Here is a 57,671-nt window from a genome sequence, read left to right on the forward strand (position 1 = left end):
TGTAAAAAGAACACAGCTTAAAATAATGAGTACTAAGGAACCAGCATATTGAGATTTGCTTTCCTTCATAGTTCTCTTTATTTTCCTGTTTATAACCATTACCACTCAATCCTTTCTGCAGGTATAATTGTTTTATTAACAATGCTTCCTTCAATTTCTCCGCTTTTAACTTTGTATACTTTATTTGCCATGGCGCTTATAGCAGTATTGTGAGTTATCATAAGTATGGTTGTGCCAAATTCCTTGTTTACTTTCTGTATAAGCTTTAATATTTCTCTGGAGGTTAAAAAATCAAGGGCTCCAGTAGGCTCATCACATAACAGAAGCTTTGGATTCTTAATCATTGCCCTTGCAATTGATACTCTCTGCTGTTCACCTCCGCTTAATTCCCTTGGGAATCTGTTCTTTTTATCACACATTCCCACAGCTTTTAAAACTTCATCTGTATTTAGAGGATTCTTGCTTATATTTGAAACTACTTCAATATTTTCACCTACTGTAAGATTAGGTATCAGGTTGTAAAACTGAAAAATAAATCCTATATTATCTCTCCTATAATCTGTGAGTTTATTATCATTTAATTTTGTCACAACTATATTGTCAACAATAACCGTCCCGGAATCGCATCTGTCAATTCCTCCAATAATATTAAGAAGTGTTGATTTGCCTGATCCTGAAGGCCCAAGTATGACTCCTATTTCTCCTTTTTCAAGACTGATTTCTGCACCCTTTAAAACAGTTGTGGTGACGTCACCTGTAGTGTAGCTCTTTTTTAAATTTTCTACATTTAAAAACATTTGTTAACTCCTCCCCATGCCATTTTTCATTAATTCAATCATGGATTTAATTTCCTTTTCATATTCATCAAAGGGTTCATCTATTATTTCCTGACCCATGCTTTTTGCTCTGTTTATAATATATTCCTTAAATTTAAAGGATACTCCTGTAATATAAAGGCAAAGCAGTTTATCGTCTATATCTTCTCTTATATAACCATTTTTCTTACCCTGGTTTATAAAATTAAGTACATATTGGTCAGTAGCTTTCAAAATATAATCCATGGATTCATCCATTATATTTTTATATCTCCCTAAAAACACCTCCTGAATGAAAATAACTGCTTCTCTTTCTTCTCTCATTTGAACAATAATTTCTTTTGAGCTGTCATAAAGATAGTCAAATATATTAATGTTTTTATCAGGTGAGATAATGAATTTATTGTATTTTTTCATAAGCAGATCTATACACCACTGTATAGAGTAAAGAAAAAGTTCTTTTTTGTTTTCAAAATACTGATACATACTGCCTTTTGCCACTCCGGCAGTTTTTGAGATATCTCCCATATTGCTTTTTTCATAACCAAGGCTTGAAAATTTGCTTATGGCAGCTCTCATAATATTTTCCTGCTTTTCTTCGCCCAGATTTAAAAATGTTTCCTTTGGCATTTTAATTACCTTCTTTATAATAGTTTGTGACCTGCAGGTCATGTGACTTTATAGTCATAGTATATGACTGATGGGTCACAATGTCAATTAAAATTTAAAACCACCAGATTTCTTGACCAAGGTCAAATACTTTCCTTGCAGGATATATTATAATTTAAACAGATAGGGGGTTAATACACATGAATAGATGGAATCGAAAACTAAATCAATTCTTTAAAAAATATAATACAGCCTTTACATTTACAGCAGGTATACTTACAGTGTTAGGATATCTTGCAGAGCACCTAACTGATATGAGAGCAGCTGCAATTATTTGTTATGTTGCTGCCACAGTATTAGCAGGGCTGCCAATACTCTTTAGGGCAATTACAGGACTTAGGATGAAAGCTATTGGCATTGAAGTTTTAGTTAGCATTGCAGTATTTGGAGCAATTTTTATAGGAGAGTACAGTGAAGCAGCTATAGTGACATTCCTTTTCCAATTGGGAACATATCTGGAGCAGCGCACACTGCAGAAAACACGCAGTGCAATTCGAATGCTTACAGAAATGGCACCTGCCACTGCATGGAGATTGGAGAACCAGAAAGCTGTACCAGAGGAGGTAGATGTAGATGAAGTGGAAGAAGGTGACCTTTTATTTGTGAAAACTGGCGGGAAGGTAGCCGTTGATGGCATCATTGAATTTGGAGAAGGGTATTTAAATGAGGCAAGCATAAGCGGTGAATCCGTTCCAGCCCATAAGGTTAGCGGAGATCAGGTCTATGCCGGAACTATCCTTGACAGTGGAACATTACAGATGCGCGCAACCCGTGTGGGTGAGGATACTACTTTTTCGAAAATCATAGCTCTTGTAGAGGAAGCACAGGATGCTAAGTCTCCTGCAGAAAGATTTATTGACAAGTTTGCTAAATGGTATACTCCAGCAACCGTTGTAGTGGCAGCACTTGTGCTTCTCTTTACCCATAACCTGGATACGGCAATCACCGTTCTTGTACTTGCCTGCCCGGGGGCATTGGTAATAGGAGCACCTGTAGCAAACGTGGCTGGTATTGGCAGGGGCGCAAGAGACAATGTACTGCTAAAAGGCGGTGATAGTGTGACAACTTTTGCAAAGGTGGATACCTTCATATTTGATAAGACAGGAACACTTACCACAGGTTATCCTGATGTGACAAAGTTTTACAGCTACACCAAGGATATTCCAAGGGCCTTGAACATGGCGGCCAGTTTAGAAAGCACAAGTGATCATCCTTTGGCAAAGGCAGTTGTGAATTATGTAAAGAAGCAGAATATTACAGTTGAAGAGGCTGCTTACAGTGAAACATTGAAGGGACTTGGAGTTCGTGCTGACATAAGCGGTAATATGATTATGGCTGGCAGTTCACGGATGATGAGGGAACAGGGCATCACTCTAACAGAGAAGCAGCAGGGGGATTTACAGGAGGCAGCAGAAAGTGGAGCATCCACAGTTATGCTTTCTGACAATGGAAAGATTTTAGCGCTGTTTGCTATTTCTGATAAGATTAAGGACAACGCAGCAGAAACCATTGCAAATCTAAAGCGTCTAGGCATTAAAAAAACAATTATGCTTACGGGAGATAACCGAAAGACAGCAGAAGCAGTTGCAGCTAGGATTGGAATAGATGAAGTACAGGCAGAACTTCTGCCGGAAAACAAGCTTTCAGCAATGCAGAAGATACAAAAGGAAGGCAGAATAGTTGCATTTGTAGGAGATGGCATTAATGACGGACCGTCCCTTGCCGCAGCCGATATAGGAATTGCCATGGGAGGCGGAACAGATGTGGCTGTTGAGACATCAGATGTGGTTCTAATGCGCTCAGACCTTGAGAGCATCCCAGTGGCAGTAAAGCTTGCAAAAAACACAACTAGTGTTCTGCACCAGAATATAGTTATTGCCGTGGGTACAGTACTGCTGCTCTTAGTAGGGCTTTTTATGGGATATATCCATATGGCAAGCGGCATGTTCATACATGAAGCAAGTATCCTGGTTGTGATCCTGAATGCAATGAGGCTTCTTCATAAAACAAAGAAATAGCCATGACAAAAGCAGTTTTAAATATAATTACAAAAAGTTGATTAGCGTCAAATATTTTATGAACAATCCATGGTAAAATTATGATATAAATGAAAAGGAGTGGATTTTATATGAAAAAATGTACTATGCAGTTGGAAGAATTGGTTTGTCCTATGTGTGCACAGAAAATCGAGACTGCGCTTAAAAATGCTCCTGGAGTGGATTCTGTGTCTATCTTGTTTAACTCCAGTAAAGCCAAGGTGCAGTATGATGAGCAGATAACGGAACCTGAAAAACTTGCAGACACTGTCAGAAGCATAGGCTATGAAGTGTTGAAGCTCTCATAATAATTAAAAAAATACTATAAAAAGGCCGGTCACATAGGTTTTAACCCGGATATGACCAGCCTTTTTGCCAGGGGTTATTTAATCACTAGATTTTTCAAGGTGATAATTGTACCATTTGCTAAGTAATATTTTTAAGGAAGCAGCAGCAGGAACAGCAATAAGCATGCCAATAAGTCCCCCTGCATTTCCACCTATAAGAATGGCAAGCATAGTGAATACCGGATGCAGTCCTACACTGTCACCAACAATTTTAGGTGCTAATAAATTATTATCCACCTGCTGAACTGCAAGCATTCCAATAACTGCCCATATGGCAGTAATAGGTTGTCCACTTAATAGTGCCATAACTACTGCAAGAACAGTTCCCACCATAGGTCCAATGTATGGTATCATATTACAAATACCTGCAATAATTCCTATCATAACAGCATAATCTATGCCTATAAAAAACAGCACAATTGCAGACAAAATTCCTACCATGGAAGCCTCCAGTAATTGTCCTCTTATATAATTGCTGAAGGTATCATCTATAATATTGAATATTTCTTTTAATTTAGCTCCTGTTTTGCTTTCCCTAAATACAAGTGCAAAAATTTTATTCCATAGATTCAAAAAGTACTCTGAATCCTGTAATAAATAAATACTTAGTACTAATGATATAAGAAATAAAGCTATGTTGCTTAAAAGAGATACAACTGAACTTGTTAATGACACAATACTTGCAGAAAAATATGTCTGAATATTGCTGATGATTTCAGCTAACTTCTCATTTAAATTTCCAGGTATTGAAATGTTTAAGCTTTTCAATTTATCACTAATGGAACTTACGGATAAAGCTGAATTATTTAAATAGTTACTTAGATATCCTGTCATGGCAGATATGGTTACATTATTGGAAAGCTTTCCTCCAATCATAATATATATACCACTTAGAATTGCAATAAAAATTGATATTATAAGTGCATACATAATTAAGATCCCTATTGTTCTCCTGGAGGCCGGCTTTTTAAAAATCTTTCTGGTTTCCAGGAAATTTTCAATAAATCGTACGCCAGGCTTTAATAAATAAGCAATGATAAGAGCAATAATAAGAGGCTTTACAAGGTTTGCAATTGTGCCTAATGTATTAAATAACAGATTAAATATACTTCCTAAATTATTAAAAACAGATATACCAATATAGGATAAAATTATTGTTGCTGCGGCATATAAGCAGTATTTCAATAGTTTTTTATCTAAATTCATTTTAACCAGCCTTTCTCACTTTACAGAGATTAAATATTTAATTTAATTGCAGTTACTAACTATTATAATAAATTAATAAACATCGGTAAAGATTAATAATATGGAAACAGAGATTTAATAGTATCTTAATGTTATTATGTCAAAATTAAAAACAGTTACAGTAATTAAATGAATAAATATAGACAGAGTGTAATATTAGAGCTAAAGTGAATATAATCAAATTATTAGATTAGGAGAAATAAATAATGTCTAAAGATGAACATAAAGAAAATAAGCTGAAGGTTAAAAGTTTAAATAATAAAGAAATCGCCCACAAAGGTTTTGAACTTGGAATATTGTTAAAATGTATAGATGGAATTTTAGAGATTATAGGCGGATTCCTGCTGATGTTTTTAAATCCGAACAGATTAAATAAGCTGGTAGTTTTACTAACTCAGCATGAGCTGTCTGAAGATCCCAGGGATAAGATTGCCAGATACCTGATAAATTTTAGTTCTAAATTTACTGTAAGTACTCAGAATTTTGGAGTTTTTTATCTCATTTCACATGGGCTTATAAAGCTGGTTTTGGTGTTTTTATTATGGAAGAGAAAGATATGGGCTTATCCAATTACTATTATTTCCTTTGTGTTGTTTATTGTATATCAGCTCTATCGCTATACAATATATCATTCAATTTTGTTAATAGCACTGTCTGTTTTCGATGCAGTAATGATAGTTCTAACTATCATTGAATATAAGAGAATTAAGGATAAATTTAAAAAATAAAAAAACAACTCATATGGAATTTTAGAAAACCATATGAGTTGTTTTATTTTATTTGCCAGCTATAGACACATTGAATATTTTCAATGCTTTTGGTCCTTTGAAATTATTTATCTGCTGAACTTCACTGGATAAAATCATATTGCTATGAAAATCCTTCATATTTCCGGATACTGACCCGCCGGTAATAGGCGTTGTACTATTTCCATCATGGTACCATCCAAGTCTTATCTCTCCTCCGAAGTCTCCTGTTATAGAATCTATCTGAAAATCTGAAAATGCTGTAAGCTCAACATATTTCTCATTTTTTAAATCATTATAGCTTTGAGATCCAGGTGAAACCACATAGTTCATAATATTGCCTGTAGGTTCAACACCTAAATAATAGCTGTGCCTTATATCCCCAATGTAACTTTTTAAAATTCCATTTTCATATAAGCAGGTTTTCTTAAGCAGAACTCCATCGCTGTCACAGGGAGTGGATAGGGTAGAGCCTTTTAACTCAGGATCAAGTACAATGCTGATTTTATCACCAGTTACATTATCTCCCTGAACATTATCTCCCAGCTTTAAGCTTGATGTCCCATTATAAACTGATTCAGCCTTTGCCTTATCATAATAATAGGATAGAAGAGTTTCTACAGGTGAACCAGTAAATATAACGTCATAATTACCTGAATTAAGGCTGTCATAAGCCTTGGCTCTCTGCTGGCTTAAATACAGCATTTCATCTGAAGCATTGCTTATTAAGTTTTCATCAAAATCAGAGAATTTAATGTTCTTATATAATTCTATTTCTTCTTTTTCCTTCCAGTTAGTAACAAATTCAATCATGGCATCATAGCCTTCGAAATATTCATCTACCCCATTTGAGGTTATTATTCTGGTATATGTTTTATTTAAAAAAATCTCAGAAGAATTTATCCAGCCCTTTTCCTTGTTATCATTTTTATATAGGGCTCTTGACATGTCACCCATCCAGTGGCATATATCATTTTCTTTAAAGTTGCTTTGGCAAGGGTATTTCTTTTTAATGTTTTTAACATTAATTTCATAGTATTCATTTTTAATAAAATTACATGCCAGTGCAGCATCTAAAATGGCTGACTTAATTTCATCCCTATTCATTGTTGGGTGGATTTTTACCAGAGAAGACCCCTTATATTTTTTGCCATTATCTTCAAAATCTTTGTACACTGTAACTGTATAATGAGTAACGTCTTTACCTCTGCTTAAATCAAGGGCTTTTTTAATAAAAAACATTTCGCAGGAGACAGTTCCTGTTTCAATTATTTTATATTGAGAAATTTTACATTCCTTAAGCACATCTTCAATAATATTAGAAAAATTGCTGTTCATTATCCTAACCTCGCTTTCCCTTTAATGTATGGCCCTCCGCAGGATACCTTTACGTATTCCTTATAGCCTTTTCCACATGCTCCCGATCCGCTGAGATAAACCTTTTCAGACACCATTGATATAGATTTGAGCAGATCAGGCACATATCCTGTCATAACTATTGGGGATACATAATTGTCCGTAAGCTTACCGTCTTTTATTTCAATGCCGTACTGCACCATACACTGAATTCCCCAATTTTTAGGATCTTCCATGCCGCTCATTGGACAGTCAATAAAATATCCATGTTTTATGGAGGCTATCATATCAGAAAGCTTATCTTTTCCTGGTTCAAAGAATGTATTTGTCATTCTTGCATAGGCTTTTCTTTCAAAAGACTGTCTTTTTCCATTTCCTGTAGGAGTGGTTTTAAGATAAAGGGAAGACTGTGTATCTGATAAGCCAGCTTTTAAAATTCCTTTATCAATAATAACCGTATCTGTACCAAGTACGCCCTCGTCATCAAAAAGGTATGAGGAAACTTCCTTTGCAGATTTTGCACCGTCTCTCATGGTTACAAGATTTGATGCAATCTGCTTGCCCATGTAATTCACTGCCAATGCTCTGTTTTTAACGAACATATCCATTTCCACACCATGACCAAAGGCTTCATGTGCAATAATTCCTGAAACATCAGGAGAACAAATTACATCGTACTCTCCAGGTACAATCTGCTTTGCATCCAGCAGCTTTTCTGTGGTATGAACTAATTTATCCACTTTTTCTTCCATTGAATCTATAAGCTCAGTACCATAAAGTCCTGAGAAAGGCTGATAACAGTATTTAATATTGTCATCTTTTTTTACTAAGGTAACTATACCACCTTCACTAAAAATATAGGACTGCATTAAATCCTTTTTATTTGATATAAATATTTTGGAAACATGTACATGCTGATAATTAACTATGCAGTCAAATAAAACATCAGAAGCTGCAGAAGCCTTATCCTTAACAGCAGTCATTTTTTTTATTATAGCTTCACTGCCTGTGATTTCTGGAATAACCCCAACTTCTCCAATATAACTTTCCGTTAATTCTTCTTCATTTATCAGCGGGTAATTATTGATTACATTTGTGTTATTTACCTGTCCAAGCTGTTTTAAAATATTGCTTTTGATTTTATCTGCAAGCAATTGTATATTTCCCTGCGGGATTTCATTAAATGAAAACTCAGAATAATTAATCCCGTTATAAATTTTAACTACAAACCCTCTTTCATTCCAAAATGAATCCTGAAAGTTTATTCCTGTTTTTCTTATGGAATAAATTTTACCTGATACATCAGTTCCTAATACGGAAACATATTTAAAGTCTTTTGATAGAATATCAACTAACTTTTTTATTTCAGGTTTTGTTTCCATTAAAAAATGTGACATGTTTACTTTCATGAATTTACCCCCTCGTCTTTAAAATAATGTGTATGGTAATATTTTACCATTGTTTTGCCAATATTTCATCCTTTTTTAGGTTTTTTAGGGGATTTTTTAGGGGACGGTTAAGCTGAAATTTGCATTTATTTTGGGGGACGGTTAATTAGAAGTTTACATTTATGTTGAAATCAGCGGTAAGAAATTTATTGAAAATACTATAATTAACTTTACTTTATTTTTATAAGTGATATACTATATATGTTAAATAAAATTAAATTGCATATTATATGATTAAAAATTAACAAATATGTGTCATAATTAATTTATAATCATAATATAATATAGTATATATTAAATATGGGGAGTGTATATTATGAAAAACGGTAAAACTGTAATTCCTGAGAAAATATTAAAGGAGTTTGATGGTCTGGTAAAAGAGGCTGGAGTTTCAAAGCAAGAATTTCTAAGTTATATCTCTAAATTTTATAATATGGACAAAAACAATGATATTGATAAAATTAACAAGGATGCATATTATGACAGCTTTATAGCTTAAGCTGATAATAGGGACGGTTAATTAAAAATTTAAATATTACTTGGGTTAATTTTAGGGGAAATAAATAATATAAACCTGTATATGACTACAAAGCCATACACAGGTATTTTTTTAGGCTAATAGGGGACGGTTAAGCTGAAACTTAAATTTAAGGGACGGTTAAGCTGAAACTTAAATGTAATATGATATTTTAAAGGTATTTTTACATTTATGGAGAATATAAAATAATTATGATTTGGGAATATGGAACATAAATAACTTTATGAAAGGAATATGTATATGAGTAATATTAAAGCAATTTTATTTGATTCAGGTCGTACTTTAAATGTACCTTCTACAGGTCACTGGTTTATTACTCCTAATTTTTTCAATATTATAAAGAAAAGCAAGGCTGTATACAAAAAAGAGCAAATGTATTCAGCTATGGAAAAGGCATGCAGTCATATTAATGAAATATTGTTTGTTAAAACTGAAGAAGAAGTGAGATATCCTATAATAAGATCTCTAAATGAATTGTTAGTGTAATAAAATTTTTTCAATAATAAGCTGACTACATAACTAGTTATATAGTCAGCTGTTTTTATTTGTTAGTTTACTCTGCGTCCATTAGTAAAATCACCGAATAAAGGTTGAATTCTAACTACATCACCAGTGTGAGGTGCATCTATCATGTTTCCGTTACCAACATATATTCCAACATGGTGAGCTGGACTTCCAAAGAATACTAAATCTCCAGGCTGCAAATCACCTCTTGAAACATATTGTCCTACATTTTGCTGAGCTTCTGATGTTCTTGGCAGACCTACTCCAAAATGAGAGTATACATATTGAACAAAGCCTGAGCAGTCAAAGCCAGAAGGGCTTGTCCCACCCCAAACGTAAGGAACACCAAGGAAATTTGAGGCATATGCCAGAACTAAATTAGAAGAAACTGAAGATCCTCCTCTTGAAGCTGAAGATCCTGAAGAAACTGGAGATCCTCCTCTTGAAGCAATTGGTCTGGACACTGAACTTCCAGATTTTGCAGTTGAGGTTTTTAAACTAGGTGCTGAACTTCTTATTTGTTTTATTGAAGCCATACTTGCAGCTACTGCAGCTTGATCTGCAGCTAACTGAGCACTGTATTTTGTTTCCTGATCCTTTAGCTGTGCTATTAATGCAGTTTCATCTGATTTTTGCTTATTTAAATCAGCTAATTCCTTCTCATTAGAACCCTTTAAAGAAAGCAGTTTTTCATTTTCTGCATTAAGTGCAGATTTCTTTGAATCAATTGCAGATTTTTTTGCTTGATAATCATTAATAACATTCTGATCAAAGTTAATTACCTTTGTTATGTTTTCCACCCTTGATAAGAGGTCACTCATATTTTTTGAACCCAGTATGATGTCCAAATAACTAGAGGAACCATTTATGTACATTTCCCTCAATCTTTCGCCATAAAGCTTTTGTTCAGCTTTAATATCATCCTCGGCTTTTAGCAAATCTTTTTCAGACTGTTTAATTTCTGTCTGTGTTTTTGCTATATTCTTTTTATTATCGTCTATTTTAGACATAATTTTTTCAATTTGATTATCCATCATACTAATTTTACTTTCAATATTACTTTGCTGAGCCTGAACCTGTTGAATTTTAGCTTTATCCGATGCAGTATCTGCGTGAACAGTTGTAATACCAACGTTGAGAGTAACAGAAAGTATAATTATGGTTGAAACTAATTTTTTATTCAAATTTTCATCCCCCTTGTATATAAATGTTTATTAATCAGAATTTACCATAAAAGTCCCAATTAACTTGTTACAAGCATTATAACACAAAGAAACTAAAAAAGTAAAATCTTTAGACAAAAAAATTTCAGAATGCATATGCAGAAGATTTCAAATCATAAAGGATATCAGATCCATTTGTAGAATATAATAAATAGAAAGCAGGCCTACAGGAATAGGCGGCTAAGGGCCTGTAATTTATTATGAATTTTAGTAACGAAAGAGAGATAAAATATGAACTGGATTGAATCAATAAAAAATTATAAAACTTTAAATGAGCAGGAAAAAAAGGATAAAGAAATTATTTTAAAATCTATGGATATGTTTCATGATCTGCTTACAAGGGATAATGAAATAATTCACATGACAAGTTCAGGATTTGTGGTGAATAAAAGCAGAGATAAAGTTTTGATGGTACATCATAATATTTACAATACATGGGCTTGGACAGGCGGACATGCGGATGGAGATGAGGATCTGCTGCATGTGGCAATAAAGGAGGTTAAGGAAGAGACAGGAGTAAAAAATATTTTTGTTGTTAGTGAAAATATCATATCATTGGATATTATACCTGTGCAGGGGCATATAAAAAGAGAAAAGTATGTGGCGCCTCATCTGCATATATCTGCTGCTTATTTAATGGAAGCAGATGAAAATGACACACTTAAGGTTAAACCTGATGAGAACAGCGGAGTTCAGTGGATACCTATGAATGAAATAGATAAGTATTCCAATGAACCACACATGAAGAAAATATATAATAAAATAATACGTAAAATCAGGGAGTTATAAAATGAAGATCCACCATTTGATAATCTTTTAATATCAGGAATCATATTATTTACAAAGTAATAGGGCTTGGAGGCTTAATGAAAATGGATATAACCTTAATTTTAATATTAGCAATTTTTTTGTTTGTTATAACTTATTTTGCAGTTAGGCTGGCAATTAGTCCATTGCTGAATAAAAATGAAGACTTAAAATCATATAAACAGGACTCTGGAGACTTAGTAAAACTGCGGGATATAGGAGTACTTAACCCTGATGAAATAGAGGAAACAATTAAAATATATAGTAATATAAGAATAAAAAAAGAAAATCATGAGCAATATGAGAAATATGACAGGATACTTATAGAATTAAAGGAAGCCGGTTATTTTAGTGAAGAAGAATATGGTATAAGATTAGATAAACTAAAAAAACACTATAAAATTATAAATTTATAATAAACATAGGAGGAAACAAAAGTGAAAATATTTTTTATGTCAGATATACATGGTTCGCTTTATTATACAAAAAAAGCATTAGAAGCTTTTGAAAGAGAAAGGGCAGATTATATTGGAATTTTAGGTGATGAGCTTTATCATGGCGCAAGAAATCCATTGCCAGAACAGTATAATCCTCAGGAAGTAACAAAGCTTTTAAATAAATATGCAGATAAAATTATAGCTGTAAGGGGGAATTGTGACAGTGAAATTGATGAAACCGTGCTTAATTTTCCAATGTTAGCAGCTTATTCAATAATACTATACAATAACAGACGTTTATTTTTAACTCATGGTCATATATATAGTGAGGATAATATGCCAAAGCTTAAACATGGAGATGTATTTTTATATGGTCATACTCATGTGTCAAAGGCTGAGAAAAAAGGGGATATATTTGTTGTAAATCCAGGATCAATAACATTCCCAAAGGGTAACGGAATAAATTCTTATGCTGTTTTAGAAGATGATATTATTAGTATAAAGAAGTTAGACGGAGCAGTAATAAATGAAATTAAATTAGTTTAAATATTAGATTTGTGGCGAATAAAAATGGGGATAACAGTGAAAAAGTTACTATTATAATTTTATATGAGTATATTTAATTTTAAAGACGTGGGGGGCTTTTATGGAAAAAAAGATTAATAAGTTTAAAACAGTGCTTATCATTTTAGGAATTTTAGCTGCTGGATTTTTATTATGCTGGGGGCTTATAGCTTTAAAGGTGATTATCATTAATGCATAATAAATGGATAATTAACTTTAACTAAAAAGAATACTCTTGCTTACAATATTTGATAATAAACTTATTTCAATTATTGCAGGTAAGAGTATTTGTTTGCATAAAATTATTTAGTAAAAAACTCAATTTGGATTTAATATTTATTGTAAAATTACCTTTAATTAATATTTTATATTATATGATATAATTGTGATGGAATAAGGTAACTTAACAGTTTATAAAATATGATAAATAGGGTGGAATGGGTTAATGAAAAAAGCTGTTTTTTTTGATATTGATGGAACATTATTGGACTGTCTTAATGGAATAACAGATATTACTCCTGCAGTGAAAAAAGCAATAAGAGAACTGCAGAATGAAGGTAATTATGTTTTTATAGCCAGCGGCAGGCCATATGCTTTTATAAGCAGCGAAATATTAAATTTTGGTTTTGACGGATATATTTTTACAAATGGTGCCCAGGTAAGACTTGGAGACAAATTGATATATAAGAAGCCATTTAATAAGAATTTTACAAAGGAATTAGTATTAAATTGTGACAAGCTTAATATTCAATACATACTGCAGGGAGAAAAATATTCTTATCTGAATAATGATTTTGAAAGATTATATTCATATTATGACAACTACGGTATATCAAGAAGATACTTAACAGGTGACTATGATATTGACAAAGTTGATGTATTTAAAATGGAAATGCTGTATGGCAGTAAACAGGCTTTGGATTACTGCTTTTCTAAAGTAAATGAGGATTACAACTACGGCTTGGATTCATCAAACAGTGTATTTGAACTTTATTCAAGAAGAGACTCAAAAGCATCAGGCATAAAGAAAGTGCTGAAATATTTAAATATCCCTTTGGAAAACAGCTATGCATTTGGAGACGATACAAATGATATAGAAATGCTTGAGGCAGTAGGATGCGGCATTGCTATGGGAAATGCCAGTGATATGGTTAAAAGCCATGCAGATAAAGTAACAGATGAGGTTCAGAGGGATGGGGTAGCACTGGGTATAGAAAGATTTATACTTTAGAGTTGAATGCAATCGAATACTATCGAATGTAACCAGGTAGCACCCGAATATCGTCGAATGTAACCAGGTAGCACCCGAATATTGTCAAATGTATAATGTGGACAATTGTTGCCTAAAATATCACTAGAGGTGATATTAATATGAATTTACAACTTAGTCAAAAAGAAAGAATGTTTCTGGAGGACGCAAAAATCCAAGAGGAGGTTTGTATTGAAAAATACAACAACTATTCAGGCCAGACTCAGGATCCGCAGCTGAAGCAGCTTTTTAACAGACTTTCAGGTGAAGAACAGCATCACCATGATATTGTTAATCAAATGCTTCAAGGGCAGCAGCCAAATTTAAGTCATGCTGGACTTAATCTTCAAAGTCAGCAGGGTACTGCTCAGCAGAATACTTCCCAGGGAACTGCCGGCACTCAGCAAGGCAATCAGCGTGATAAAATGCTATGTACAGATTTATTATCCACTGAAAAATATGTTTCAGGAACATATGACAGCGATGTCTTTGAATCTGCAAGCCCTGCAGTAAGGCAGGCAATGCAGCATATTCAGCAGGAAGAGCAGAAACATGGCGAAGAACTGTTTAATTACATGAACAGCCACGGAATGTACAATGTAAAATAATATTTCAGAAGAGCCAGGTTCAAGAGCTGGGTTCAGTAGAATGAACCTGGCTCTATTTTTTTATATGGTCAATCAACTAAATACATTATATAGATATTACATGGTAGGTGTGCTATTATATTTATATTAAGAGAAATGGAGTTTCATAAATGGAGAGTTTAATTCTTAAAAACAGATGGAAAATACTTAGCGTAGTGGTACTGGGAACACTTATGTCAACTTTGGACAGCAGCATTGTAAATGTTGCTCTACCTGTAATGTCAAAGAATTTGGGAGTGGGGCTTGACAGTATACAGTGGGTTGTTACCAGTTATCTTATAGTTATATCGGCTTTCATTGTTATTTTTGGTAAAATAGCAGATAGAATAGGAAAATCCAAAATATTTTTACTTGGATTTATGATATTCGGCACTGGCTCCCTGTTATGTGCACTGTCTAATAGCTTGGAATTTCTTATTTTTTCAAGAATATTTCAGGCTGTAGGTGCTTCAATGTTTATGGCAACAAATCAGGGCCTTATTGCAGCTGTTTTTCCTCCTAATGAAAGGGGAAGAGCACTGGGCTTGTCGGGAACCACAGTAGCACTTGGTACTATGCTGGGACCTCCTATAGGCGGATTTATTGTAGAATTTTTTAACTGGCAGTCTATTTTCCTTATAAACCTACCTATTGTTATAGTTGGTCTTGTCATGGGATTAAGATTGCTGCCTAAAAAAGAGGTTATAGAAAAATCAAAAGGCTTTGATATTAAAGGATCTTTACTTTTTATTATTTTCATAGTTTCATTATTATGGTCAGTATTAAGCGGAGAAAAAATGGGATGGGCAAATTACCTCATTATAAGCGGATTTATTATAAGCATTATAAGTATAATTATTTTTTACTTTACTGAGAAAAAAGCTGAAAATCCAATGCTGGATTTTTCAATGTTTGATAATAAATTGTTTGATATAAGTCTTTTCTGCGGCTTTATATCATTTTTAGCTATGTTTTCAATGAATATAATTCATCCTTTTTATCTTCAGTATATCATAAAGGCATCACCTGGAATGTCAGGATTATTAATGATAGTTTCACCAATATGCATAGGAATTGTGGCTCCAATAAGTGGGTATATCTCAGACAAAGTAGGATCTGAAATCATAACAGTGTTTGGACTTGCTTTTATTGCACTTGGACTTGTCTTAACAGCATTTTTGAATGGACAGTCAAGTTATGGAGATATAATTTTCAGAGTTGCATTAATAGGAATTGGAAGCGGATTATTTCAATCCCCAAATAATTCTATAGTAATGTCCTGCGTTCCTAAAAATAAGTTGGGGGTTGCTGGAAGTATAAATGCCCTTGTAAGAAATATGGGAATGGTTTCAGGTATAGCATTTTCTGTGGTGCTGCTTTATAACAGAATGAGCTATAAAATAGGTTACAAGGTTACAAACTTTGTTGAAGGGCAGAATCAGGCTTTCCTATATGGAATGAAAGTGGTTTATATTACAGCAGCATTTATATGTGCTATTGGAGTAATAATTACAGTTATGAGAATGTATAAAAGAAAAGCAAAAAGAAGCGAAGGCATATAAACCTTCACCTCTTTTTTTATAGAAATTTATTTGAATATTTCAATAGCAGTCATAACTGCACCCATAATAGTAAAACATACACCTACAATCTTTTCCAAAGTTTTTTCGTTAACTTTATTGGCATATCGTGAACCTAAAATTCCTCCTGTAACAGCTCCAATGGATAGGAATATACCAAGTACAATGTTTATATTTCCTCTGGCTGCATAACCTATAGTGGATGAAAGAGCTGTTATAGCCATTATAAGTGTTGAAGTACCAATAGCTTTATGAAGAGAAAATGCCAATAATATAATTAATGCCAGAAGTACCATAACTCCGCCGCCTGCTCCAAATATACCGCTTAAAATACCTATGCCTAATCCTATAATTAAGGCAGACACTATTTTCTGCCACTTCTTTTTAAAATTAATTAACTTACTTAGCGAATTTTCATTATCACCTTTTTCTTTATAGCTTTTACGAAACATTGCTATACCGGCAATAATCAAAACAATTCCAAAGCTTGAAGACAAATTGCTTTCTCCCATTTTACTTGCAATGGAAGCACCTATCTGAGCTCCAATAATAGAAGTTATTGCTATCCAGATACCTGATTTAAGATCTATGTTGCCATTTTTATAATAAGAATAAGCTACCGTTAAAGAAGCTATAACATCCACAAATAAACTTGTACCAATTGCAGTGTGGACGCTGGTTTTAAAAAGCATAGTCAAAACAGGTACTATGATCATAACTCCGCTGGCGCCTATAAGACTTGTTATGCCTCCTGTGACAATACCAATACATATTGCTAATAAATAAAATCCAAAACTCATAAAAATATATCCCCTTTTGCTATATTATTTAATAGATAATTTCATAAATTCAACTAAAAAGCTGATATTTTCTTCCTTATCATCTGGATGTAATTCATACATTGTTAATGTGCATGTTACCAATAATTCTGCCAGCCTTGCATCAAGGTTGGAACATTTATTAAGACTTTCTTTCTTATCAAGACAATTAAAGAAATTTGATAATCTTAACATTAAGCTGCTCTTTAAATCCTTAATTTCATCATCTTCCATAAGTTCGACCTCGGTGGGGTCAATTAGCTCCCTGCCCAAACCGCTTCTTGCTTCAATATCATCATAAAGTATATTTATGAATTTCCTAAGCTTTTCTTCAGGAGAAGCATTAAGATTTCTAAGGTTATCAAGGTTTTGAAATGTATTCTGCCAGCTTTCCTTAATTATGCTTATATAAAGATGCTTCTTGTTTTCATAGTAGTTATATAGAGTTCCTACAGCCACACCGGATTTTTTTGATATCATTCTCATGTCCACATATGAATAGCTGTGCTGAATAAATAACTCTGCAGCACAATTCATGATAGTTTTTTCTACATCCTTTATTATCTTAGGAATAAAGTTCCACCTCCTTATTATGAACCATTGTTCATTTAGATTACAACATCATTATATGATATTATTTTTTATTTGTAAACAAGTAAGCATAAATCATAAATTTATTTAACATTTTATTTATAATTATATTGACTAAAATATCAAGGGTGATATAATTATTCGTATGCGAAATAATCTTATACGAATATTACTTGTCCAAACTAATTTATTATAAAATCTATAAGAGGAGGTAACTAAGTTGTATACAGAAAATACAAAGGCTGAGGTAGCAAGGCTTTTTTTCGAAGTAAATAAAAATTTTAAACACTGCATGCGCAAAAACTTTGGAATCGGCGGGCTGACTATTCCACAAACTTTGGTGGTTTTTACATTGTTTAAATCTGGTGAGATGAAGATAAGTGAGCTAAGTAAAAAGGTAAATCTGTCAAATAGTACAGTTTCAGGTATAGTGGACAGACTGGAAAAGCAGGGAATGGTTGAAAGGACAAGAAGTGAGGAGGATAGAAGAACTGTTTTCGTAAGTGTCACAGAAAAGTTTAAAGAAGTACATAAGGGTTTTCACAAGGAAATAGAAAAAAACTTTGAGGATTCACTTAGTTCAGGTACTCCTGAAGAGCTGGAGAAAGTAATTGAAGGATTAAATATTTTAAAAAGAATATTGAACGGCAAAGAGAGGTAGTTTTATGTTAAGGCTGTATAAATTTTTAAAGCCCTATACTGCAATGGTTATAGGTGTAGTATTTTTCGTAACTTTACAATCCTTGGGAGATCTTTATCTTCCAACTTTAATGGCAGATATTATAAATGATGGAGTCATGCAGGGAGATACTAATAAAATTCTCCATATTGGGGGAATAATGCTTTTAGTAGCTGCAGGTGGAGTTATCTGCTCAATCACAGCAAGTTTCTTATCTGGAAAATCTTCATCAGGACTTGGAGCAATATTAAGAAGTAAAGTATTTAAAAGAGTTGAGAGCTATTCATTACACGAATTTGATAAACTTGGTACTGCAACTCTTATAACAAGAACAACAAATGATATAACACAGATCCAGACTGTTACAGTTGTAATAATGCGTCTTATGATAAGTGCGCCCATAATGGCTATTGGCGGCATTATTATGGCCATGAGAAAAGATAAACCTCTTACATTGGTTTTGGCAGTAGCAATTCCTGTGCTTGCACTAGTTGTAGGAATTATTGCATCAAAAATGATACCTCTTTTTAAGCTTGTCCAGGTAAAAGTTGATAAAATCAATCTGGTTTTACGTGAAAAGCTTACAGGAATAAGAGTTATCCGTGCTTTTAATACAGTAGATAAAGAAACAAAGAGATTTGATGATGCCAATGTGGATCTTACAAATAACTACATTAAGGTTAACAGGATAATGGCATTTATGATGCCATCCATTATGCTTATTATGAATTTTACATCACTTGCAATACTTTGGTTCGGAGGTATACGTGTAAGTGAAGGAAGTATGGATTTAGGCGCTCTTTCAGCATTCACTCAGTATGCTATGCAGATAATGATGTCAATGCTTATGATGGCAATGATGTTTATTATGGTTCCACGTGCTCAGGCTGCAGCTGTAAGAATTAATGAAGTGCTTGACACTGTACCTGAAATAACAGATGCCAAAGAAACAAAAGATAGTTTTCATGTTAAAGGATATGTTGAATTTAAAAATGTTACATTCAGCTATCATGGAGCTGAAGAGCCTGCTATTAAAAATATTTCCTTTTCAGCAAAGCCAGGTGAAGTAACTGCAATTATAGGAAGTACAGGTGCTGGTAAATCCACTTTGATAAACCTGATTCCAAGATTTTATGATACTGAAAGCGGAAGTATTTTAGTTGACGGGGTAGACGTGAGAGATATTTCCCAGGAAAATCTTCGAAATAAAATAGGATTTGTACCTCAAAAAGCCATATTGTTCTCTGGAACAGTATCTGAAAACATTAGATTTGGAAATGATAATGCAACTGATGAAGAAGTGAAACATGCAGCTAAGGTTGCACAGGCTTCTGATTTTATAGATACCATGGAGGGCGGCTATGATCACGAAATTGCCCAGGGAGGTACTAATGTATCAGGAGGTCAGAAACAGCGTCTTTCCATAGCACGTGCACTGGCAAGAAAAGCCGAAATATACATTTTCGATGACTGCTTTTCAGCCCTTGACTTCAAGACTGATGCTAAACTCAGAGCAGCACTTAATAAGGAAACAAAGGAATCAACTGTAATTATTGTTGCACAAAGAGTAGGTACAGTTATGAATGCGGATAGAATTATAGTATTAGATGAAGGTTCCATTGTAGGAATGGGAACTCATAAAGAATTATTAGATAAATGTGATGTATACCGTGAAATTGTATCCTCACAGCTTTCAGAGGAGGAATTAGCATGAAGGAAAACAGAAGGCATGAAAGACATACAGGAGGGCATAGAGGCGGCCCAATGGGTATGGGAGCACCAGTAGAAAAAGCAAAGGACTTTAAAGGCAGCTTTAAAAGACTTCTTACCTATTTAAGACCTCATAAAATGAATTTAATAATTGTTTTCATACTGGCTATTGCAAGTACCACATTTGCCATAGTGGGCCCAAAGGTAGCAGGTAAAGCAATGAATAAACTTCAGGATGCTTATATGGCACGTAAGATGGTGTCGGAAATGTCAAAGGGCCAGAATGAAGCTGTAAGTCAGCTTAATAATAAAATGGGAGACGTTCAAAGTGAGGCTGTTGGTAAAATAAATGACAGTATGGCTGATGCACAGAAAAAATCCATAGACCAGATTAGCACAAGTATGGGTGATGCTCAGGTTAAAGCCTCAGATGAGATATTAAAGGCAATGGCTGTGCAGGTTTATCAGGGAGTGGCATCAGGACAAAAGACAGCTGTAGATAAAATAACTGCACAAATGGCTGGAACACAAAAGACCATGCTGTCAGAGGTGCAGCAGCAGATGCAGCAAATGCAGCAGGCAGCTCAAAGCGGGGCTCCAGTGACAAAGCAGGATCCTAAAACTTTAGAAACTATTCAAAGCTTTATGAATCTTCCAATGATAGATGCAACTAATGACAGAGCCACAAGAGTTAGAACTACTCTGCAATTTATTGATATACTTCAGGAAATGCCATCAAATGATAAGATAGATAAAAATTCACTTGCTTCATTAAAAGATTTATTAAATCTTCCAATGCTGGACACTGTTAAAAACGGAAATGAAAGAGTAAGTGTAATTAAAAAGTTCATGGATTTATCAAAGAAAATGCCTGGAGGCAGCAGTCAGGCACAAAGCTCCATGCAGCTTGATGCAGCAACAATGAATAAGGTATACAATAAAATCGCACAAATGAATGATTTTACTGTTAAATCATCAGGCTCAAATGCCAAAGTGGATAAAAATGCAACAGATGCTGTTCAAAAATTATTGAAGCTTCCCATGCTTAATGACATTAAAGATCCAGTGCAAAAAAGAAATACTTTAGTTCAGCTTGTTGATATATTTAAGAGTATGCCTGATATGTCATCCTCAGGATCCGGAAGTCAAATGAATGCTTCAGACCTGCAGACTATTAATGATTTACTGGGGCTGCCTGATATAAGCACTATTAAAGATTCAAAGGAAAAAACCGCAGCTGTAAGTAAATTAATTGATTTATTCAGCAAAATGCCAAAGACAAACAGCAAAACCACTCAGTCTGGTAATACAATGGATGCAGAGCAGCTTAAAACTGTTAAGGAATTAATTAATCTGCCTATGTTAAGTACGATTACTGATCAAAGTGAAAAAACAAAGGTTTTAAATCAAATGCTTGATTTATTCAGTAAAATGCCTGATATGGGTACAACCACAAGTAGTAGTGACTCAAAAAATAAAATGGATACAAAAAGCATAAAAGCTGTACAGCAGTTTATTGCACTTCCAAAATTAGATACACTTACTAATGCTAATGAAAAAGCAGATGTAGCTGAAAAAATTATGGATTTAGGAAAACAGATGAGCAGCAGCATGAAAAATGCTCCATCAAATCCTAAAAGCGATGTGAAATTTACTGATGATCAGATAAATGCAGCAATTACAGCAATTAGGGAAACCAATGGACAATATGATTTCTACTACATTGGAACCATTATATTAATTTTAATGGGCATGTATTTAATAAGTTCGCTTTTCAGCTTAATTATGGGCCTAGTGATGTCCGGGGTTTCACAGAACACAGTGAGAGACCTTAGAAGAGAAGTAGATGAAAAGATTGGAAGACTGCCGCTGAAATATTTTGACAGTCATTCTCACGGGGATATTTTAAGCCGTGTCACTAATGATGTGGATACTATTGCAACTACATTGCAGCAAAGTTTAACACAGATAATTACATCTGTTATTACAATAATAGGCTACATTATTATGATGCTTACTATAAGCCCTGTTCTCACACTTATAGTAATAGCAACACTGCCTCTTTATGTTTTTGCTACAGTATTTATAGCAAAGAAGTCGCAAAAATATTTTACTAATCAGCAGAAGGAAATTGGTTTGCTAAGTGGACATGTTGAGGAAATGTATACTGGTCACAAAATAGTAAAAGCCTTTGGACATGAAAAGGAATCAATAGAAGAGTTTGAAGCTATAAATAGCAGACTTAATAATGCAGGCTGGAGAGCTCAATTTGTTTCCGGCATAATGTTCCCACTTATGAACTTTATAAGTAACCTTGGTTATGTTGGAATAAGTGTAGTGGGCGGATTTTGGATAACAAAGGGCCTGCTTGGATTAGGTGATATAATCGCATTTATACAATATTCAAGATCATTTACTATGCCTATTGTTCAGACTGCAAATATAGCAAATATTATTCAGTCAACTATTGCATGTGCTGAGCGTGTATTCCAGATATTAGATGAGGAAGAGGAACTTCCTGACAGCAGTGATACAGTAGTAATAGAAAACCCAAAGGGAGAAGTTACATTCCAGCATGTTGATTTTAAATATGTTGAAGATGTACCTCTTATAGAAGACATGAACCTTGAGGTAAAACAAGGACATACAATTGCCATTGTTGGACCTACAGGCGCTGGTAAAACAACCCTTGTTAATTTGTTAATGAGATTTTATGAAATTAATTCAGGTGAAATAAAAGTTGACGGTGTTAATATAAATCGTATCAAACGAAGCGAGCTTCGTAAAATGTTTGGTATGGTGCTTCAGGATACATGGCTTTATAATGGCACAATTAAGGGCAATATAGCTTACGGTAAAGATGGAGCTTCAATGGATGACATTGTCCGTGCAGCAAAGGCAGCACATGCAGATCACTTTATAAGAACACTGCCTCAGGGCTACGATACTGTTCTTAATGAAGAAGGAACTAATATTTCACAGGGACAAAAACAGCTGTTAACTATAGCCCGTGCAATACTTGCAAATCCTACAATTTTAATTTTAGATGAAGCAACCAGCAGTGTTGATACTAGAACAGAGGTATTAATTCAAAAGGCTATGGCTAATTTAATGAGAGGCAGAACAAGCTTTGTAATTGCACACAGATTGTCCACTATACGTGATGCTGAGCTTATTTTAGTTATGAATAAAGGAAAAATTATTGAAATGGGTAATCATAAGGAACTGCTAAGTAAGAACGGCTTCTATGCAGATCTTTATAACAGCCAGTTCACAGGTGCAAGCCTGGAGAATGATGCAATCTAATATTATGTATATAAAAGGGGCTGTCGCATTAGCAGTTAAAACTGCTGATGCAAGGCTCATTTTTTATTGAAGGCTGAAACTAAAGATTAAAGAATAAAGAACAAATAATGTAGATTTTCTGCTTTGGCAGAAAATCTTAAAACTCAATTGATTGAGTGAGTCATACGTTTTAAGAACCAAGTTTGTTCCTTAACCTTTCCTGCTTTAGGTATATGGCTCTTTTATTCAATAGTGTTGATAAAGTAACAAATTCCCGTAGGGACAGGTCAATTAAAACTAATTTCAGCATTTCTCATATTTATATATGTATTCTCAATATTAATTTTACTTATTGCTTCTATAAATTTATTTATTGTAGATGAAATATTATTAAAATTAGAACTCTTTAAGAATTTGAATAAGCTTAAATAATTATTTAAATACTTTGTTGCTACTCCTCTAAAACGGTACATCCATTCCATGCAGTCACGTCTATATTTTACTGCTTCAGAGCTATTATCAAGATATTTATTGATCTCCCTTATTTTCTTTCTTTTAAAGAACAAGGCAAAAAAGCTTTTCGGCCTTGAGACTGCCTGCTTATTTTTATTTAATATTTTTCCAATATAATTTTCCATATCCATTGCATTTATACGTCCTGTGCCAACTGCCCTGGAATAAATATTTTTATGTGAATCCAATGCTGTAATAACGCAGACTTTATTATTGCTGATATTAATGTAACTTACGCTTTGATCATGAACTCTCCTTTCATTATGTTCAATGCTTTTCTGTCCCTTCCGGGAAAATTTTAAGAAAAAATTTTCAAGTTCAAACTTTCCCTGCATTTTATTTTGTTTAACCATTTTTAAAGCAGAAAGCAGCTTGTGCCTCCAGTAAAATAGTGTTACATAAGAAACGCCAATTTCTTTGGCTGCCGCCTTAAGTGACAAGCCCTTCAGGGTACATCTAATGAATGATTCCCATTTATCAGGAAAGTGAGTCCTTGCAATTGGTGTGTTTGTAAAATCATTAAAGGTTTTTTTGCAGCTTTTGCATATATCTCTTTGTTTACCATTGTATTTTCCGTATAGCACTGTATGGGTGCAGCCACAGTATGGGCATTTCCTTTCAGAATCATGTCTTAATGAAGCAAAATAAGATAATATATTTATATCAGTACATTTTTTATTCTCCATAGTAATCCAATCCCTTCAGTAATATGTAGGTATTTTAATTATTACCATTAGAGGATTGTCCTATTCATATCAACATCATTATTTAAAAGGGCCATATATGTTTAGCTAACAGTATCGGAGAAGGATAAGGCTAAAAATTAAAAAATGCTGATTTTCGGCTTTGACCAAAAACCTAAAATTTAAGTGGCTATTGCCTTAAGAATAAATACTACAATATATTTTATGTAAATTCATTGTGCGACAGCCCCTTTTTACTGATTATAAATATGCTATAATTATATAGTCCGGGTAAAAATACAATTTATTACGAGGAAGTGACTCAATGAAAGATTCAAGAAAGAGAAATATATTAATAGCACTGGCTGTAGCAATGTTTCTAGGAGCAGTTGAAGGTACCGTTGTTACAACAGCAATTCCAACCATTGTAAAAAGTCTTCAGGGATTTGAAATGATAAGCCTTGTTTTTTCAGCATATTTACTAACTTCAGCAATTTCTACTCCCATATATGGCAAATTGTCTGACTTATATGGAAGAAAAAATATGCTTTCAATAGGAATAATTATATTTTTAATTGGCAGTTTTTTATGTGGATTATCACAAAATATGTATATGCTCATAACATTTCGTGGAATTCAAGGATTGGGAGCAGGTTCAATATTTACAGTAACATATACAATTGTTGGTGATGTATTTACACTTGAAGAAAGACCCAAGGTTCAGGGAATCATAGGCACAGTCTGGGGAGTAGCAAGCCTTATAGGACCATTTTTTGGAGGAGTTTTAATAGATGTACTGTCATGGCACTGGATATTTTTTATAAACATTCCCTTTGGAATATTATCAATAATATTAATTCAAAAAAACTTAAATGAAGTTTTTGAGAAGAAAAAGCATAAAATTGATTTTGCAGGTATTATTACTTTATCCATGGCTATGATTATATTTATGAACATATTTGTATCAAGCACTAATAAAGAAAATAATAATATTTTTTACATAATATCAGTTTTGATTACTTTTATATTGTTAATAGCATTTTATAAAATAGAATTAAATGCTGAAGAGCCTATTATTCCTTTTGATATCTTTACCAAAACAAGTACAATTGTAAACATAATAAGTTTTTTAACTTCGGCTATGCTTATATGTTCAGATGTGTATTTTCCAATATATATTCAAAATGTTCTTGGCTTTAGCCCTAAGATTTCGGGATTAACCCTGGTTCCAATGTCAATTTCATGGCTTATAGCCTCAGTAGTTTTAGGAAAATGTATAGTAAAGTACGGAGGAAAAACAGTTATGTTAATTTCCAGCGCTATTTTAATTATGAGCACAATATTGCTGCCTACACTGGGAGTAGGATCTCCATTATTATTGGTAATAATATATGTTACTATAATGGGATTTGGATTTGGAGGAGCTTTAACCACATTAACCATAATGGTTCAGGAATCTGTAGGATATAATAAAAGAGGTGCAGCAACTGCTACTAATTCATTACTTAGAACTTTAGGACAAACAATTGGAGTAAGTATATTTGGAAGTATATTTAATTTATATATTGTGAAATACTTTGCCGCACTAGGTATTAAAGGAGTGGAGCCAAGTAATTTATATAAGGCTTCTGCATATAGTGCTGCAGTAACAAATGAACAAATAAAGCTTTCCATAGTAAGTTCTTTGCACATTTTATTTATAATATTAATAATTATATCCTGCCTATGCTTGATTTTATCAATAAAAATGCCTAATGCAGCAGGGGAAGTCAATACTGAGTCCATATAAAAGATTTTCATATAACACAGATTCAAAAAGCGCTGCAAGCAGCTTAATAAACTGCTTACAGCTGCAATTTTTATTTATAACTTTAGAAATCTAATTAAATTAGTCTGGGACAGAGCTATCCTGTTTCTTGCTCCAGGACTGTAAGCCAAATGCCATGCACTGTATTGCTCTGCATAGGGTATATCTGCAGACATGCAGTCAACGGGTACGATTACCTTATAACCACGGATAGCAGCGCTGATAGATGTATGCAGCACTACACCATTGGCAGCATAGCCCGTTATAATAACAGTTTTAATACCCTTTTCCCTTAATACTGAATTTAAATTTGTATTGTAGAACTTATCTACGCCGGACTCCACAATGAGCTCATTTGGTAAAGGCGCCAGCTGCTTTTCAATATCTGAAGGATTTCCTGATGGTATAATACTATATATAACAAGCATTCCTATTTCTCTGGCTTTATCTAACAAACTTTTGATATTTGGGATAGTGGAAGTACATCTGGGACTTTTACATATGGTTGTCTCCATATCTAATATTAAAAGAGCACAGTTTTTTGAAGTAACAGCTGCAGATTTAATCTCAGGTGGGGGAGGCACTGGGACTGTATTCCATGTGCTGATAATTGTACTGCCTTCAGGATCAACTCTTATGTTTCCTATGTTTCCGTAGATAAATCTATTGCTATTAAAATTATCTCTCTTGTGGTATTGATACCATTTATCATGAAAAGGACAAAAATATTTCACAGTAATCCTCCTATATAATTTCATTTAGTAAATCACTATTTAAGTGAGCAAAAATACTGATGCTTCTACAGTTTTTTGAGAAACTTAAATAGATGATTTACTTTGAAATCTATTTAATATGAGTCTATATCCATATATTATGTTGTATACTGGAGAAAGTGACATGAAACTTAACTAAGAACTAAGAACTAAGAACTAAGAACTAAGAACTAAGAGGTAAGAGATTTTTTGAGGTAAGAAGTAAGAAGTAAGAGGTAAGAGGTAAGAGATTTTTTGAAGGAGATAAACTATGAAGGGTTTAATTAATAACTTAGATGTATTGGGGTGTCAGTGCACATTGTATCTGCCGCCAAGTTATCAGATTCAGTGTGGAAATTATTCTGTGGTATACATGAATGGAGAAAATGATATATCTGAAATAATGAAAATCATTGAACCTGACTTTAATGTGGAATGTGAGGAATTTTTAGTTGTGGATGTTCATTCAGAAAACTGGGGCAGTGACTATACACTTTTAAAGAACAGCTTCAATCTGAAAATGTTATACTACAGTGGAATAATGGAGGACATTTTGCAGAAATACCTGAAAGGTTTCGAAAGGCCATTACATGGCTTATGCAATACCCTAATAAGCTTCAATAAATATTCATTAGTATTAACTACTGTATTTGTTTTTGCATAAAAAATGCATGCTTAGGTAAGAACTAAACGTAAGGAGTAAGGGTTTATACTAGGAGGTAAGGTTATGAAATTTGAAGCTTTTTTTAAGGGAATAAAAAATGCAAATGAAGCTGTTGATAAGCTTAAAGGCCAGGGTATTGAAGCCTATTCGGATATAAATGATCACTATCAGATGAATACAGATGTAAGACCAAAGGAAGAAAGTTTTTTTTCTACCACCAGCAACTCAGATTTGGTTCTTAATGCAGGCTCTCCAGATGGAAATACAGGCAGATCACCATTGCTGGCGGCAAGTCCAATGGTAAGCGGCATGGGAGACTTTGAAGAAATTGTAGATATTAAATATAAGGTTATCATAAATACTGATGATAATAACAAACAAAAAGCCAAAGACATAATAAAATCCTTAGGCGGAACTATGGAAAGCCCAAATATAAATATCCAAAAGCATGTAAAGGATATAGATCTTTCTAAAGCAGATCCAAAGTTTTTAAAGGATTTAGAAGAGTAAAATGCAAATGAATCTACGGTTTCCGTTTTAGAGTGTAAAACATCGATAAAAACAGCAATAATATTTGAGGATATTATTGCTGTTTTTATTGTACGTATTATTAAATATATTAAATAAATTGTTACAGCAATAATGCCTGCTGCAATTAACCAGCTAAGGACATAAAATAAATACATACATATCCTCATGTTTTATTTTTGTGTTTATGATACCATATATTGTAATGTATGTAAATGGATAGTGCTAATTAATTAGATTTACATTCTCAATATATGGTAATATAATAAAACTGTAAAGGAATACAATATATGTAAGACGTGCTTATTTTATATGGGGGTGATATTAATGGAATTATTAAAAACAAATTATTTAACAAAAACCTATGGCTTTGGGGAAACTGCAGTTAAAGCACTTAAACCAACTGACTTAGTTATTCAAAAAGGTGAATTTACTGCTATTGTAGGACCTAGCGGATCAGGTAAAAGTACTCTTCTGCATTTATTAGCAGGACTGGACAAACCATCAGCAGGTCACGTGTATATTAACGATATTGATATTTATTCTATGAAAGAAAAAGAGTTATCAAGATTCAGAAGAAGAAATATAGGTTTTATCTTTCAATTCTTTAATTTAATTCCTATATTATCTGTAGAAGAAAATATCAAACTACCACTTTTAATGGACGGTAAAAAAGTGGATGAGGATTATATTAATGAACTAATGGAAACTTTAGATATTAAGAATAGAAAAACTCACTTACCAGGGGAGATATCCGGCGGGCAGCAGCAGAGAGTTTCCATAGCAAGGGCATTGGCAAATAAACCATCAATCATATTTGCAGATGAGCCCACAGGAAACTTAGACAGTAAAAACAGTAAAGAAGTTTTAAGCTTACTTACCAAATCTATAAAAAAATATAATCAGACTCTGGTTATGATTACTCATGACCCTCAAATAGCTTCCTGTGCAGATAGAATTATAACTATATGTGATGGAGAAATTATGGAGGACAAGAAGGTGAATTAATGAAAAGTTTCTGGGGGCTGATTCCAAGGAATCTTATTAAAAATAAGAAAAAGATTGTATTTATTGCGGTAGGTTTAATATTATCAACTTCCTTGATTATTTCTTTAAGTATAATGCTTGACACTTTGAAAAGTTCCTCCTATAAACGTATGTTGGATATTTGTGGTGGAGACTATGATGGAACATTTTATTCCTGGAATAAAAATGCTTTAGAAAATTTATATAAAGATCCTTTGGTAAATAAAATATCAACTTATGTAAACTTCGGAACTTATCAAGTACCTAATTCTAAGTACATTTTAGAGGTAAATGGGTATGATAAAAACATATCAGAACTGGTTAATTTCAAACTATTACAAGGAAGATACCCTCAAAATAATAATGAAATAGCAGTTCAAGATTGGATATTAGATGCTATGCCTAAAAAATATAAAATAGGGGACAAAATTAAATTAAACTTAACTATAGGCAAGTTTGAAAAAGTTAATGAAGAAAAAGAGTTTACATTAACAGGCATTTTCCAATATAAAAGTAACTATCAACTAAAAAACACAGGATTAGCATATATACCTAAAGGTTATGCTGAAGTTGTGGTACCGACAAAAGAGAGATTATATAGTGGATATTTAAATTTAAAACCAGAATTGCCTTTGAAAGAAAGTTTTATGAAATTACCAGCAACTAATAATTATGAAAAAATAGAATTTTACATGAATTATGATAAATTAAGTTTATTACAAGCATATAAGACTATCGATTTTGTTAGTATAATTTTATATATAGTAATAAGTATTGTAGCAAGTGTAATAATTTACAACATATTTAATATGTCGGTTACAGAAAGAACAAGGGAATTTGGTATGCTGAGAGCTATAGGTGCTTCATCATCAAATATCAAGATGTTAGTGCTAGGTGAAGGATTAACATTAGGCTGTATATTTATATCATTAGGAATTATCATTGGAAACTTTGTAGTTAAAAACATTATTATTCTTATATCAGGATATAATGATTTTAGTGGAATAATGAATATACCTAAAAGCGGCATTATAGCTTCTTTTATAATAGGTTTTTTAACTATAATAATGGGTACTTTTTTCCCAGCTAAAAAAGCTTCTAAAATATCTCCAATAGAGGCTATTAATTCAAATAATAATTTACAATTAAAAGGTAAAGATATAAAGAAAAATTCACATATAAAAAATATAATAAATAAAAACTTTGGATTCACAACAGATATGGCATATTTAAATTTAAATAGAAATAAAAAAAGATTTATAACTACTGTGATTTCATTGAGCATTAGTATAATAATGTTTATGCTTGTAAACTATTTAATTAATTGTGCAGATCCTATAAATGGCATCAAAGCTAAAATGGGAGGGGACTTCGTAATAACCTCAGCGCAGGATCAACCCAAATATGCCTTATCAGATAAAGATTTAAGTGATATTAAAGATATAAATGGTATAGACAAAATAGTTAATGAGAAAAGACTTACTTCTTTAATGGAAGTACAAAAAGATTCAGTTACTAGTGATGGAGTAAAATTTCTTGCTAAAGCCAGTAAAACATCACAAGCAGAAAAGATTAATTTTGAAAGCCAGCATTATAAGTTTAAAGTAGAAGTGGCAGGTTATACATTGGAAGATTTAGATAGCCTTAAAGATAATATAATACAAGGGGAAATTGATAAAAATAAGATGTTAAAAGAACCAGTAGCTATTTTAGGTCAAAATTTAAATTATGGTAATTACACTAAACTAAAAGTGGGAGATAAAATAGAATTAAGTTATCCTGTTTATAACAAGGATGGAGGATTTGACCGTTATAAAAGTGAAACTTTTACTATAGGTGCTTTGCTAAAGGATAATTTTAATACTACTGATCAACAAATCAATAATGTAATAATTGTAAGTGATAAAGTTGCTGAAAGATACCTTAATATTAAAGGATATCAAAATGTAAAAATTAACCTAAGTAAAAATGCAGATTAGTATGAAGTTGAAAAAACTTTAAAACAAAAGTTGAAGGAAAATGGTGCTCTTACTTTAGTGTCATATAAAGAAGCATTAGAAAAAGCTAAAAAAAATAATTTGCAGCGTTCACTAATAATGTATAGTTTTGTAGTTGTAGTAGCTGTAGTAAGTATTGTTAATTTGTTTAATATTATGAGTATGAATTTATTACTAAGAAAAAAAGAAATAGGAATGCTTAGGGCCATAGGTTTTGGAAATGATGAAATTAAAAAAATGATACGTACGGAGGGAATATTTTATGGTATAGTTTCAGGATTTTGGGGAACAGTCTTAGGGACAGTAATATCCTTTGCAATTTTTATACTTGCAAGAAAATCCCTTACTCAAGGAATGGCGTGGAATTTTTCTGCAATTACAATAATAATACTTTTCTTAGTAACCATAGTTGTTTGCCTACTTTCATCTATGAATGCATCTAGAAGAATATTTTCTTCTAGTATTGTAGATTCAATAAGATGCAACGAATAAAAGGGAGTCATTAAATGAAAAGTTCAATATATCAAATTAAAAAAGTAAGAATTGTATTAGTTGATAGCGGAATAAATGCTGCAGAAAACAATTTAAATAATTCCTTAATTGATGAAATTGGAATAAATTTTGATACTAGCATGAATGTAATAGAGAGATCAAAACCCATAGTTGAAAACGACCATGGAACAGTAATTGCTGAAACAATTAAATCTATATGCAATAGTGTTGAGTTTATTAGTATTAATATTCTGGATAAAAATTTAACTACTAATGGAATAATACTTCTAGCAGCATTAAAAAAGGCAATGTCATATAATCCTAATATAGTCCATTTAAGTTTAGGAACAACAAAACTTAAATATTGGTTTAAATTAAGAAAAATAACTAAAACCTTAAATAGAAACAATGTAATAATTGTTTCTGCAGCTGAAAATAATGGAAGAAAAAGTTATCCTGCATATTTGAAACATGTTGTAGGTGTAAAGGGAATAAATTTAAAAAACGATGAATTCTACTATAATAATAACTTTTTTTATTCTCCATTACATTTACCTGATGTTATAATCAATTCTAATGAAAAGTATAAGCATATTTGCGGAAATAGTATATCAGCTGCATATATAACAGGGCACATCAGTAATATTATTTTGAAATTAAATATTAAAAAGAATAATGAGATTTTAGATTGCTTGAAAAGTGAGGGAATGAAAAATTATAGAAATTATAATAAGTAGTTATCCACATTCCTAGTTATGTTTACATTCCCGGTATATGGTAATATAATAAAACTGTAAAGGAATACAATATATGTAAGACATGTTTATTTTATAGAGGGTGAATTAATGAAAAGTTTCTGGGGGCTGATTCCAAGGAATCTTATTAAAAATAAGAAAAAGAATGCATTTATAGCAATAGGCATAGTTTTGTCTATGTGTTTAATTATATCTTTAAGCATAATGCTTGATACGCTTAAGAAGTCTTCCTATGAACGCACTATAGATAATGCTGGTGGAGCATATGATATATGGGTTTCCAGTACAAGTGCAGATAATGTAAATCTATTCAAAAAAGATCCTATCTTTACAAAAATATCAATTTGTGAAAATTTAGGGCTGTATCAAGTGCCTGATTCTAACTACACTTTAGAGATAAATGGCTATGATAAAAATATTCCGGATTTTATTAATATGAAATTGCAGCAGGGAAGATATCCTGAAAATGATAATGAAATAGCAGTGCAGGACTGGATATTGGATAAATTACCTCAAAAGTACAAAATAGGGGATAAAGTAAATTTAACTTCAACTTTGTCATATAAGAATTCAAAGGGTGATAATGAAGAATTTAAAGTTGAAAACCAACTTATATTAGTAGGTATATACAAAAGTAATAATATAAGCGGAGGAAAAAATAAAGCAACTGCTTATGTAACTAAAAAGTATGTAGAATCTAAAATACCCCCTCTATTAATTAAATATGGTGGATATTTCATGGTAAATCCTAAATATTCTATAGGGAAGAGCATTGAAATATTAAGATCAACTAATGAATATATAAAAGTACCCTTTAGTGAAAATAGTTTAAAAGCATATTTGTTACAAGCATTTAAGGGTATAGACTATGTCAGCATAGTTCTATACACAATTATAGGTGTAGTAGCAGCCGTAATAATTTACAATATATTCAATATTTCAGTTACTGAGAGGATTAAGGAATTTGGAATGCTAAGGGCAATAGGAAGCTCGCCTGGTCAAATTAAAATGCTTATTTTAGGGGAAGGATTAATTTTAGGCTGTATATTTATACCAATTGGAATAATTCTAGGCAACTTTATAGTTAAAGGTGTAATATCGTTAACCTCTGGTTATAAAAATTTCAGCGGCATAATGAACATTCCTAAATTGGGAATTACAGCTTCTATTATAGTAGGCTTTTTAAGTATTATAATGGGAACTTATTCTTCTGCCAGAAGAGCATCAAAAATATCTCCTATAGAAGCAATAAGCTCAAATAGTAATTTGAAACTCACAGGCAGGAATATAAAGAAGCAGCTTCAAAGGAAAAGCTTTATGGGTAAATTATTTGGATTTACAGCAGATATGGCATATTTGAATTTAAATAGAAATAGAAAGAGATTTGTTACCACAGTAGTCTCGCATAAGTATAGTAATGTTTTTTACTGTAAGCTATTTAATTAACAGCACTGATCCAATACAAAATTTAAAAAATGAGATAGGTGGAGATTTTAGTGTATCTGTGGTAAGTGATTCAAAAAAAGATTCAATATCAGATAATGATATTCAGGAAATTAAAAATATAAAAGGTATAAGTAAAATAAGTAGGCAAAAAAGTATGTCAATATATATTACTGTACCAGAAGAAAAAGTAACTAAAGATGGCATAAAGCTGGTACAAAATAAAGGTGAAAAATCACCTGATGTAAAGCAGCAGCTTGAAAAACATATATTCAGGTTTAATGCAGCTGTATATGGATACACTGATGAGGATATAAATTCTATGAAAAAATATGTAGTTCAAGGAAAGATAAATACAGAAAGTATGGATAATGAATCTATTGTAATTTTAGCTCAAAATTTAAATTACAGTAACAATACTAAAATAAATGTAGGAGATAAAATATCATTATATGATTACCGTAATGGTAATGAAAAAAACTTTACTGTTGGAGCGATTTTAAGTAAAGGTTTACCTATATCAAGTTCAGGAACAGAAAATATAGTCATAATGAGTTCAAAAAATGCAGAAAAGTACATGTTTTTAAACGGATATCAGGATGTGAAAATAAGTTTAAGCAAAAATGCAGATTATGACCAAGTAGAAAAATCATTAAAGGATAAATTGAAAGGCAATAGATCAGCTAAGATTACATCTTATAAGGAGGAATTAGAAAAGACTAAGGAAAGGAATTTGCAGACATCACTGATAACTTACAGTTTTGTAATTGTAGTAGCTATAGTCAGCATAATAAATTTGTTCAATATTATGAGCATGAATGTAATGCTTAGAAAAAGAGAAATTGGCATGCTTAGAGCCATAGGCTTTGAAAATAACCAGGTGAAAAAAATGATAAGGTTTGAGGGAGGATTTTATGGAATAGCTTCAGGACTTTGGGGGGCAGGACTTGGAGTAATCTTTACCTACTTATTGTTTCTGGTATCCAGAAGGGAACTTACTGACGCAATGACATGGAGTTTTCCTGCTTTAACTGTTGTAATATCACTTTTAGCCACTATATTTATTTGTCTATTGGCTTCCATGAATGCATCTAGGAGATTGTTTAGTTCAAGTATTGTGGATTCTATAAGGGGTAATGAGTAAATAATAATTTTATTATATTATAAAAATAACCACTCATAATATGCAATAAAGTGTTAAAATGTAAATATAAGTAAAAGGTATTGAGAGGGGATTCTAAAGTGGAATTATTAAAAACAAATTATTTAACAAAAACCTATGGATTTGGGGAAACTGCAGTTAAAGCACTTAAACCAACCGACTTAGTTATTCAAAAAGGTGAATTCACTGCTATTGTAGGGCCTAGCGGATCAGGTAAAAGTACTCTTCTGCATTTATTAGCAGGACTAGACAAACCATCAGCAGGTCATGTGTATATCAATGATATTGATATTTATTCTATGAAAGAAAAAGAGTTGTCAAGATTTAGAAGAAGAAATATAGGTTTTATCTTTCAATTCTTTAATTTAATTCCTATATTATCTGTAGAGGAAAATATCAAACTACCACTTTTAATGGATGGAAAAAAAGTGGATGAGGACTATATTAATGAACTAATGGAAACTTTAGATATTAAGAATAGAAAAACTCACTTACCTGGAGAAATATCCGGCGGGCAGCAGCAGAGAGTTTCCATAGCAAGGGCATTGGCAAATAAGCCATCCATTATATTTGCAGATGAGCCCACAGGAAACTTAGACAGTAAAAACAGTAAAGAAGTTTTGAGCTTACTTACCCAATCCATAAAAAAATATAATCAGACTCTGGTTATGATTACTCACGACCCTCAAATAGCTTCTTGTGCAAATAGAATTATAACTATATGTGATGGAGAAATTATGGAGGACAAGAAGGTGAATTAGTGAAAAGTTTCTGGGGACTGATTCCAAGGAATCTTATTAAAAATAAGAAAAGGAATGCATTTATAGCAATAGGTATAATTTTATCTATGTGTTTAATTATATCTTTAAGCATAATGCTTGATGCATTTAAGAAGTCTTCCTATGAAAGTGCCATAGATGTCGCTGGTGGAGCATATGACATATGGGTTTCCAGTACAAGTGCAGATAATGTAAATGATTTTAAAAAAGATCCCATCTTTACAAAAACATCAATTTGTGAAAATCTTGGGCTGTATCAAGTGCCTGATTCCAATTACATTTTGGAGATAAATGGCTATGATAAAAATATTCCGAATTTTATTAACATGAAATTGCAGCAGGGAAGATATCCTGAAAATGATAATGAAATAGCAGTACAGGACTGGATATTGGATAAATTACCTCAAAAGTACAAAATAGGGGATAAAGTAAATTTAACTTCAACTCTGTACTATAAAAATTCAAAGGGAAATCGTGAAGAACTAAAAATTGAAAACCATCTTAAATTAGTAGGTATTTATAAAAGCACTAATATAGATGGCGGTAACAATAAAGCAACTGCTTATGTAACTAAAAAATATGTAGAATCTCAAATACCCTCTTTATTAATTAAATATGGCGGATATTTTATGGTAAATCCTAAGCATTCTATAGAAGAAAGCTTTGAGGCATTAGCATCAACAAATGAATACAGCAAGGTGCCATTTTCCAAAAATGAATCCAAGGTAGAATTAGTACAATCATTTAAAATTATAGACAATGTCAGCATATTGTTATATATAGTTATAGCCATAGTAACAGCTGTAATAATTTATAATATATTTAATATTTCAGTTACTGAAAGGATTAAAGAATTTGGAATGTTAAGAGCTATAGGAAGCTCGCCTGGTCAGATTAAAATGCTTGTGTTATGGGAAGGAATAATTTTAGGCTGTATATTTATTCCCATAGGAATAATTCTAGGCAGCTTTATTACTAAAGGAATAATTGTATTTGTTTCTGGATATAAAGATTTTAGCAGTATAATGAGTATTCCTAAATCAGGCATTATATGTTCCACTGTTATAGGCTTTTTAAGTATTTTCATGGGAACTTATTCTTCTGCCAGAAGGGCTTCTAAAATATCCCCTATAGAGGCAATAAGTTCAAATAGTAATTTGAAACTTACAGGCAGGAATATAAAGAAGCAGCTTCAAAGAAAGAGTTTTATGGGTAAATTATTTGGATTTACAGCAGATATGGCATATTTAAATTTAAATAGAAATAGGAAAAGATTTGTTACCACAGTAGTTTCTTTAAGCATAAGTATAATAATGTTTTTTATTGTAACTTATATATTTAACTGCTATGATCCAATACAAAATTTAAAAAAACAAATAGGTGGAGATTTCAGCGTATCTGTACTAAGAAATTCATCAAAGGATTCATTGACAGATAAAGATATTAAAGACATTGAAAATATTAATGGTATAAGTAAAATAAATAAGCAAAAAAGCATGTCATCATTATATATGAAATTACCTGAACAAAAAGTTACAGGCAGTGGTATAAAGTCAGTACAAAGTGAAGCTGAAAAATCACCTTTTGTAAAGCAGCAGCTTGAAAAACATATATACAGTTTTAATGCAACTTTATATGGATACACTGATGAGGATATAAGTTCTATGAAAAAATATGTGGTGCAGGGAAAGATAAATACAGCAAGTATGGATAATGAACCTGTTGTAATTTTAGCTCAAAATTTAAACTATAGAAACAATACTAAAATAAATGTAGGAGATAAAATAACACTATATGATTACCATTATGGCAATGAAAAGAGCTTTACCGTGGGTGCAATTTTAGATAAAAATTTACTGACACTTGATAAAGTAATAGAAAATATAGTTCTAATGAGCTCAAAAAATGCTGAAAAATACATGGCTTTAAATGGATATCAGGAATTGAAAATAAGTTTAAGCAAAAATGCAGATTATGATGAAGTAGAAAAATCATTAAAGGATAAATTGAAAGGAAACAGATCCGTTAATATAACATCTTATAAGGATGAATTAAAAAATACTAAGAAAATGGATTTACAAACATCATTAATAGCTTATAGTTTTGTAATTGTAGTGGCTGCAGTAAGTATTATAAATTTATTTAATATTATGAGCATGAATGTAATGCTTAGAAAAAGAGAAATTGGAATGCTTAGAGCCATAGGTTTTGAAAATAACCAGGTGAAAAAAATGATAAGGTTTGAGGGATGGTTTTATGGCATAGCCTCAGGACTTTGGGGTGCTGGACTTGGATCAGTATTTACCTTTTTGATATATATAACACTTAGGGGGCGCCTTGTTGCAGGAATGACATGGAAATTTCCTGTTACCTCTATATTAATTGTTTTTGTATTTACTACACTTATGTGTTTATTGGCTTCTATGAATGCATCAGGAAAATTATTTGATTACAGCATTGTTGATTCTATTAGGGGAAATGACTAAATAAATTTAGGGAAAAGTAATTATGATAGTGATATCATAGTTACTTTTCTTTTTTTGCAGAATAATTCATAAATTTTTTTCTTTTAATATTTATAAAAAAGTGTATTATGGTATTGTATTGATAGAGTATTAAAATTTGATTTGTTATGTATTGAATTTTGCAAAAAGGAGAATTTGATAAGTTGAAACGTATAGATAAAATATATAATTATTTACTTGATAATACAAAAAAACTTAACATGGATACTATAAAAGAAAAAAAAGGATTTAGCGCATCGGAAATCTCAAAAGAATTAGATATACTTAGAAATAATGTGAGTATGGAATTAAACGTACTGCTTAGGGATAAAAGAATAATAAGGATCAAGGGAAGACCAGTGCTGTTTTTAGAAAAGAGTACTGTAGAGGATATTATTGGATTTAAGCTTCAAGGTGAGTCTTTAGAATTTGACAGTATAGATAAATTAATTGAATTAAGTAATGAAAATGAAAAAGATGAAGATCCATTTAATGATTTAATAGGTTCGGAAACAAGCCTTAAAAATCAAATAGAGCAGGCTAAGGCTGCGGTACTATATCCTCCTAATGGTCTGCATACTTTAATTGTGGGGCAGACTGGAGTTGGAAAAACATTATTTGCAAACATGATGTACAATTATGCTAAGTATGCCAAGAGGTTCAGCGAAGATACACCATTTATAGTGTTTAATTGTGCTGATTACTATAACAACCCTCAGTTATTAATATCACAAATTTTTGGCCATGTAAAAGGAGCTTTTACAGGTGCAGATAGTGAAAAAGAGGGCTTGGTTGAAAAGGCAGATGGGGGAATGTTATTTTTAGATGAAATACACAGACTTCCGCCTGAAGGCCAGGAAATGATTTTTTACTTCATGGATACAGGCACCTATAATAAATTAGGTGAAACTGATAGAAATAGAAAATCCAATGTTCTAATAGTAGGAGCTACAACGGAAGATCCAGGATCTTCATTATTAAAAACCTTTGTAAGAAGGATACCAATAATAATAACAATTCCCAGCTTAGAGGAAAGATGTGCAAAGGATAAGCTTGATATAGTAAAATTTTTATTATCTAATGAATCCCATAGGGTAAATAAACCTATAAGAATTGAAGCTGATGCTGTAAAAGCTTTAATAGGAAGTGCATCTTACGGGAATATAGGGCAGTTAAAATCTAATATTCAGCTTGTATGCGCTAAAGGCTTTTTAAATAGTATTGGCAGTAAAGATTTTATTGAAATAGATTTTAAGTCATTACCTTCAGATATAAAAAACGGACTTTTCCAATTAAGCAGGAAAAGGAAGGAAATTGAAGAGCTATCCAGCTACATTGATTCTAATTTAGTAATAACACCAGAGGGCGGATACAAAATGCTCATAGATGAAGATCCATATGAGCTTCCCTTCAACTTATATAAGATTATAGAGGATAAAGCAGCAGTATTAAAAGATGAAAATATAGATGAAGAGTATATTAAACAATTTATTACTACTGATATAAATGTGCATATAAAAAGTTTTTATGATAAATTTAAAAACAACACAAATGACAGGGGGAAGATATTAAGAATTGTAAATGAGGATATACTGCAGTTTGCAGAAGAGATAAAACGCATGGTAGAAGTTAAACTGGATAAGAAATTAAACGAAAGATTTCTATATGCTTTAAGTCTTCATTTAAGTGCATTTTTAAAGAGGGTAGAAGACAACAGACCTTTAAAATATACCAATATAGAAGGCACTATTAAGGATAATCCTAAGGAGTACAATGTTTCATTAGAAATAAAACAGTTAATAGAAGAGAAATATAATATAGTGGTTCCAGATATGGAAGTAATGTATTTGACACTGCTTTTGAGTTCTATTCAATATGATACAAGTAATGGGCATGTAGCTGTAATAGTTGCCTGTCATGGAAGCAGTACAGCAAGCAGCATGGTTAATGTAGCAAAAAATCTGCTTGGAGATGGGGTTGTGGAAGCCGTAGATATGCCATTAGAAATCAGTCCCACAAAAATACTTGATGAGATGATTGAAAAAGCCAAAGAGATAGATATGGGCAAAGGAGTTCTTCTTTTAGTTGACATGGGTTCCCTTGCAAGTTTTGATGCCATTATTACTGAAAAAACAAATATAAAAGTCAGGACTATAGATATGGTATCAACACCATTAGTATTAGAGGCAGTTAGAAAAGCAAATATTTTTGACATGGATTTAGACAGCATATATAATTCCCTTAAAGATTTCAGGGGGTACAGCAGATATATAGATGAGTATAATAGTAAAGGAAAAGCTATAATAACTATATGTTCTTCCGGTGAGGGTACAGCAGAAAAACTTAAGGATCTTGTGAAAGATATAATATACAATATAACTGACGAGACCATAGAAATAATTCCTATGGGAATAAAAGATTTAAATAATAAAATTCCAGTGCTTAGCAGGAGCTACAACATACTGGCATCAGTGGGCATTGTAAATCCTAATATAGATAAGCCTTTTATATCATTGGAGTCATTGATTTCAGGAAATGGTGAAAAGGAAATTATTAGTATAATACAAAGAACTAATATTAAAATAGTAAAAAAAGACAGGGATATAGTAGTGAAAGATTTGTGTGAAGATAGTTTAAAACAGTTCTTGACCTATTTAAATCCATATAAAATAATAAGTGTATTGATAAAATTTGCAAGTGTATTAGAAAAAGACATGAATAAAGAGTTCGACAACAATATGCGTATTAAACTAATTATCCATACAGGCTGTGCTCTTGAAAGAGCTCTTATCAATGATAGCTTAATATATAAGGATGATAAAAGTAAATTAAATAAAAATATAATAAAAATTATAAGTAAAGCAAACAACATATTTCAAGACACATTAAATATTATGTTGAATGAGGATGAAATTTGTTACATTGCAGAAATGTTCGAATCTTAATAAGTATATCAAAACCACTTAAAAGTAAAATATAAGAGTATTAAAAGTATAATTAGAGTGTATTAATAGAAATGACGTAATGGCTGAGATTAAATTCTAAAGCATTGCGGTACATGGCTTTAAGCACTCTAAAGTTTTTTGATACACTTTGCTGGCACAATACTTGCTAATAATATAAGTGCAGCTAAAGTGTGGTCAAAGCAGGCGGAGGACTTATAAAATGGAAATTGTTTTAGCAAGAATTGATGACAGATTAATACATGGACAAGTAGCAACAGTTTGGTCAAAAGAAACAAGATGTGACAGAATAATAATATGCAATGACGATGTTGCAAACGATGCCATCAGAAAAACACTTTTAGTTCAGGTTGCGCCTCCTGGAGTCAAAGTAAATGTACTGGAAGTTGAAAAAGCAATAAGAGTATATAAAAATTTTAAAAATGAAAACAGCAGAGTATTACTCTTATTTACTAATCCAACAGATGTAGTTGAAATGGTTGAAGGAGGAGTAGACATAAAGAGTGTAAATATAGGAGGTATGTCTTTTAGGGAAGGAAAGAAAATGATAACAAACTTTATTTCTGTTAATGAAGAAGATATTAAAGCTTTTCTTAAGTTAAAAGAACGGGGAGTGGAATTAGAAATTCGAAAAGTTCCCGGAGATCGAAAGAAAAATCTTATTGAGTTAATTCAGAAAAAAAATCACAATCATTAATTTTGGTTACAGGTTTTTAGAACTTTTTTATAAATTTTACTGTAATAAATAAAAAATAGGAGGTATAAAAATGGTAGGAATTATTCTTGCTAGTCATGGAGATTTTGCAAAAGGCATCTTACAAGCCAGTACAATGATTTTTGGAGAGCAAAAAAACTTGCAAGCTGTTACGTTAGCGCCTAGCGAAGGTCCTGATGACATTAAAGCAAAAATGAATAACGCAATTGCATCCTTTGACAACCAAGATGAGGTTTTATTCTTAGTTGATCTTTGGGGCGGTACACCATTCAATCAGGCAAGTAGTCTATTTGAAAAACACAAAGATAAATGGGCAATCGTAGCTGGTATGAATCTGCCAATGGTGATTGAGGCTTATACTTTACGTTCTTCAATAGAATCAGCACAGGAGATTGCATCTAAAATTTTAGGAACTGCTAAAGAAGGAGTTAAAGTTAAACCTGAAGAATTAGAACCAAAAGATACTTCTAAATCTTCAAAGGCTTCAGCTGTGAAGTCTAATATGGGTGCATCTGGATCATTCGAATATGTTTTAGCTCGTATTGACTCTCGTTTACTTCACGGGCAAGTATCAACTTCCTGGTCAAAAGAAGTGAATCCTACAAGAATTATTGTTGTGTCAGATGCAGTAGCCAGAGATGAGCTTCGTAGGAAATTGATTCAACAGGCTGCTCCTCCAGGTGTTAAGGCTCATGTTGTTCCAATTAATCAAATGATTAAACTTGCAAAAGACAATAAACATTTTGGCGGACAGCGTGCAATGCTTCTTTTTGAGAATCCAGAAGATTTGCTTAAAGCTGTAGAAGGCGGAGTACCATTAAAGACAATCAATGTTGGTTCTATGGCTCACTCTGCAGGTAAGGTTCAGCCAAATAAAGTGCTTTCTTTCAATCAGGAAGATGTTGATAGTTTCAATAAGCTTAAACAATATGGAATTAATTTTGACGTTCGTAAGGTTCCAGGTGATTCAAAAGGAAATATGGACGAAATCCTTAAAAAGGCACAAGAGGGATTAAATAATCAAAAATAATCTAATTATTTAGATATAATTAGATAAAAAGGAGGAAAATAATCGTGAGTTTGAATATAATTCAAATCATATTAGTGGTTATCATAGCATTTCTAGCTGGTATGGAAGGTATCCTGGATGAATTCCAATTCCACCAGCCGCTAGTTGCTTGTACGTTAATCGGATTGGTAACAGGTAACTTAGTACCATGTCTAATCTTAGGTGGTAGTCTTCAAATGATTGCCCTAGGCTGGGCAAATATAGGTGCTGCTGTAGCACCTGATGCAGCATTAGCATCTGTTGCATCTGCAATTATTTTAGTTCTTGGCGGACAAGGCAAAGCAGGAGTTTCTTCAGCTATAGCTATTGCTATTCCTTTAGCAGTTGCAGGGCTGTTATTAACAATTATTTGTCGTACTATTGCTACAGTGTTTATACATTTCATGGATGCTGATGCTAAAGAAGGAAATATCGGAAAAGTTGAAATGTGGCATGTTATTGCTATTTGTATGCAAGGTGTGCGTATTGCAATTCCAGCAGCTTTAATCTTAGCAGTTGGCGCTGGCCCAATTCGTGCATTACTTGAAGCTATGCCTGTTTGGTTAACAGATGGCTTGGCAATTGGTGGTGGAATGGTTGTAGCTGTTGGTTATGCAATGGTAATCAATATGATGGCTACAAAAGAAGTATGGCCATTCTTTGCAATTGGTTTTGTATTAGCAACTGTTTCACAAATCACACTTATTGGATTAGGTGTAATTGGTACAGCTTTGGCTCTTCTTTACTTATCGCTTAGTAAAAAAGGCGGCTCAGGTACTGGCGGTGGATCAAATACTGGTGATCCATTAGGCGATATTATCGATAATTATTAGGAAAGGAGAGAACATATATGTCAGAGAAAATAAAATTAACAAAAAAAGATCGTATGTCTGTTTGTTGGCGTTCAACTTTCATTCAAGGTTCATGGAACTATGAAAGAATGCAAAACGGTGGCTGGGCATTCTCATTGATTCCAGCAATCAGAAAATTATATAAAACTAAAGAAGATAGATCAGCTGCATTGCAGCGTCACTTAGAGTTCTTTAACACTCACCCATATTTAGCTTCACCAGTTATTGGTGTAACATTAGCCTTAGAAGAAGACCGTGCAAATGGTGCACCAGTAGATGATGTAGCCATTCAAGGTGTTAAAGTTGGTATGATGGGGCCTTTAGCTGGTATCGGAGATCCAGTTTTCTGGTTTACTGTAAGGCCAATTCTGGGAGCATTAGGTGCTTCTCTTGCTTTAAGTGGTAACATTATGGGACCAATCATATTCTTCCTTGCCTGGAATGCTATTCGTATGGCATTTATGTGGTACACACAAGAGTTTGGTTACAAAACAGGATCTCGTATTACCGATGATGTATCAGGTAATTTACTGCAGGATATTACAAAAGGTGCTTCCATCCTTGGTATGTTTATTTTAGGATCATTAGTTAACAGATGGGTATCTGTTAAATTTACACCTGTAGTATCATCCGTTAAGTTAAGTCCTGGTGCTTACATTGATTGGAGCAAACTTCCATCTGGAGCACAGGGTATCAAACAAGCTCTATTACAGCAGCAAGCTGGTTTGTCATTAACTCCTGACAAAGTTACAACACTGCAAAATAACTTAGATGCATTGATTCCTGGACTTGCAGGATTATTATTGACATTCTTCTGTATGTGGCTGCTTAAGAAGAAGGTATCTCCAATTGCCATTATTCTTGGCCTGTTCGTAGCAGGTGTTGTTTTCCACGTAATTGGTTTAATGTAGTATTTTTTCTTAGCCTAGGTTAATGTAATATTTTTTACTTAGCCTAGGCTTTTTTTTAATACATAAAACATATATAATAGAAACAAATGTGTGTATAAGTAGAAAAGAGGAGGCATATCTATGATTCAATCACTTAATACAAAGGTAGATCTGGTAATTGATGCTACAAATTTCACAGGTGTTACAGCTTATGGAAAAGTAATGATTGGTGATAAAGGCTTTGAGTTTTATAATTCTAACGATTCCCGCAAATTTATTCAGATTCCCTGGGAAGAAGTTGATTATGTTATTGCATCCGTATTGCTGAAAGGAAAGTGGATTCCACGATATGCCATTAAAACCAGGAAAAATGGTACATATTCTTTTGCTTCTAAAGATGCAAAGAAAGTACTTCGTACTATTCGAAAATATGTTGATCCAAGTCATATAGTTCGCTCATTAAGTTTTTTTGATGTGATTAAAAGAGGGTTCAAATCAATATTTAAGAAAAGCTGATATGTTTTTAATAATTTAAATAGGAATTTTCATATATTGTCTATAAATAAATATAAGAACCTATGCTGAAACTGTTGTTAAGGCATAGGTTTTTGTAAAATCATTGCAAATTATAATCCTAGTAAATTATCAATACTGCCTTTGTCAAATCCAACAACTATGTTCCCGTCAATATCAATTACAGGTACTCCCTGCTGATTTGATTTGTGTATCATTTCCATTGCAGCATTTCTATCTCTTGATACATCTTTCTCTGAAAATGCTATATTTTGTAATTTTAGGTAATCCTTTACCTTATGGCACCATGGTCAAGTAGGTGTAGTATAAACAGTAACATTCATATTTTTTTCCTCCTAAATATAAAATTTTATTTTAATAATTTTAAGTGCATAAATTTTGCATACCCTTAATGGGTATACAATGATTATATATTAATATATTATTGAAGTCAATAATAGCAAAAACTATGCCAATGATAACTAAGAAGTAAGAGGTAAGAGGTAGGAGTTTTTTTGATTATTCTAGTTCTCGTAAGGCATCTGACTTTTTGCTAAATTTATTAATTACAAAGTTTATTAAAAGGGATGATATTACAGCAAAAATCCAGTATGTCATAGGCAGGAAGAAACATATTAAAACTACAGCTATAACAGGCTTCTTTAGCACTACTGTTATTATTCCAGTTGAAGCAACAGCTACAAGATAAGTGGGATCGATATTTAATATGCCGCTAATGGCAAATGCAATACAAAAGGAAGCAAATATTGTAGGAAATATCTGGCCCCCCACCCATCTTAAATTAATAGATATTTTAGTAGCTAATATCTTTAAAAAAGCAATAAACAAAAGATAAGAAACTCCCATTCCCGAATAATTATTAACAAGTCCTCTTAAGGCATGTTCACCTGAAAAAAGTATTACAGGGAAATATGCTCCTAATAGTGCTATAATAAATCCTCCAATTATTGCAGCAAGGAATGGATTTAAGCTCAATTTAGTTTTATTACAAATAAATTTTATTAAATGACCTATGTAGTTAAAGGATAAACCTATGAGTATTGAAAGAATTATAATAGGTATAAAGGCCAAAAGATCTTTACTGGAAATATGACTTTGATTTAATTTAAAAATAAAGCTTTCTTTATGTGTTAAATTATTTAAAAATTTTATTATAAAAAAAGAAGACAATACTGTACAGCTATATGTAATATAATTTAATAGTTTTCTGGAAATAAGCTGTGCTTTATGAATTGTATCTTTATTAATAGAAAATGTACTGAAAATAGGCACCTGGAAAATAGCAGTAAGTACAGCGCTGGTAGAAGTTTCTATAAATTCCTCTTTTAATTCAGTATTTGAATTTTTAATTTTCACGCTTAAAAAAGTTGAAAACATAGCTATCATCCCAAAAAGACCAGCTTCCGGGCCTATACTGCCTCCAAAAATCAAGGGTAAAAAAGCACACACAATATATTCAGGCAGAGGTTTATAGTCTATAGTTTTTGTAACCTTGTATTCATGAAGTACTTCTTCCATTTCTTTTGGATATGGACCTAAATACTTCTGACCAAGACCTATTATTACTCCACCCAGTATACATAAAATTATAGTAATGGAGAAATTGCTTACTTTTATAATCTGAGGCAGCTCATGCCATAGAAAATTACTTGATATATTTATGAGAAACATAAATGACCAACAAAAAATACCAACTGCCGTACCCATTACAAAGCCGAAAAATACAATATTTTTTACAATAGATTTAATAGTAGACACCACCTTCGTGAAAGTTATACTTATAATGATATTATAGTCCATTTGAAAATTCAACCTGTTAATAGCCTCCTCTTCCTAATTTATCTAAATGAACCTTTACATTAACTTTTATATCAGATTTGGAAACCACGTCATTCCAATCCTGTCCGGTGTCCCTGCCATACTTTGCTGCTGCAACCCTTCCTAGTTCCAGGCAGTCTACTTTATAATCATTTTGCATTTTTTTTATAAAATCATAGCAATTTTTCTTTACTAAAGAACTTAAATCACCTTCTAACTTTTTTTGTGTATCAGGTTTTGAAAACAAGGCAGTATCCTTATAAATTTCATCTGCTATCCTGTCAGCTGTTATATCTACATTTATTATAAATTTATATTTTCCTTCTTCCTTTAAACACTTAGTTTTGGTTTTGGCATGTGCTTCCATATTAACATATTTTTTAGGGGTGTTTTGAATTGTAAGTATACCACGGGAGTCTCCCTGAAGTAAAATATTCATCCATTTAGCTTCATCCACGTTTATTTTAGCCACCATTTTATCGGACTTAAATAATGCTTCCCCAGTTACTTGTATTCTATCATCTTTTATTTCTATATATGGAAGACTTACATTTCTTCCTTCTGAATCTATTTTTGCAAACATGTCAATAAGCTTATAATTGTCCTCGAAAAAAATATTATTAATTAAATTTTTAGCTAGTCCTTCTATAAAATCCACTGGACTGTCATATCCCTTAACTTTAGTTTTAAAAATATCCTCTGATTTTCCTTTACACACAAGGCAATATGGTGTACCAACTACCTGGGGATTATTAAATAATATATCCATATCATTCCTTACACCAGATCTGCAAAAATCTTCCGAATAAATATGTACCCTTTCACCGCCAAGAACAAAGGGCTTATCGTTTTTAAGCTGTCTATTCTCCCTTGTATCTCCAATACTTAATGACTTACCTACTTTCACATCACTTTCAATAGAATTTGCCCTAAACAAATAGACACATATTGGCAGACTGTATTCATTATTATTTTCTAAATCAACACCTGTTCCAATAGCCATATCAACTTCTTCAATTGGAACTTTTTCCTTACCTGCTTTAAAAGCTGTTATAAATGCTATTACAATAAATATTATTAAAAACCTATAATTTTTTTTCATACATCTCAACCTTTATTTTAAGATAATTTGAATCGTACCAAAATAGCAATTACAGTTGCATATATTAAATTATAAATTACAAATATAGGTATCATGATTCCAGTAATATTTCTAGCCGCTATTTCATTAGGATATAAATAATAGGTAATAACCAATAATATGGGATAAATAGCTATTAAAAATTTCTTTGAGCTGAATTTTGAGTAAAGACTAGATGAAATACATTGAATAGCAAAGCCATGTAAAGCCAAACTTCTAAAAGCTACAAAACACCATGAAAACATGAATAAAAATATAAAGTTATTTAATATAGGGATGGGAACACTGCCAGCTGGTGTCATATATGGCCAGATGCGCTTTACTGTAATATCTGGTCCCAAATAAAATATAGTTACAAACACATTCCATGTATATATAAATGTTACTATTAAAACTCCTATAAGACCAAATTTCCTTACATTCTTCTTATCTCCTAAAAAGGGATATATGAGGAATATAATTTCTGCATTACTATAAGCTGTTAAAGTCTTCAAACTGCCCTTTAAAATTTTTTTAGCACCGGTGCCGAAAACAGGCAATATATTTAAAATATTTATCTTTTCTAAAGAAAATACTGGTACGATTACTACTAAAATAGAAACATAGAAAATAATTTCACTTATTCTTCCAATCTCTTTTATATTCTTGGAGGCTATATACAGGCTTATGGCAATTACTATTGCTATAACTTTTATATTGCTCATAAAATCAACAACAAAGGTTCTATATATATTTGAAAAAGCAGCAGTGACACTTGTTAAATAAATGATATATTGTATTAAATAAAGGAAATTAAATATAGATCCAAGCTTATTCCCAAAACACTTTTTGCTTACAGCCAGTATATTGTCATTAGGGAATTTTTTGCTTATATATGCTGCTAAAAGTACAATATATATTGGGTAAATTGAACCAATAATTACTGATATCCATCCATCCTGCTTAGCTGCTTCTACTACATCCCTAGGTAAGCTTAACATTGCAATTCCAGCAATGGCTCCAACAATAATAAAAGCAAACTGAGTATTAGTTAATAAATTATTCGCTTTTTTATCCATTTTATTTTCTCCTAGACTTTTCCCTGAAATCTGTCTGTCTCACAGGATTATCATTTGGAATAGCTTCAGGTCTGTTATTCATTTCGAACAAAGGTGCACGAACAAATATATCCTTCATATCACCCTTTTTAAATTGAAGATATGGTACTCCAAAGCTATCTGTAGAGCATAATTCCACTAAAATAATAAGCCACCCAATGCCTATGCCCAGTATACCCATTAAATTGGCCAAAACCAGCATAGGAAACCTTAATATTCTAATTTCTAACATATCATGATTAGGTATTAAAAAACTGGCTACTACAGTAATTCCAATTACAAGGACTGTAGATGGACTTACTATTTTTGATTTAACTGCTGTATCTCCAATAATAATACCCCCCACAACACTCATTGTCTGTGCTATTTTGCTGGGTAATCTAAGACCGCCTTCCCTAAGAAATTCTATTATTAATTCCATAGAAAGTATTTCAAGAAAAGGACTTAAAGCTATACCTATTCTGGATTGAACTATTGGCACATATAGCTTTATAGGTATAAGCTCCGGATTAAATCTTAGAAAAGTTAAATATATTGATGGCAGTGTTATTGTAATAAATATAGCTGTTAAGCGAAGTACCCTATAAAAAGTGGCAACTGTAGTCCTTTGAGCATAATCGTCCATGGTCTGAAAAAATTCCTCTATAACAGTTGGTGCTGTAATTACAATAGGGGTGTTTTCTATAATAATTGCTATTCTTCCTTCCATTATTTTAGCTTCAACAACATCTGGTCTTTCAGTAGTATACATCTGAGGGAACACAGTATATGCTTTTTCTTCTATAAACTGCTGTATGTAATTACCAGCTGGAATCATATCCACATCTATATTTTTTATTTTTTTTTCTATATTGTTTACTATATCTTTATCTGCTATATCACCTATGTAAATTACTGCTAAATCCGTTTGAGATCTTCTGCCTACAGTAAAAATGTCTACCTTCAGGTTTTCATCCTTTACTCTTCTTCTTATCATACTTATATTAGTTTCTATATTTTCAGTAAAACCTTCCTTACTTCCCCTTATAACGCTTTCATTTTGCGGTTCTTCTACACCTCGATATATTCCATCTATAGTATCAGCTATTATATAATCTTCTTCATTATCTAAAAATACTATGGTTCTGCCTCTTTTAGCTGCATCCATTACCTTATTTATATCTTTTTCAACTACAGTATTGCTCATAGCTATATACTTTTTGCAGACGTAACTGCTTAAATCCATCTTATTATGTAAGTCTTCCCTCACGTAAAGCATAAGAGGAGTTAATATATCTCTATCTATAATATCTTTATTTGCTAAAGCGTTAACATATAATATAGCTGCTTCCAGCGGTGCCTCATTTCCTATAATAATATTCTTTACTACAATATTCTGAGCATTTCCCATACCTTCACGAATAATATTAATTTTCTCCTGTAATGTTTTTTCTTCCAATATATTCACCGGATTGGCCCCTTTATTTTGGACAAAATCTTACCAAAGCTACGAATATCTTAATATTTTAAAATTATTTATCAAAACTCCCATCCAACTATAAATGAATTGCCATACTTTCAATTTCTTTCCCCATATTCTGTATATAAAACTCATTTGGAGTTTTGTATTTAAGGCTTGAGTGAAGCCTCCTAGTGTTGTATCTTTTCATAAACCTTGCTACTTCTGCATATGCATCCTTGTAACTATCAAATTCATATATACCTATGCATTCATCTTCAAAGATCCTGTGGAAAGACTCAATATGAGCATTTTTATTGGGAGTTCTGCTTGGAATCCTTTCATGATAAATGTTTATATCTTTACAGCTTCCTTCAAATATATTACTGATAAACTGTGGGCCATTATCAGTCCTAATGACTGGCTTGCCTTCACTGTCAAGCAGATCTCTCCTAATCAGGCAGCGTCTTATTAAGCTTGCTGCATCTGAGCCTGTACATCTATAGCCCATGTAATAATCGATTATGGATCTATCAAAAACATCTATTACTGACAATACAAAGAAAAACTTATCTTCACCAATAATATAACCATATTTGATGTCTGCCTCCCAGAGTTCGTTTGACTTTTTAACTATCCTATTGACTGATATTGAGCTTTTAACATGAGGCTTGATAACTCTTTGTTTCTTGAGTATATTGAGTTCTTTACACAGCCTGTACACCTTCTTATGATTAATAATCAGGTTGTATTCTTTCATCAAATCGTGGGTAATTTTATGATAGCCATAGAAGAAAGCATCACCCTGGATTAGCTCCATAATGTTGTCTTTAATCTCTTCATCACATATCTTTTTACCACTTGTTGTAATAGAATATCCTACAATAGGTCTTCCAACATTCTCTGGCTTCACCTTAACTTTATTTTCACTTGAGACATGATAGTAATATGTAGATCGGCTTAAACCAGCGTATTTCAGCACTAACGTTATTTTATAACCTTGCCTTATATAATGCCTGGCTACCTGAAATCTATCATCTATAGAAAGCTCTTTTTTTTTAATAAGTCCTTTAAAATTGCTATTTCAAGGTCTTTTTCACCAAGCGTTTTTTTCAATAAATCATTTTCTTTTTCTATTTCTTTATTAGAATTAATTGAATTAAAGTTACTTGATTTTGGGCCCCTGGCAAAGCCAGCTTTAGCAGCATCCTTTTTCTTTTTTACCCATGTATTAATGGTTGTAGATGGTATATTATGATTTCTTGCAACCAACGTCATGTTACCCGTTTCGCCTACTTCTTTTAACACCTGCTCCTTAATCTCTTTTGAATAACAGCTACCTTTCATTAATTCTTCCTCCTTAAGCTTCTAATATTATTTTAGCTAAAGGTTCGTAGATTGTCCAAATCAATTAAGGGGCTTAAGAGTTCACCACCCAATATTGTAAAAAAGGATAATATAATTTTCTTTATGTATGTTAGTTTTATCCTTTGTAGATTTAATTATTCCTAAGTGTAACAAAAATATTAGGGCTTATAACCTCTCACCATAAAATTAGAAGGCTAAAGCTTGTAATATCTTTCTTTTTCGTTGAATATCTAAATATGCCATTTTTTATGCTGCTTATGATTTCTTAAGTGCATTTGTCATACTGTGTTACAATGGTAATTAATTTACCGAATTATGCATTCACTTTGTAAGAAAACATATATTAGTTTCGTTTATATAAATGAGAAGCTTCTACGACATTGAGAGGAAGGAGACAAAATTGTGAAAATAACTGAATCAAATTTAGTTGAACAATTAAAGAAAAAGAACACAAAAGCATTGGAGTTTTTGATAGATAATTATAGTAATCTAATATATAAAGTTATATATAATGTCTTAAATAATTATAGTCAAAGAGGATTAATCGAAGAATGTCTAAATGATGTTTTTTTGAGTATTTGGAACAATGCAGATATGTTTACTGGTAAACCTGAAAAATTTGTACACTGGATTTGTGCAATAGGGAAATATAAAGCAATTGATTATCAAAGAAAGATTATAAAAAATAGGGAAATTATTGATATTGATGATTGCAATATTATTTCTAATTTGACAACTGAAGATAAGGTACTGGCTAATGAAAATATGAAAGAATTATTTCAATATATTGATGAAATGAGTGATACTAATAGAAAAATATTTATAATGAGATATTATTTAGAAAAAAGTATAGATGAAATTGCTGCGGATTTAGGAGTAACAAGAAATGTTGTAGATACAAGAATTTGCAGATGTAAAAAATTATTAAAGTTAAGACTTCAAAATATTAAAAAGGAGGAAAATGACAATGGACAATATATACAAATACCTGAATGATATACAAATGGATATAGATGAAATTAATTCTATTGATATAGAACTAGATAATGTAACTAAAAAAAGGTTAAAAAATAATTTATTGAAGAATATTAAAAAAGAAAGATTTGCAAAAAAATCTAAATATAAAGTGGCAGTAGCCGCAGTAATAGCAGTTTTATTAATTAATGCAGGAATACCTGCCATTGCAAAAAATATACCTAACTTACAATCTATAATTCAACAAATGCACAGTGATGGATATGATAACGGACAGTATGAAAAATATCCTAAAGTTTTGAACAAAAGTGTAACTGATAAAGGAGTAACTGTTACTATAAATGAGATATTAACTGATAGTAATAACTTAACCATAGGATACACTATAAAAAGCAAAAGTGATATAAGAGGAATTATGAAGACATCAAATGAAATTATTGAAAATCAAGCAAAAAATAATTCTTTTGAGCCATTTACTCTAGTTAAATATACAAAAATTAATGGGAAAAATGTTATGAGTGGATCATCATCTGAGGGCAAATATTTAGACAAGTATACTTATATAAATTCAGAAACTATGAATATTGACGATAAAAGCCTGCCTTCTATTATTAATGTTGATTTAAATATAAAGAATATTTATGATGTAAATGGGAATTGGAATTTTAAATTTACTGTGCCAAAGAATGTTACAGCAAAAGATAGCAAGGTTTTTGAGCCTAATGTTAAAGTTGATTTTCCATATGGAAAAGTTAATATAGAAAAAATAAGCTTTACACCTATAAGCACAAGCATAGAAACTACTCTTTATAATGACAAAAATACAAATGTTGGTTGGTTTATTTTTGATGATAAAGGTAATGAAATCTTACCAAGAGGTGGATTTTCAAGTAATGGAAGATATATACACACTTTTAATAGTGTAAATACTATTCCAAAATATATAACTGTTATACCATATGAGATTAATTCCAATAAACCTGAATTGAAAAAATACAAAACCAATGATGGTTCAACATTAATACCACCAATTTATAAAGATATAAATGGAACATACCCAATAGAACTTTCTCAGGGGGAAATGGGTAAAATAATAGTGAAATCAATAACTACTGCAAAAGATAAAACGATAGTTAAATATAACGTAGAAGGAAATGCTCCATTTTTACAAGCTAGAGAATTATATATATTGGATGATAAAGGTAATGCAGTCCAAAGCAGCTCAAATACATTTAATATAGAAAAGCATGGCGATTATACCATGGAATTTCCACCTTTGAATAAAAACATAAAATACAAAATAGGAACAAACGATTTGGGATGCTATGAAATACAAAATAATCTTAAATTAAAGATAAATCTTACTAAATAGATGTAAAGTAAAACTAAAGCTCATTTATGTTATGCTGTATAATGTAAATGAGTTTTAATTCTAATAAAAAATAGCAACAAAAACTGTCCCTGTTTTTTAAGGCACCTGATTCTCTGAAAGGCTATAACTTATTCCATTGGTCAATTGAAAAAGTAAATTCCAGTTTGAAAAAGTAACTTCAACCTATAAAAGGGATTAAAAAGTATTGCATAAGAAAAGAGGTTTATTTTGCCTAATATCTGGAACAAAAATGCAATAATTAACTATTAAATAGACAGGATAACATAAATTTTGGTATACAAAACAAAGGTGAGAAATAATCCATCTATTTTGTAAAAGTAATTTCCACCTCAGTATTTTCTTAACCATCTAGTCAACATTATAACTGTAATTGATCATATTATCAAGGATGCTTCGCACCGCATAGCGGCTCCGTCCTTGACAATCTGTCCAATTACAAATTAGGAGTAGTTAAGATGGTTAAGGATAGTTATGTGAATGAACTTTGCACAACTAAAATCCACCCATTAATTTGAAAAACTAACTTCCACATTGAAATTCTCATGGGTGGAATTTACTATTTCAATTAATAAACTTATTCCATTAGATACAAGATTTGTAATACTTATTACATATGTTACTATTGTGTGATATAATGGTAATTATTATGATAAGCTTAAAAAATATTTAAGTGAGGGTTTAATATGAGGACTAATCTTATTACAATTATTGCTGTTATTATCAATTTTACTTTACTAATTGCACTTATAATAGTGATATATAAAGCGATTCAAGGATTTAAAAACTTTATTAACAAAAATAAAGAGATGGATAAGAAGTTAGATATTATTTTGAATAAATTAAAGGATGAAGAAGATAAATGATGCTTATAAATACGCAATATTAGCAGATGTACGTTAAATGAAAGTCATGTTACCTTTTAAGGTTATTGCTTTTGTAAGGCACCTGACCAATTGTAAAAAGTTATTAATAATTAAGGAAGGTAATAGCGTGAAAAAAAGTTTAATTTTTTTATTGGAAAGGCATATTTGATATATGTCAGAGATAAAGAAGTGGAGAAAGTTTACATTTTTAATCCAATAAGAGGTGAATATCATTTAATGAAATAAATGCAAGAGGTTAAGAAAATGATTAGCAGCAAAAACTATTTCCGTTCTTGTAAGGCACCTGACCCTTTTCTGAGACAATCAAAAAAGCTGTGAAAAAAGGTGAATTCACAGCTTCCTGTTAATTAAAGGGGGACTTTAATTACTAAAAAGTTTTTTTAAGATAAATATGTTTTTTATCTATGCTTTTATAATAAGGTATAAGTATGACAGTTCTATGACAAAAATGAAATAATTCTGTTAATAAATTATATATAAATTGTGTATATAGGTTCTTCAATTAAATATCTGACATAAATCGGGTGCTGCCTGGTTACATATGACAAAATTCGGGTGCTGCCTGGTTACATTCGACATTTGCATTTACCCATTTATATGAATAAGGAAAAATCTAATTTTTGAATCACCCCAGCCTAAATCCCAGGGCACATGGTATCTGTCAGTGGTATGGGAATTTATTAATGGATAACCATGAGAATCAAAACCTGTTACTACAGCAAAATGATCTATATTTCCTCTGCCTTTCTCATAGGCAACCAAATCTCCAAGCTTTAATTTTCCCACAGCGCCATTTGGCAGAGCCTCTGTAGGCTTAGTTAAATCCTTGTAGGTGCCAACACTAATTACACTTCCTCTTCCGCTGTAAACTAAAAAGTTTTTTAAACCATCTGCATTAGACCATGAATGACTTCCTGGTGTCCAGCCTCCAGTATTGGGCATACCGCCGCCTTCTTCTTTATCACCTAATACCTGGGATATATAATTAGTACAGTCACCACCTGCACCATTAAAATCACTATATTTTTTGTTATACTTAAAATTATTTCCGCTGCCCCAGGCTGCACCACAGTATTTATCAGCATAAGCAACAGCTTTTTGTCTGTCATAAAATGGCTTGTGCAGGCTATAAGCTTCATAACTTCTGTCTAAAATTAAATGTGCTGGTATGTTAGAGATATTCACAGAAAAATTATGCAAAGCATCTTCAAAGCAGTCAGTATACCAGTCATTATAAACAACCCATTTATCATTCTTTTTAGTCAAACTTGTAGTATGTCTTATGCCAACTCCGAAGCAGTTAACCTGAGAAGCTTCTTCATCACTATTATAGGTATATTCAAACTTGTAAGACTCTTCCAAGGCTATTTTTATTACTTTACCCCTTGGATAAATCTTCTTGATCCTTACTGTGGATTCTATTTTATTAAAGGTAATGTCCCTCTGCTCCGACCATTGCTTAAGATATTTTACTCTTTTAATCTCATGTTCCAGTGCCCATTTACCGTATCTTTGAGAAGTATCAAAAAGTTCATTTAAAGGGCCTGTGTCTCCTGTAACAAGACATGCTGAACGCTGATTAAATATTCTTTCAACATCTGACCTCATCTCTTCCTTATCCACAGTATCAGTGACACATGGAACAAAAAAATCTATGTTATCTTCATTAGGACTTTTATAATCTGCAGCAGTAACCTTTGAAAAATTATTTACATGGGGATTATGAATATCATTAATTTTGCTCTGGCAGCCTGATAAAAGGCTAGTAATTATTATAAAAACAAAAAACAATATGGAATTCATATTTTCTCTCATCATTAGGCAACCACCTTTTTTAAGAATTTAAGCTTACAGGTGATTTTATTTTTAGCAAAATAAGATTAAATATGCCAGATTATTTTTAACTTAACAGGCAAATTCAGTTTAAACAAAAAGAAATTAGAGGAAATTCATATTGCTGTCAGAATAGTTTAATATATCGAAAGCTAAATGCATTGGAATAATTGTGAATTTGTGAAGGTATATTCAAAGAAGTATAGAATTATACAATATGTGACTAATTTATGTAGCGAGGGGATATTATGTTAGTTAAAGGGGAGAGCATTTTTCAAGAAATATACAGATATTTAAAAGAAAATCCTGACAGCATTTATGAAGATCAGGACTTTGAAACAGCTG

General features: G+C 31.9%; 54 protein-coding genes (2 of these 54 cut by a window edge). 35 read left to right on the plus strand and 19 right to left on the minus strand.

Translation table 11 applies throughout. The features are described from left to right. The 3 genes in view from EQM05_RS05245 to EQM05_RS05255 are tightly spaced (at most 3 nt apart) and all read right to left on the minus strand, a layout consistent with a single transcriptional unit that may run on beyond the window. Positions 1-99 carry the 5' end (the start) of an ABC transporter permease gene (locus tag EQM05_RS05245; RefSeq protein ID WP_128749061.1) on the minus strand. 2,145 nt of this gene lie to the left of the window's left edge, so the window shows 99 of its 2,244 coding nt (coding positions 1-99); the start codon lies at positions 97-99; its stop codon lies off the left edge, out of view. After that, entirely contained in the window at positions 99-797 is a 699-nt protein-coding gene (locus EQM05_RS05250) for an ABC transporter ATP-binding protein (protein WP_128749062.1), read from the minus strand. Before EQM05_RS05250 ends, EQM05_RS05245 begins: the two co-directional genes overlap by 1 nt. Before the next feature lie 3 nt (positions 798-800). Beyond that, a complete protein-coding gene (locus tag EQM05_RS05255) occupies positions 801-1,445 on the minus strand; it encodes a TetR/AcrR family transcriptional regulator (protein ID WP_128749063.1) in 645 nt (214 codons plus the stop codon). A gap of 179 nt (positions 1,446-1,624) precedes the next feature. On the opposite strand from EQM05_RS05255, the gene EQM05_RS05260 reads away from it, so the two are divergent. Next, entirely contained in the window at positions 1,625-3,502 is a 1,878-nt protein-coding gene (locus EQM05_RS05260; protein ID WP_128749064.1) for a heavy metal translocating P-type ATPase, read from the plus strand. Positions 3,503-3,612: 110 nt separating this feature from the next. Further along, complete coding sequence (locus EQM05_RS05265) at positions 3,613-3,828, plus strand: heavy-metal-associated domain-containing protein (protein WP_128749065.1); 216 nt, start codon at positions 3,613-3,615, stop codon at positions 3,826-3,828. Positions 3,829-3,906: 78 nt separating this feature from the next. Here EQM05_RS05265 and EQM05_RS05270 read toward each other — a convergent pair whose 3' ends face one another. Next, the gene (locus EQM05_RS05270; RefSeq protein WP_128749066.1) at positions 3,907-5,073 is read right to left on the minus strand and encodes an AI-2E family transporter; all 1,167 of its coding nucleotides are present in this window, start codon (positions 5,071-5,073) and stop codon (positions 3,907-3,909) included. A 245-nt stretch (positions 5,074-5,318) separates the two neighbouring features. On the opposite strand from EQM05_RS05270, the gene EQM05_RS05275 reads away from it, so the two are divergent. Next, positions 5,319-5,840, plus strand: coding sequence for a DUF2127 domain-containing protein (locus EQM05_RS05275; protein ID WP_128749067.1), 522 nt, complete (start codon positions 5,319-5,321; stop codon positions 5,838-5,840). Between the two features lie 48 nt (positions 5,841-5,888). Here the strand turns inward: EQM05_RS05275 and EQM05_RS05280 are convergent, their stop codons facing one another. Together EQM05_RS05280 and EQM05_RS05285 are read right to left on the minus strand one after the other, a co-directional pair. Then, positions 5,889-7,196 carry a metallopeptidase TldD-related protein gene (locus EQM05_RS05280; RefSeq protein ID WP_128749068.1) on the minus strand — a complete coding sequence of 436 codons (1,308 nt, stop codon included), beginning with the start codon at positions 7,194-7,196 and terminating at the stop codon, positions 5,889-5,891. Continuing rightward, positions 7,196-8,623, minus strand: a complete 1,428-nt coding sequence (locus EQM05_RS05285; protein ID WP_128749069.1) for a TldD/PmbA family protein — start codon at positions 8,621-8,623, stop codon at positions 7,196-7,198. Before EQM05_RS05285 ends, EQM05_RS05280 begins: the two co-directional genes overlap by 1 nt. A gap of 355 nt (positions 8,624-8,978) precedes the next feature. Between EQM05_RS05285 and EQM05_RS05290 the strand changes: the two genes are divergently transcribed. Together EQM05_RS05290 and EQM05_RS16130 are read left to right on the plus strand one after the other, a co-directional pair. Next, positions 8,979-9,161 carry a hypothetical protein gene (locus EQM05_RS05290; protein WP_128749070.1) on the plus strand — a complete coding sequence of 61 codons (183 nt, stop codon included), beginning with the start codon at positions 8,979-8,981 and terminating at the stop codon, positions 9,159-9,161. 279 nt (positions 9,162-9,440) lie between these two features. Next, the gene (locus EQM05_RS16130; protein WP_243108126.1) at positions 9,441-9,686 is read left to right on the plus strand and encodes a hypothetical protein; all 246 of its coding nucleotides are present in this window, start codon (positions 9,441-9,443) and stop codon (positions 9,684-9,686) included. Between the two features lie 62 nt (positions 9,687-9,748). Here EQM05_RS16130 and EQM05_RS05300 read toward each other — a convergent pair whose 3' ends face one another. After that, positions 9,749-10,888, minus strand: a complete 1,140-nt coding sequence (locus tag EQM05_RS05300; protein ID WP_128749071.1) for an NlpC/P60 family protein — start codon at positions 10,886-10,888, stop codon at positions 9,749-9,751. Positions 10,889-11,158: 270 nt separating this feature from the next. On the opposite strand from EQM05_RS05300, the gene EQM05_RS05305 reads away from it, so the two are divergent. From EQM05_RS05305 to EQM05_RS05330, 6 genes are all read left to right on the plus strand, one after another. After that, positions 11,159-11,716, plus strand: a complete 558-nt coding sequence (locus EQM05_RS05305) for an NUDIX hydrolase (protein WP_128749072.1) — start codon at positions 11,159-11,161, stop codon at positions 11,714-11,716. A 77-nt stretch (positions 11,717-11,793) separates the two neighbouring features. Beyond that, positions 11,794-12,150: a hypothetical protein gene (locus EQM05_RS05310; RefSeq protein ID WP_128749073.1), complete on the plus strand. Its 357-nt coding sequence runs from the start codon at positions 11,794-11,796 to the stop codon at positions 12,148-12,150. A 21-nt stretch (positions 12,151-12,171) separates the two neighbouring features. Further along, positions 12,172-12,717: a phosphodiesterase gene (yfcE, locus tag EQM05_RS05315; protein ID WP_128749074.1), complete on the plus strand. Its 546-nt coding sequence runs from the start codon at positions 12,172-12,174 to the stop codon at positions 12,715-12,717. A 463-nt stretch (positions 12,718-13,180) separates the two neighbouring features. After that, positions 13,181-13,966 (plus strand): HAD family hydrolase, encoded by a 786-nt coding sequence (locus EQM05_RS05320; protein ID WP_128749075.1) that lies wholly within the window; start codon positions 13,181-13,183, stop codon positions 13,964-13,966. A 140-nt stretch (positions 13,967-14,106) separates the two neighbouring features. After that, entirely contained in the window at positions 14,107-14,592 is a 486-nt protein-coding gene (locus tag EQM05_RS05325; RefSeq protein ID WP_128749076.1) for a spore coat protein, read from the plus strand. Between the two features lie 149 nt (positions 14,593-14,741). Then, entirely contained in the window at positions 14,742-16,172 is a 1,431-nt protein-coding gene (locus tag EQM05_RS05330; protein ID WP_128749077.1) for an MFS transporter, read from the plus strand. Between the two features lie 26 nt (positions 16,173-16,198). Here EQM05_RS05330 and EQM05_RS05335 read toward each other — a convergent pair whose 3' ends face one another. Further along, positions 16,199-16,990 (minus strand): sulfite exporter TauE/SafE family protein, encoded by a 792-nt coding sequence (locus EQM05_RS05335; protein ID WP_128749078.1) that lies wholly within the window; start codon positions 16,988-16,990, stop codon positions 16,199-16,201. A gap of 24 nt (positions 16,991-17,014) precedes the next feature. After that, complete coding sequence (locus tag EQM05_RS05340; RefSeq protein WP_128749079.1) at positions 17,015-17,545, minus strand: TetR/AcrR family transcriptional regulator; 531 nt, start codon at positions 17,543-17,545, stop codon at positions 17,015-17,017. 274 nt (positions 17,546-17,819) lie between these two features. Here EQM05_RS05340 and EQM05_RS05345 point away from each other — a divergent pair, with 274 nt between their 5' ends. From EQM05_RS05345 to EQM05_RS05355, 3 genes are all read left to right on the plus strand, one after another. Continuing rightward, the gene (locus tag EQM05_RS05345) at positions 17,820-18,260 is read left to right on the plus strand and encodes a MarR family transcriptional regulator (RefSeq protein ID WP_243108127.1); all 441 of its coding nucleotides are present in this window, start codon (positions 17,820-17,822) and stop codon (positions 18,258-18,260) included. A 4-nt stretch (positions 18,261-18,264) separates the two neighbouring features. Beyond that, complete coding sequence (locus EQM05_RS05350; protein ID WP_128749080.1) at positions 18,265-19,992, plus strand: ABC transporter ATP-binding protein; 1,728 nt, start codon at positions 18,265-18,267, stop codon at positions 19,990-19,992. 1,307 nt (positions 19,993-21,299) lie between these two features. After that, positions 21,300-23,294 carry an ABC transporter ATP-binding protein gene (locus EQM05_RS05355; protein WP_205694198.1) on the plus strand — a complete coding sequence of 665 codons (1,995 nt, stop codon included), beginning with the start codon at positions 21,300-21,302 and terminating at the stop codon, positions 23,292-23,294. 266 nt (positions 23,295-23,560) lie between these two features. Here EQM05_RS05355 and EQM05_RS05360 read toward each other — a convergent pair whose 3' ends face one another. Further along, positions 23,561-24,472 (minus strand): IS1 family transposase, encoded by a 912-nt coding sequence (locus tag EQM05_RS05360; protein ID WP_128749081.1) that lies wholly within the window; start codon positions 24,470-24,472, stop codon positions 23,561-23,563. Between the two features lie 322 nt (positions 24,473-24,794). Here EQM05_RS05360 and EQM05_RS05365 point away from each other — a divergent pair, with 322 nt between their 5' ends. Beyond that, complete coding sequence (locus tag EQM05_RS05365) at positions 24,795-26,258, plus strand: MDR family MFS transporter (protein WP_128749082.1); 1,464 nt, start codon at positions 24,795-24,797, stop codon at positions 26,256-26,258. A gap of 74 nt (positions 26,259-26,332) precedes the next feature. Here the strand turns inward: EQM05_RS05365 and EQM05_RS05370 are convergent, their stop codons facing one another. Beyond that, on the minus strand, positions 26,333-27,010 hold the full coding sequence (locus tag EQM05_RS05370; RefSeq protein ID WP_128749083.1) for a cysteine hydrolase: 678 nt from the start codon (positions 27,008-27,010) through the stop codon (positions 26,333-26,335). A gap of 289 nt (positions 27,011-27,299) precedes the next feature. Here EQM05_RS05370 and EQM05_RS05375 point away from each other — a divergent pair, with 289 nt between their 5' ends. The 16 genes from EQM05_RS05375 (at position 27,300) to EQM05_RS05450 (ending at position 45,361) form a co-directional block, all read left to right on the plus strand. Next, positions 27,300-27,692 (plus strand): hypothetical protein, encoded by a 393-nt coding sequence (locus EQM05_RS05375; protein ID WP_128749084.1) that lies wholly within the window; start codon positions 27,300-27,302, stop codon positions 27,690-27,692. Positions 27,693-27,755: 63 nt separating this feature from the next. Further along, positions 27,756-28,202: a hypothetical protein gene (locus EQM05_RS05380; RefSeq protein ID WP_128749085.1), complete on the plus strand. Its 447-nt coding sequence runs from the start codon at positions 27,756-27,758 to the stop codon at positions 28,200-28,202. A 345-nt stretch (positions 28,203-28,547) separates the two neighbouring features. Beyond that, positions 28,548-29,228, plus strand: a complete 681-nt coding sequence (locus EQM05_RS05385) for an ABC transporter ATP-binding protein (RefSeq protein ID WP_128749086.1) — start codon at positions 28,548-28,550, stop codon at positions 29,226-29,228. Then, entirely contained in the window at positions 29,228-31,225 is a 1,998-nt protein-coding gene (locus tag EQM05_RS05390; RefSeq protein WP_128749087.1) for an FtsX-like permease family protein, read from the plus strand. Before EQM05_RS05385 ends, EQM05_RS05390 begins: the two co-directional genes overlap by 1 nt. Before the next feature lie 30 nt (positions 31,226-31,255). Beyond that, positions 31,256-31,735, plus strand: coding sequence for an ABC transporter permease (locus EQM05_RS05395; protein WP_128749088.1), 480 nt, complete (start codon positions 31,256-31,258; stop codon positions 31,733-31,735). Positions 31,736-31,749: 14 nt separating this feature from the next. Continuing rightward, the gene (locus EQM05_RS05400) at positions 31,750-32,472 is read left to right on the plus strand and encodes a S8 family serine peptidase (RefSeq protein ID WP_128749089.1); all 723 of its coding nucleotides are present in this window, start codon (positions 31,750-31,752) and stop codon (positions 32,470-32,472) included. Between the two features lie 108 nt (positions 32,473-32,580). After that, positions 32,581-33,936, plus strand: coding sequence for an FtsX-like permease family protein (locus tag EQM05_RS05405; protein ID WP_128749090.1), 1,356 nt, complete (start codon positions 32,581-32,583; stop codon positions 33,934-33,936). Then, a complete protein-coding gene (locus EQM05_RS05410; RefSeq protein ID WP_128749091.1) occupies positions 33,908-35,077 on the plus strand; it encodes an FtsX-like permease family protein in 1,170 nt (389 codons plus the stop codon). Before EQM05_RS05405 ends, EQM05_RS05410 begins: the two co-directional genes overlap by 29 nt. A gap of 98 nt (positions 35,078-35,175) precedes the next feature. Further along, a complete protein-coding gene (locus EQM05_RS05415; RefSeq protein ID WP_128749092.1) occupies positions 35,176-35,856 on the plus strand; it encodes an ABC transporter ATP-binding protein in 681 nt (226 codons plus the stop codon). Further along, positions 35,856-38,360: an FtsX-like permease family protein gene (locus tag EQM05_RS05420; RefSeq protein ID WP_128749093.1), complete on the plus strand. Its 2,505-nt coding sequence runs from the start codon at positions 35,856-35,858 to the stop codon at positions 38,358-38,360. The genes EQM05_RS05415 and EQM05_RS05420 overlap by 1 nt, the downstream gene beginning before the upstream one ends. A gap of 182 nt (positions 38,361-38,542) precedes the next feature. Then, entirely contained in the window at positions 38,543-41,323 is a 2,781-nt protein-coding gene (locus EQM05_RS05425; protein WP_128749094.1) for a sigma-54-dependent transcriptional regulator, read from the plus strand. A gap of 220 nt (positions 41,324-41,543) precedes the next feature. Continuing rightward, positions 41,544-42,038: a mannose/fructose/sorbose PTS transporter subunit IIB gene (locus EQM05_RS05430; RefSeq protein ID WP_128749095.1), complete on the plus strand. Its 495-nt coding sequence runs from the start codon at positions 41,544-41,546 to the stop codon at positions 42,036-42,038. A gap of 70 nt (positions 42,039-42,108) precedes the next feature. After that, a complete protein-coding gene (locus EQM05_RS05435; RefSeq protein WP_128749096.1) occupies positions 42,109-43,086 on the plus strand; it encodes a mannose/fructose/sorbose PTS transporter subunit IIA in 978 nt (325 codons plus the stop codon). 44 nt (positions 43,087-43,130) lie between these two features. Next, entirely contained in the window at positions 43,131-43,937 is an 807-nt protein-coding gene (locus EQM05_RS05440; RefSeq protein WP_128749097.1) for a PTS mannose/fructose/sorbose transporter subunit IIC, read from the plus strand. 17 nt (positions 43,938-43,954) lie between these two features. Next, positions 43,955-44,866 carry a PTS system mannose/fructose/sorbose family transporter subunit IID gene (locus EQM05_RS05445; RefSeq protein WP_128749098.1) on the plus strand — a complete coding sequence of 304 codons (912 nt, stop codon included), beginning with the start codon at positions 43,955-43,957 and terminating at the stop codon, positions 44,864-44,866. Positions 44,867-44,986: 120 nt separating this feature from the next. After that, positions 44,987-45,361 carry a DUF956 family protein gene (locus EQM05_RS05450; protein ID WP_128749099.1) on the plus strand — a complete coding sequence of 125 codons (375 nt, stop codon included), beginning with the start codon at positions 44,987-44,989 and terminating at the stop codon, positions 45,359-45,361. A gap of 110 nt (positions 45,362-45,471) precedes the next feature. On the opposite strand, the gene EQM05_RS05455 is transcribed toward EQM05_RS05450, so the two are convergent. The 7 genes from EQM05_RS05455 to EQM05_RS05485 form a co-directional block, all read right to left on the minus strand. Beyond that, the gene (locus EQM05_RS05455; RefSeq protein WP_128749100.1) at positions 45,472-45,702 is read right to left on the minus strand and encodes a glutaredoxin domain-containing protein; all 231 of its coding nucleotides are present in this window, start codon (positions 45,700-45,702) and stop codon (positions 45,472-45,474) included. 175 nt (positions 45,703-45,877) lie between these two features. After that, complete coding sequence (locus EQM05_RS05460; protein WP_164917202.1) at positions 45,878-47,179, minus strand: chloride channel protein; 1,302 nt, start codon at positions 47,177-47,179, stop codon at positions 45,878-45,880. Positions 47,180-47,195: 16 nt separating this feature from the next. Further along, entirely contained in the window at positions 47,196-48,299 is a 1,104-nt protein-coding gene (locus tag EQM05_RS05465; RefSeq protein WP_128749102.1) for a Ger(x)C family spore germination protein, read from the minus strand. Positions 48,300-48,316: 17 nt separating this feature from the next. Beyond that, positions 48,317-49,396 (minus strand): GerAB/ArcD/ProY family transporter, encoded by a 1,080-nt coding sequence (locus EQM05_RS05470; protein ID WP_128749103.1) that lies wholly within the window; start codon positions 49,394-49,396, stop codon positions 48,317-48,319. 1 nt (position 49,397) lies between these two features. Then, a complete protein-coding gene (locus tag EQM05_RS05475; protein ID WP_128751043.1) occupies positions 49,398-50,825 on the minus strand; it encodes a spore germination protein in 1,428 nt (475 codons plus the stop codon). A 145-nt stretch (positions 50,826-50,970) separates the two neighbouring features. After that, positions 50,971-51,936 (minus strand): IS3 family transposase, encoded by a 966-nt coding sequence (locus EQM05_RS05480; protein WP_128749104.1) that lies wholly within the window; start codon positions 51,934-51,936, stop codon positions 50,971-50,973. Further along, positions 51,912-52,220, minus strand: a complete 309-nt coding sequence (locus tag EQM05_RS05485; protein WP_128748678.1) for a transposase — start codon at positions 52,218-52,220, stop codon at positions 51,912-51,914. Before EQM05_RS05485 ends, EQM05_RS05480 begins: the two co-directional genes overlap by 25 nt. Before the next feature lie 423 nt (positions 52,221-52,643). Here EQM05_RS05485 and EQM05_RS05490 point away from each other — a divergent pair, with 423 nt between their 5' ends. The 3 genes from EQM05_RS05490 (at position 52,644) to EQM05_RS05500 (ending at position 55,472) form a co-directional block, all read left to right on the plus strand. Continuing rightward, positions 52,644-53,237, plus strand: a complete 594-nt coding sequence (locus EQM05_RS05490) for a sigma-70 family RNA polymerase sigma factor (protein ID WP_164917203.1) — start codon at positions 52,644-52,646, stop codon at positions 53,235-53,237. Further along, the gene (locus EQM05_RS05495) at positions 53,209-54,588 is read left to right on the plus strand and encodes a DUF4179 domain-containing protein (protein ID WP_243108128.1); all 1,380 of its coding nucleotides are present in this window, start codon (positions 53,209-53,211) and stop codon (positions 54,586-54,588) included. Before EQM05_RS05490 ends, EQM05_RS05495 begins: the two co-directional genes overlap by 29 nt. Positions 54,589-55,292: 704 nt before the next feature. Further along, positions 55,293-55,472: a hypothetical protein gene (locus tag EQM05_RS05500; RefSeq protein ID WP_128749107.1), complete on the plus strand. Its 180-nt coding sequence runs from the start codon at positions 55,293-55,295 to the stop codon at positions 55,470-55,472. 606 nt (positions 55,473-56,078) lie between these two features. Here the strand turns inward: EQM05_RS05500 and EQM05_RS05505 are convergent. After that, the gene (locus tag EQM05_RS05505; protein WP_243108129.1) at positions 56,079-57,311 is read right to left on the minus strand and encodes an amidase domain-containing protein; all 1,233 of its coding nucleotides are present in this window, start codon (positions 57,309-57,311) and stop codon (positions 56,079-56,081) included. 263 nt (positions 57,312-57,574) lie between these two features. On the opposite strand from EQM05_RS05505, the gene EQM05_RS05510 reads away from it, so the two are divergent. Then, on the plus strand, positions 57,575-57,671 hold the beginning of the coding sequence (locus tag EQM05_RS05510) for an HIRAN domain-containing protein (protein WP_128749108.1). It continues 1,847 nt past the right edge of the window; only the first 97 of its 1,944 coding nucleotides appear in the window; it begins with the start codon at positions 57,575-57,577; its stop codon lies off the right edge, out of view.

This window comes from Clostridium sp. JN-9, from assembly GCF_004103695.1.
In the GTDB taxonomy this organism is placed as follows: Bacteria; Bacillota; Clostridia; order Clostridiales; family Clostridiaceae; genus JN-9.

Bases quoted from the DNA above. Each gene is read 5' to 3' on its own strand.
- EQM05_RS05250 (WP_128749062.1), bottom strand. From the start codon at position 797: ATGTTTTTAAATGTAGAAAATTTAAAAAAGAGCTACACTACAGGTGAC.
- EQM05_RS05255 (WP_128749063.1), bottom strand. From the start codon at position 1,445: ATGCCAAAGGAAACATTTTTAAATCTGGGCGAAGAAAAGCAGGAAAAT.
- EQM05_RS05260 (WP_128749064.1), top strand. From the start codon at position 1,625: ATGAATAGATGGAATCGAAAACTAAATCAATTCTTTAAAAAATATAAT.
- EQM05_RS05265 (WP_128749065.1), top strand. From the start codon at position 3,613: ATGAAAAAATGTACTATGCAGTTGGAAGAATTGGTTTGTCCTATGTGT.
- EQM05_RS05270 (WP_128749066.1), bottom strand. From the start codon at position 5,073: ATGAATTTAGATAAAAAACTATTGAAATACTGCTTATATGCCGCAGCA.
- EQM05_RS05275 (WP_128749067.1), top strand. From the start codon at position 5,319: ATGTCTAAAGATGAACATAAAGAAAATAAGCTGAAGGTTAAAAGTTTA.
- EQM05_RS05280 (WP_128749068.1), bottom strand. From the start codon at position 7,196: ATGAACAGCAATTTTTCTAATATTATTGAAGATGTGCTTAAGGAATGT.
- EQM05_RS05285 (WP_128749069.1), bottom strand. From the start codon at position 8,623: ATGAAAGTAAACATGTCACATTTTTTAATGGAAACAAAACCTGAAATA.
- EQM05_RS05290 (WP_128749070.1), top strand. From the start codon at position 8,979: ATGAAAAACGGTAAAACTGTAATTCCTGAGAAAATATTAAAGGAGTTT.
- EQM05_RS16130 (WP_243108126.1), top strand. From the start codon at position 9,441: ATGAGTAATATTAAAGCAATTTTATTTGATTCAGGTCGTACTTTAAAT.
- EQM05_RS05305 (WP_128749072.1), top strand. From the start codon at position 11,159: ATGAACTGGATTGAATCAATAAAAAATTATAAAACTTTAAATGAGCAG.
- EQM05_RS05310 (WP_128749073.1), top strand. From the start codon at position 11,794: ATGAAAATGGATATAACCTTAATTTTAATATTAGCAATTTTTTTGTTT.
- EQM05_RS05320 (WP_128749075.1), top strand. From the start codon at position 13,181: ATGAAAAAAGCTGTTTTTTTTGATATTGATGGAACATTATTGGACTGT.
- EQM05_RS05325 (WP_128749076.1), top strand. From the start codon at position 14,107: ATGAATTTACAACTTAGTCAAAAAGAAAGAATGTTTCTGGAGGACGCA.
- EQM05_RS05330 (WP_128749077.1), top strand. From the start codon at position 14,742: ATGGAGAGTTTAATTCTTAAAAACAGATGGAAAATACTTAGCGTAGTG.
- EQM05_RS05335 (WP_128749078.1), bottom strand. From the start codon at position 16,990: ATGAGTTTTGGATTTTATTTATTAGCAATATGTATTGGTATTGTCACA.
- EQM05_RS05340 (WP_128749079.1), bottom strand. From the start codon at position 17,545: ATGAATTGTGCTGCAGAGTTATTTATTCAGCACAGCTATTCATATGTG.
- EQM05_RS05350 (WP_128749080.1), top strand. From the start codon at position 18,265: ATGTTAAGGCTGTATAAATTTTTAAAGCCCTATACTGCAATGGTTATA.
- EQM05_RS05355 (WP_205694198.1), top strand. From the start codon at position 21,300: ATGGATGCAGAGCAGCTTAAAACTGTTAAGGAATTAATTAATCTGCCT.
- EQM05_RS05360 (WP_128749081.1), bottom strand. From the start codon at position 24,472: ATGGAGAATAAAAAATGTACTGATATAAATATATTATCTTATTTTGCT.
- EQM05_RS05365 (WP_128749082.1), top strand. From the start codon at position 24,795: ATGAAAGATTCAAGAAAGAGAAATATATTAATAGCACTGGCTGTAGCA.
- EQM05_RS05375 (WP_128749084.1), top strand. From the start codon at position 27,300: ATGAAGGGTTTAATTAATAACTTAGATGTATTGGGGTGTCAGTGCACA.
- EQM05_RS05380 (WP_128749085.1), top strand. From the start codon at position 27,756: ATGAAATTTGAAGCTTTTTTTAAGGGAATAAAAAATGCAAATGAAGCT.
- EQM05_RS05385 (WP_128749086.1), top strand. From the start codon at position 28,548: ATGGAATTATTAAAAACAAATTATTTAACAAAAACCTATGGCTTTGGG.
- EQM05_RS05390 (WP_128749087.1), top strand. From the start codon at position 29,228: ATGAAAAGTTTCTGGGGGCTGATTCCAAGGAATCTTATTAAAAATAAG.
- EQM05_RS05400 (WP_128749089.1), top strand. From the start codon at position 31,750: ATGAAAAGTTCAATATATCAAATTAAAAAAGTAAGAATTGTATTAGTT.
- EQM05_RS05405 (WP_128749090.1), top strand. From the start codon at position 32,581: ATGAAAAGTTTCTGGGGGCTGATTCCAAGGAATCTTATTAAAAATAAG.
- EQM05_RS05410 (WP_128749091.1), top strand. From the start codon at position 33,908: ATGTTTTTTACTGTAAGCTATTTAATTAACAGCACTGATCCAATACAA.
- EQM05_RS05430 (WP_128749095.1), top strand. From the start codon at position 41,544: ATGGAAATTGTTTTAGCAAGAATTGATGACAGATTAATACATGGACAA.
- EQM05_RS05435 (WP_128749096.1), top strand. From the start codon at position 42,109: ATGGTAGGAATTATTCTTGCTAGTCATGGAGATTTTGCAAAAGGCATC.
- EQM05_RS05445 (WP_128749098.1), top strand. From the start codon at position 43,955: ATGTCAGAGAAAATAAAATTAACAAAAAAAGATCGTATGTCTGTTTGT.
- EQM05_RS05450 (WP_128749099.1), top strand. From the start codon at position 44,987: ATGATTCAATCACTTAATACAAAGGTAGATCTGGTAATTGATGCTACA.
- EQM05_RS05460 (WP_164917202.1), bottom strand. From the start codon at position 47,179: ATGGACTATAATATCATTATAAGTATAACTTTCACGAAGGTGGTGTCT.
- EQM05_RS05465 (WP_128749102.1), bottom strand. From the start codon at position 48,299: ATGAAAAAAAATTATAGGTTTTTAATAATATTTATTGTAATAGCATTT.
- EQM05_RS05470 (WP_128749103.1), bottom strand. From the start codon at position 49,396: ATGGATAAAAAAGCGAATAATTTATTAACTAATACTCAGTTTGCTTTT.
- EQM05_RS05475 (WP_128751043.1), bottom strand. From the start codon at position 50,825: ATGGGAAATGCTCAGAATATTGTAGTAAAGAATATTATTATAGGAAAT.
- EQM05_RS05485 (WP_128748678.1), bottom strand. From the start codon at position 52,220: ATGAAAGGTAGCTGTTATTCAAAAGAGATTAAGGAGCAGGTGTTAAAA.
- EQM05_RS05495 (WP_243108128.1), top strand. From the start codon at position 53,209: ATGGACAATATATACAAATACCTGAATGATATACAAATGGATATAGAT.
- EQM05_RS05500 (WP_128749107.1), top strand. From the start codon at position 55,293: ATGAGGACTAATCTTATTACAATTATTGCTGTTATTATCAATTTTACT.
- EQM05_RS05505 (WP_243108129.1), bottom strand. From the start codon at position 57,311: ATGATGAGAGAAAATATGAATTCCATATTGTTTTTTGTTTTTATAATA.